The following is a 57,280-nucleotide window of genomic DNA, read 5'->3' on the forward strand; positions in this document are numbered from 1 at the left end:
GGCGGATGCGCGTTTAGTTGTCACCAGTCGCAGTGAAGAGGCACAGGTGGAGACGGTGGAAGTGGTGCATGAAGCATTGATTCGCAATTGGGGGGAATTGCGGGGCTGGATGGATACAGACAGGGTTTTTCGCGCTTGGCAAGAGCGATTAAGGGCAGGAATGTATCAATGGCAACAGATAGAAAATGGAGACGTAACTGGATGGGATGAAAGCAGATTGTTGCGGGGTACAGCGTTGGCGGAGGCAGAAGAGAAGCTGAAACAACGTCCAGAGGATTTGAGCGAAGGGGAGCTATTTTATATCCAAGTAAGTGTAAAACTGCGAGACAAAGAACAAAGGCGGCGAGAACGTGTAAGACGACAGACTGTTTATGTTTATGTACTAGCAGGAGGTTCGATTTTGATTTTAGCTTTGGGTATATTGATTCAATGGCAGAACGCCGAAAAGCGAAAAGAAATAAATAACCTTGAACGACAACTAGAGTACGAGATAGAGTCCGCGAAAGAACAAGTAGAGTCCGCGAAAGAACAAGCGAGGACAAGCAAAATTCATGAGAGAGGGAGAATGTGTTACCAACTCCTAAGAGATAGGAATTGGAAACAAGGTTATGGAACGGTTGAGGAGTATGAAGAAAACAAAAGAAGGTTTGATTATTGTGAGTCGGAATGGGGTAAATAAAAGTAACACCGTGTGCGACTTTTTCAAAACTCTGATTTCACAAGTATTTCAAAGATACGGACTTGGCACGTTATTAGTGTCAGTTTCAGTCCTGACGGCAAGACTTTGGTGAGCGGTAGTCGGGACAACACTATCAAACTCTGGAATGTAAAAACAGGCCAAGAAATTCGCACCCTCAAGGGGCATGATAGCTATGTCTATAGCGTTAATTTTAGTCCCGACGGCAAGACTTTGGTGAGCGGTAGTTGGGACAACACTATCAAACTCTGGAATGTAGAAACAGGCAAAGAAATCCGCACCCTCAAGGGGCATAATAGCCGTGTCAGAAGCGTTAATTTTAGTCCCGACGGCAAGACTTTGGTGAGCGGTAGTGTTGACAAGACTATCAAACTCTGGAATGTAGAAACAGGCAAAGAAATCCGCACCCTCAAGGGGCATGATAGCTATGTCTATAGCGTTAATTTTAGTCCCGACGGCAAGACTTTGGTGAGCGGTAGTTGGGACAACACTAAGTAGTCATGCAAAATAAATTTCCTAGTGAAGACAGGCAAGAGGCAATAGGCAAGAGGCAAAAGCTTTATCGAAATGTGTAATTAATTTTGCTTAGGTACTTATCAAACTCTGGAAGGTAGAAACAGACTCGAATTTATTGAATTTAGATGCTTTAATGAGGCGTAGTTGCGATTGGGTGCGGGTTTATTTGCAGAATAATATTAATGTCAGGGAGGAAGATAGGCATTTGTGTGATGGGATTGGTACAAAGAATTATCGGACTAAGGAGATTTTGCCATGACTTCCACGAAAGAATAGAGCTAACCAGCTAGGGTAAAATTAGGGTTTCGGCTTATCCTCAACTCAGCTTAACTAGGGATAGGCCGATTTATCTTGTTAAGGCTATATTTTGAGCAACTTTTGTCAATTTAGCCACAAACAGAAACATAAATCGTAGGTGCGTTAGCCAAAGCGTAACGCAGCAATTTATAGCGTTTCCTGTTCGCAAGAGGTACATTATCGATGTTGAAAAGCTTAATCAGCAAAGGTTAACTTGTGCCACACAGGTGTGAGAACTGCTATAACGCTCTTCTGGGACTTTCGGAAATTCCTGACCGAATCCAGATTCTGAAACCCTTGGTTGACAAGTGATCGCTAACTTTTTTTCTAATAAAAACTCAAATTTCGGGTTTCTGTTAGTTAGCGATAGCTTGAAGGCTTACCCCATAAGAGAGCTAGAGTTTAGAGACTGTAAGACTTTTGCCAGAGTCCCAGAAGAGCTTTATACTAAATCCGGTTATTGAAAACTGATTATCTATTACCCGGATTTAGTATGAGATATTATAGAGAGGTCTCCAGAAGTCAAATCGTAATCAGGAGTTAGTATATGCAAGCAATCCTTTTAAGCCGTGAAGAAGTTGCTCAACGTGCAGAGAAACTGTACGAAAGCAGAATCCGCCAAGAGGTGGAAGTTGAAGAAAACATTGGCAAGATGGTCATCATTGACATTGAAACAGGTGACTACAAAGTTGATGAAAATGGCTTACACGCTGCTGACTTATTGAGCGAGAAACACCCCCATTCTCGGCTCTTTGGGATCAAAATTGGCTACAACGTTGCTGCCGCTGGTAATGATTCGGTAGTAGTGGCGTAGCTCTCTTGCTTACCTGGTATGAATTATGTAAAATATTTATTAATAAAAATAATTGGAACCCGATCAGTCTTTAAACCTCTAGCTTGATCATGACTTTTCTGATAAATATCTTTTTCTGGCTCCTGTCTGGCTTACTCAAATATCAGCTCTGGTAGGGTGCGTTCCCTAATGCAAGTATAGTTATGGTTTTCAGCGAATTGTGGGATGCCATGTCGCAGTAAGGTTTTTGCCTTGTGGTGATAGGCTATTCTCCCTAACGACCGTACAGCCGGCTTGCTTTTTGCTTCGGTAATATGGAATAAGATGATAAAACTCCCAATCGAACTTTCAAAACCCACTCCCCTCCGACGGCTGGCAATGGCAAAACACAAAGCCTGCTTGACCCACAGCGTGCCGAATGCCTTTGGTTAGCTATGGCTGTAGCCACTCTCTGGACGGTTATGCTGGGTGGAGAAGCGGAAAATCAATCTCCTGAACCCAATTTAGAGCAACTTCCCCCCCAACATACTGTCTTTAGTAAAACTCTCCACCTCAAACCCTTACGTCAGCTTTCTTGTTTTCTTCTGGGTTCTATTACCCTAGTTGCTGATTTACTGAAAGGTTTGTCGATTCACCTTCATCGGAAATTTTGGGTCTGAAACCCCGCCGTTCTAGGTTGGCTTTACGTTAGAATTAAAAGGCCAGTCTCGAAAACCAAGTGGACGGCGCAGCACCTTGAAAACTAGGCTTAGGGGGTTCCGACCAGAAAAGCTTGGCCGGGTAAAAAGTCGCGCGCAACAAGTACAAGAAGCTATAGGCGGTCAACGTACCGTGGGACACACGGAATCGGGCTTCTGAAATGGGGCGAAAGTCTGTGGACTCTGTGTAAGACAGTACATGGTTTTTTAACTGTGGTATGCGACGGTGGTGGAAGCAGAAACTTAAATCGTGAGGTTTAGGAATCGCCGCACTTTTAGGGCGGCGAGGATGTCAACGTTGAAGTTCTTTCCCTCTCACCCCCGTTGATGCTTTTTACTACTCCCCTTCCTCTTAGTTGTAAAATACCTACACCTGTCAGTCCCTATTGACCATCTCCTAAATCCTGAGAAGATTACCAAACAATGTTAGAATAATTCCCGTACTGTAGGCGCTTGCAGATTCTTGTGGGCGTGGCAGGGCAGGCGAAAAACGATTCCGTTAGGAATTAAACCAAAAAAGTTCCACTGGAAACAGCAGTAGATTTTATCTCACTGGGTTGACCAGTTGGCAGTTCGTCAAATTACGGATCAATACAAAATTATCATTTACAGATCTTTCTTGGTAACTTATGGCACAGCGTACACGCTTAGGTGAAATCCTTCGTCCCCTCAACTCAGAATATGGTAAAGTTTCTCCCGGTTGGGGAACTACCTTGCTGATGGGAGTGTTTATGGCTCTGTTTTTAGTCTTTTTGCTGATTATTTTACAGATCTACAACTCCTCCCTAATTTTAGAAGGATTTAATGTGGATTGGGGTCAGTAAGCAGATTCCAACAATCTTGTCGGCATTTTTGGCCGCAGAATTGTCTCTCGGACTTTAGCAGGTGGGTTATTGCCCACCGCAAGTTTTTTATTAGGAGCAAACACATGAATATTTTTGGGATTGGATTGCCAGAAATGGGGTTAATTCTCTTGATTGCCCTGCTAGTTTTCGGACCGAAGAAATTACCAGAAATCGGTCGCAGTTTAGGCAAAACTATTCGAGGATTTCAAGAAGCATCCAAGGAATTTGAAAGTGAATTTAAGCGAGAGGCCCAGCAGATTGAAGACTCGGTAAAAATCAAAGCTGAATTAGAAGAAAGTCAATCTACTAGGGATCAAACTCGTTCCAGTTGACAACTTTGTAGAGATGTAGAGTAGGTCAAATTCGAGGCTATCCGCTAGATTAACATCGAGAATGACCAAATCGAGATTAAATTGGCAGTTTTACCATAGACCTCTTGTAAAAATCAAAAATTGTTGTTAGGGTCAGGAGTCGGTCGTCGGTCGTCGGTCGTCAGGAGACAGGAGATTATTTTATTTATTCTTCCCACTTCCCCACACCCCGCACCCTACACCCCACACCCCACACCCTACCCCCACGAAAAACTTTTTCAGCAGACCCTAAGTAGGCAGAATATATCATTAGTTTGAGAATTCCCAGAAGGCAGGGAAAAAATGACTATTTCCTTGCTATAAGTATTGTAGATGTCAAGAGTGGTAAATGAATGTCTATAGTGGTATCCCCCGAACAAGTCCATCAAATCGTCAACAACCTCCATCACGATCCCTTTGAGGTTTTGGGGGCCCATCCCCTAGAAGAAGAAGGAAAAGTCAATAAATGGGTTGTTAGAGCCTATTTACCGAAAACCACGGCCGCCTGGGTTATTTTACCGTCCCAAAGACAAGAATATCCCATGACGACCGCTTATCACCCCCATTTTTTCGAGTGCGTTATCGATATCGGTGAACTGAACAATTATCAATTACGCATCCACGAGGGAGAACAGGAACGGGTAATCTATGATTCCTATGCCTTCCGTTCTGCCAAACTTAGCGATTTTGATTTACACCTGTTTGGGGAGGGCAACCATCATCGCATTTATGAAAAATTAGGGGCGCATTTAGCCGAAATCGAGGGTATTAAAGGGGTTTATTTTGCCGTTTGGGCTCCTAATGCTCGCAATGTCTCGATTATTGGTGATTTTAATAACTGGGATGGTCGTGATCACCAAATGCGGAAACGTAATAATATGGTCTGGGAATTGTTTATCCCGGAAATCGGTGTTGGCACTAAATATAAATACGAGATCAAAAATTGGGAAGGTCATATTTACGAAAAATCTGATCCCTACGGTTTTGCCCAAGAAGTACGCCCGAAAACCGCCTCGATCGTGGCCAATTTAGATAGCTATACTTGGGATGATAGCGATTGGATGGAAAAACGCCGCCATAGCGATCCTTTAACTCAACCGGTTTCCGTTTACGAATTACACCTCGGTTCTTGGCTGCACGCTTCTAGCGCCGAACCACCCCGTTTACTTTCCGGGGAAGGAGAAGCGGTTCCCGTGTCGGAATGGAACACTGGGGCCCGCTTTTTGAGTTACTACGAGTTAGCCCAAAAACTAATTCCCTACGTTAAAGAATTAGGTTACACCCATATCGAATTATTACCGATCGCCGAGCATCCTTTTGATGGTTCTTGGGGTTATCAAGTGACGGGTTATTTTGCCCCCACCAGTCGCTACGGCAATCCTGAAGATTTTATGTATTTTGTCGATCAATGTCACCAAAATGGCCTTGGTGTGCTAGTGGATTGGGTCCCCGGTCACTTCCCCAAAGATGGCCACGGGTTAGCTTTCTTTGATGGTACTCATCTTTATGAACACGGCGACCCGCGCAAAGGGGAACACAAGGAATGGGGAACCTTAATTTTTAACTACGGTCGCAACGAAGTCAGAAATTTCCTGGTGGCTAATGCCCTATTTTGGTTCGATAAGTACCATATTGACGGTATTCGAGTGGATGCGGTGGCTTCTATGCTCTATCTCGATTATTGTCGTAAAGATGGGGAATGGGTGGCCAACGAGTACGGTGGCCGGGAGAATTTAGAGGCCGCCGAATTCCTGCGTCAAGTCAATCATGTAATTTTTAGCTATTTCCCCGGAATTCTGTCAATTGCCGAAGAATCCACCGCTTGGCCGATGGTGTCCTGGCCCACCTATATGGGCGGTTTAGGCTTTAATTTGAAGTGGAATATGGGCTGGATGCACGATATGCTCGATTATTTCGGCATGGATCCCTGGTTCCGTCAATTCCATCAAAATAATGTCACTTTTAGTATGTGGTATAACCACAGCGAGAATTATATGCTGGCTTTGTCCCACGATGAAGTGGTTCACGGCAAAAGTAATATGATTGGCAAAATGCCGGGGGATGAGTGGCAAAAATTCGCCAATGTCCGGGCATTATTTAGTTATATGTTTACCCACCCCGGCAAGAAAACCATGTTTATGAGCATGGAATTTGGCCAGTGGAGTGAGTGGAATGTTTGGGGTGATTTGGAGTGGGGTCTTTTGCAGCATCAACCCCATCAACAGCTAAAACGCTTTTTCTCAGATTTGAACGCCACCTATAAGAGTGAACCTGCTTTATATACCCAGGATTTTGGTCAGGATGGCTTTGAGTGGATCGACTGTAGTGATAATAGTCATAGCGTCGTTTCTTTCCTGCGCTGGAGCAAAAATTGGCAGGAGTTTCTGGTGGTGGTCTGTAATTTTACTCCCCAACCCCACAGCCATTATCGCGTTGGTGTACCCCATCCCGGTTTTTATCAGGAAATCTTTAACAGCGATGCGGGTAAATATGGCGGTAGTAATATGGGCAACCTTGGCGGTAAATGGTCGGAGGAATGGTCCTATCATAGCCGTCCCTACTCGATCGATCTCTGTTTACCACCTTTAGGGGTTTTAGTTCTCAAAATCGGTCCTCATGCTTCTGGGGAATAGGTAAGCTTTTTTCAGTGTTGCCAAAGGCACGGCGTAGCCGTCCAGTAAACAGTAATCAGTGAACTGAAAACTAACATCTGATAACTGATAACTGAGCTGCCATTACTGTCGAGATGGCTAATACTAAATCCGTTGAGTAACGCACAGAAAACGGGTTTCTCGGAGAAACCCGTTTTCTACTCATGTAATAGGCAAAAGGATCAATAGATAATCAGTCTTTAATAACAGGATTTAGTCTGAACAGGTACAGACAAGAAAGTGCAGAAAGTGGGCATTTTCCTCTGGCGAGCATTGGAACCATAAACAGGCAAAAGTATCTGTATATTTAGTTACTAAATAAGACAGATTTGCCCTAGATGCAGACCGGGCAAAAGATGGTCAAAAACTAACCCATCAGGATCACCGTATCGATGACGTGGATCACACCATTATCCGCCTCGATATTACCCGCGACCACCGTGGCATTTTTCACCTCAAAACCTTCGCTACAATCGACGGGAATCGGTGAACCCTCTAGAGAAGTCACTACAGCCAATTTTGCCAAATCTTCCTGCATATATTTGCCCGCAGCGACGTGATAGGTGAGAATTCGGGTTAATTGGGGGATATTCTGCACTAGGGTTGTAATCGTCCCGGGGGGCAATTTGGCAAAAGCTTCGTCGGTGGGGGCAAAAACCGTGAAGGGGCCAGGACTTTTTAGGGCATCCACAAGATTAGCCGCTTGTACCGCCGTCACTAGAGTTTTAAAATTATCGGCACTGACCGCAATATCGACAATATCTGCCATAAACTTAACTCAATCCCTTAAAAAAATTATCTATTTCAGATTTTAAACTCAATCTTGTGGCTCTTCTCGACTTTGTGTGATAATTTTTGCTTATGGAATCGTGAAATGTTGACGGAGAAAGACTTTTACGACTATTTTGCCGAAGAAACTATCAGTATAGGCTTCGTTTCCACACAGAAACCAGAAGAGCCATCTTGTCCCAAAGATCACTTTACTAAATTGTGTGTCAAAAGTTGGTAAAGTAGCCTAGTCTCATAAAATAGCAACCGACATAGGCCATCCTTACCTAATGCCTTAAAACTGGGTAACTCTTGGGTGACTTTGATTTTTTTCCCGGTTTTTTCGTTGCGAGTAAAATAGGTGTGTTTTCTGGGATTTAGCCAAGAGTTCTTAAGTTTAGCCATAGTCTCAGTTTTAGCGGGTTTATTCGGGCAAATAGTCACCATTGCCTGCTGTCCTTTAGTCAAATCTTTCTTAACATTTCAAACCCTTGTAGCACAAGGCTTTCAAGACTCGGTTAACAATTTGTAATATTCCTTGTTGACACCCTTACAAAACAAAGAAAAAACTGAAATCAAGTCAGGATAAGGGTTGGAGTGCTTACTGAAAAAATTGTTAAGAAAGATGCCTATAAGGGATAGGAGGGTGTCTGATAATTTTTAACGCCTACCTACTTAACTAGGGTTTATAACTGGGAAAATCGATATAACCTTCCTTGTCAAAAGAATACCAATCCTTCATCTCAGCATCGGGATTAAGAGGCCAATTATTGGCGAATCTTTCCACCAAATCGGGATTACTGATATAGGGGCGACCGAAAGCAATTAAATCCGCATCTCCTAACTGAATAGCGGCTTCAGCAGTTTCTTTTGTATAACCGCAATTGCCGATTAAAGCACTATTAAAAACAGCCCGAAACTCGGATAAAAGCATCGGTTTACCCTTTTCATGAAAACCAAAAGCCAAGCCATCTAGCAGATGCAAATAAGCTAAATTGTACTCATTTAATCTTTGGGCAACATAGAGAAAAGTTTCTCGAAAATCCTCGGAACCCATGTCATTATAAACCCCATTGGGAGACAGACGCACCCCCACCCGATGACTGGGAAAAACAGTTAAAATTGCCTCGACTACTTCCTGTAAAAAACGATAGCGATTTGCCAAACTGCCACCGTACTTATCCTGACGCTGATTAGTAACAGATTGTAGAAAAGTATCGATTAAATAACCATTGGCCCCGTGAATTTCTATGCCATCAAACCCCGCTAATTTTGCCCTCTGAGCGGCTTGACGGTAATCGGCGACAATTGCGGCGATTTCCTCGGTTTCTAAGGCTCTAGGGGTCTCGTAGGGCTGTTTGCCGATGGGTGTATGCAACTCCCCCTTAATCTTAATTGCGGAAGGGGCAACGGGTAAAGCGCCATTTTCCTGAAAACTAGAATGAGAAGCGCGACCACAGTGCCACAATTGACAAAAAATTGGTGTTCCTTTTCTTTGGGCGATTTTTGTCACTATTTGCCATGCTTGCGCTTGTTCATCGGTGTAGATACCGGGGGTATTTTGCCAACCGTTAGCTTGGGGAGAAATTACCGTCGCTTCTGTAATCATTAATCCGGCGCTGGCCCTTTGCCGGTAATATTCGGCCATTATCTCATTAGCAAGACGTTTTTCTCCGGCTCGCGCTCGCGTCATGGGAGCAAGCACAAGACGATTTTCTAAGTTTAAATCTCCCAATTTAAATTGACTTAAAAGAGCCAGGGAAGTAGTGAAGGAAGTCATCGAATTTGCCGATAGAGAGTTTAGGTTAATTTTACCGCAGTTAGTTAAAACCAGACAATCGCACCCAAGTATGATTGACTGGCCATCTGCGAGATTGTTCCTCTGCTAAGGGAGGAGAATTAATCGGATCAACTAGCTGAATATAATTAATATTGGTCATAAATCTGACTATAATTACAAGTTATTTAATTTATTCATCATCCAAAATTAAAGAGACAGAAACTATATTTTCTGGTAGTTAAGTCATGATGGTTCGGTATAAAATAGTGTAATTACGCTTATGTTTATCTGACCAGAAATAGTCATTGTCGAGATGTCTAGTAACTGGTGTTTTACCGATCAAATAGACTTCCTAGTGACTGAAACGAAACCCTTACTATTCGGTGCTTGCGAATTTTAAGAGGGTTTTTCAGAATCAGCATTTTTTAGTAAACTTACCCAAAAATACCCAAAAGAGGCAAACAGCCTCTACATTGCATTGATAAAAATGGGAAAACAGGAGTTTTTAGCAAGCATCATTCATTTAATTGTGCTAATCTCCAAAAAATAGCTATTTTTTCATAATTTATAGCAGTTCTCACACCTGTGTGGCACAGTTAAACCTTTGCTGATTAAGCTTTTCAACCTCAACAATGTACCTTTTGTGAACAGGAAATGCTATATTTAGAACTAATTTATGAGTAAAAAAAAAGTCTTGATCGACTTGGGCTTTGTGGCTAGTATGTAAAGCATCTAGCTTCTTCATTGGAGACACCTGAATGAAAGCCCTATTACTGTGGCCGCTGATGCCCAACTCCTTTTGGTCCTATCAAGAGACTTTAGATCTAGCCGGTTTAAGATCAACCAATCCGCCTCTGGGTTTAATTACGGTGGCAGCCCTGTTACCATCGGATTGGGAAATCCGGTTTGTTGATCGCAATGTCCGATTAGAAACGGCTTCCGATTGGGAGTGGTGCGATTTGGTCATCATCTCCGCCATGATCATTCAGAAAAAGGACTTTCAAGAATTGATTGCCAAAGGGTTGCAGTTGGGTAAAAAAGTGGCGGTGGGCGGGCCTTACCCCACCTCCTATCCAGAAGTTGCCCAAAAAGCTGGAGCAGATTACCTGATTCTGGATGAAGGAGAACTGACAATCCCGCTGTTCCTGGCAGCCCTGGAGCGGGGTGAACCGAGTGGTGTCTTTAGAGCCAGTGAGAAACCCGATGTCACCATGACACCGATCGCCCGCTATGATCTACTAGATCTGGATGCCTATCTGGCGATTACCGTGCAGTTTTCTCGGGGTTGCCCCTTTCAATGCGAATTTTGTGACATCATCAACCTCTATGGCCGCAAACCGCGCACCAAAACCCCAGAACAAATGTTGGCTGAGTTGGAGACGTTATATCAACTGGGCTGGAGGCGCTACATTTTTGTTGTGGATGACAACTTCATTGGCAATAAGCGGAATGCCAAGGTGTTTCTGCGGGAGTTGATCCCCTGGATGGAACAACACCAGTATCCCTTTAAACTGATTACGGAAGCTTCCCTTAATCTGGCTGAAGACAGCGAACTGATCGAGTTAATGGTCAAGGCCGGCTTTATGCTGGTGTTTATGGGGATTGAGACACCAGATACCGATAGCTTAATGGGCATTAACAAGGTTCAAAACACCCGCCAATCCCTGATCGAATCCTGTCACAAAATTACCCGCATGGGGCTGCAGATTATGTCTGGCTTCATTATCGGTTTTGACAATGAGAAACCAGGCGCAGGGCAGCGGATCAAAGATTTTATTATGGAGGCGAGTATTCCCCAGGGGCAGTTTAGCCTGCTCCAGGCACTGAAAAATACCGCCCTGTGGAATCGCCTGCAACGGGAAGGTCGTCTGGTAGATGGCATGGGCACTGTCCATCAGGGAGCCATGATGAACTTTGAGCCAACTCGCCCGGTGGAAGAGATTACCGAAGAATACATCGACGCTTTCTGGGAAATCTACGATCCTGTTAACTACCTGAAACGAACCTTCAACCATTTCATGATCATGGGGGGATGGCGCGGCAAATCGAACCGTAAATTAGATTGGCAACAGTGGCAATTGTTCCGTTCCTTGCTCTGGCGGCAGGGGATTGTCCGACCGACGCGGTTCCGTTTCTGGTGGCAACTGGCAGTGATTGCCTGGGTCAAACCCCGTCTGCTAGAAGAGTATCTAGCAACCCTAGGGATAGGTGAGCATTTTTTTGCCTATCGCTATGAAGTAAGAGAACAGTTACTAAAACAACTAGCCGATTTGAAGCAACAGAAAGCAAGGGTAGCCCAGCTGGAAAAAACGCTCAAAAGCTAGACAATAGCACCGACAAACAGTCAATGCAGACATTTTGGCGAATTTTTCTTTTGTACGATAGTTTTCCTGAGTTGAGATTCTCCCCCCTTACTTAAAGTAAGGGGGAAAAAAATCAATTGGCACGCTGTTCAACCAACAGTTGATAAGCATGATTAAAATCAGCCGTTGTAATGCGAATATCAGCCGGGTCAGTCATTCCCTGATGGCGATAACGACGAATTGCCATCAGTGCCGCTTGGTTACATAATAACGATAAATCTGCACCATTCCAGCCTTCCGTTGCCTCGGCCCAATAGCCTAAATCCACATCCTCTAAAGGACGTTCATCATTATGGACTCCGAGAATTGCTAAACGACTAGAGGCATTGGGTAAATCAACTTTTAACTGTAAATCTAACCGTCCCGCTCGCAATAAGGCTGGATCTAAGGCATCTGGGCGATTAGTGGCTCCAATCACTAAAATCGTTGCCGCCGTTTGCAACCCATCTAACTCCGTGAGGATTTGTCCCACAACCCGGTCACTCACTCCTGAATCTCCACTATAACGACCTCTTGCCGGTGCTAAAGTATCAATTTCATCAATAAAAACCACACAAGGGGCTGCCTGACGAGCTTTGGCAAACAACTCACGCACCGCTTGTTCGCTCGCCCCCACCCATTTACTCAAAAGCTCAGGTCCATTAATACTGATAAAATTAGCTCGCGCCTGAGATGCAACCGCTTTGGCCAATAAGGTTTTTCCCGTTCCGGGGGGACCCCAAAGTAAAATACCTTTGGGAGCTTGGGCTTTGGTTTGCGTATATAATTGCGGATGGAGTAATGCCCCTTCCACGGACTCCTGTAGGGTTTGTTTAATCTGTTCAAGTCCGCCAATATTGTCCCAGGCCACATGGGGAGATTCCACCTCCACAGAGCGCAATACCGCCGGTTTAACTTCTTTAAGGGCTTGCAAAAAGTCGGCTTGGACTACCGTCATTGTTTCTGGAATTCGCGAGTCAATCGTAGGAACCTGGCGCCGCAAAGCACTATAGGCCGCTTTCTGGCAAACGGCTTTTAAATCTGACCCGACAAATCCCACCGCGTTATCGGCAATCAGATCTAAGGAAACTGATTCATCTAGGGGCATGGAACGGGTGAGAATTTGCAGGATTTCTAAACGGCCCTTGCGGTCAGGCACCCGAAAGAGGACTTCTCGGTCAAACCGTCCAGGGCGACGGAGGGCAGGGTCAAGATGGTCGGGACGGTTTGTCGCCGCTAGAACAATCACCCCCTGGCTTTGGGCAAAGCCATCCATTAAACCCAACAATTGGGCTACCAGTCTTTTTTCTACTTCCCCTTCAACTTTACTGCGATCGGGTGCCATGCTATCAATTTCGTCAATAAAAACGATACAAGGCGCATTCTTACTGGCTTTCTCAAAAATTCCCCGCAGTTTTTGCTCAGCCTCCCCATAATATTTGCTGATCACCTCTGGTCCGACTAAGGCAATATAGTTAACACCGAGTTCTTCGGCCAAAGCACGGGCGGTCAGGGTTTTACCGGTTCCAGGGGGGCCGACTAAGAGAACGCCGCGAGTGGGTTCAAGTCCTAACTTGGCCAATAAGTCGGGGCGTTTCAGAGGAATGGCAATTAGTTCCTTGAGTTCTTTGATCACTTCCGTCAAGCCACCAACATCTTTCAGGGAAGCCGTGGTCGGTCCTTCGGGCGGTGTCACACTGTCTTCAACCCCTGAATCGGTGGGGGTATCGCGATTGCGATTAACCTCAAAATCATCCCCACCAGAATTGTTCGGGCGAGAAACTCCCCCTGAACGGGGAATACCGCCAGCACGGGGGATGTTACTCAAGGGACGAGAGTTAAACTGCACTTCGGTTTTAATTTCCCCTTTTTCCAGTTTTTCCTCTAAGGTTTTAGCCAGTTCGACTAATTGCTCAAAGCCTTTGAATAGTTCTACCATAAAATTTCTCCTGAGTCAAGTGAAGGATGGGGACTGGGTAATAGATGGGGTTAAGAAGTCAGACTTGATCAGACTAATTACCTTTAAAATAACAGATCTGCCGCGCCTTTTACCCGGGCTAGAGGTTCTACTGATCGGGGTAAACTGGGTAAGCGGATCAAAGTTTGATCTGGGAATAAATCCCGATCAATTTCCTCATTAGCATGATAACGATTCTGCACGACGTAACGTTGATAGACTCCCTTTTTTTTCAAAGATGCTGTCAATCGCAGTTGTTCGGCAACGATGGCATCTTGGGCTTGCAAAACTCCAATAAATTCTGTATGTTGGGGGTCTTTGAGTTTTTCCTGGGCAGACATCACCTGTTGTCTTAAGATTCGCAATCGTCCCATTAAATCTACACGCCCTAAGACATCTTTATACTTCATCCAAAGCTTAAAAATCCAACTTAACCAATCTCCTAAAGCCGTTGGCATTTCTAAAAATCGCAGGAGATGACCGGTAGGAGCCGTATCTAAAATAATCAAATCTTGTTGTTTCTGGTCTAATAACTCCATTACTTTTACTAGGGACAACATTTCATCAATTCCTGGCAGAGATTGAGCGACAATTTGCCGCCAAGCTTCTGGAGTATAAGCTAGTTTGATGTTCCCCTCTTCCTTACCTTCTCCACTAATCATTTCTGCCAGTTCCCATAAATAATCATCCCGAAATTTTTCTAAAATGATATTAGCATCAACTTCTTGACCACTTAAATTAGCAGTTAATTGTGTGGATTGATGTCCTAACTTTGTCCCAAAGGCATCTCCCAAAGAATGAGCCGGATCAATAGAAATAATTCTAATTTTTTGCTCGGGATGACGATTAGCTAAGGCCCAACCAATAGCTGCGGCAACGGTGGTTTTTCCCACTCCCCCCTTGCCACCAATGATAATGAGTTGGCGTTTGTCGTCAATAAAATCACTAAAACTCGGCAGAATTTTTTGCGGCCATTGAATAGGAGGCGGGGCCATAAATTCTACTTTTTCGATAATTTCAATTTGACTCATGATCTGATCTAATGCTTCACCTCCTAGGGGTTCTTTTGCCTGTTGGGGCAGGGTGAAAATTGTCTCTTGACCTGGAATTTTTAGGAATTTATCGAGGAGTTGCTGTTGCTCACTGTAGCGATCTAAATTTTGATTAGGATCCGTTAGAATGCGATTAATAAATAATCTGCCGCAGGGAATATTTAAGTGATGCAAACTATTGAGTAATCGTTCGGTTTCTAATAAACTCATCGGTTCGGCAATTGCCACAATTAAACAAAGGGTAAAATCCCGATCTTGTAGGATTCGTTTGCCTTCGGTTAATTCTGCTTGTGTTTTGACTAAAAAGTCATCCACATCATCGGCATTGTAGGTTTTTGAAAAAGTTTGCGAAATAACACGATGTTTTTCTTGAAACAACTCTAAAGAATTTAAAATAATCTCTAAAAAGTCTTTAATCCCCAATAAATTCAAGGTATGACCAGAGGGAGCCATATCAACAACAATTCGATCTACAACATTCTCTATTAGTAATCGTTGAATTTCTAATAGACCCATGATTTCATCTAAACCTGGCCAGTCTAAATCCCAAACAGGAGTTAAATCTTCTCCTTCAACAAAACTGCCCCGTTCTACTAAAAGTTCTAAAAATTTTCCGTATTTTTCTTTAAATTCTAAGAGCAATTTTTCCGCATCTAATGCCCTAACTTTTAAGTTGGGTAAGTCTTTTACAGGTGATGCTTGATCGCTAACTTCTGTTTGCAATACATCCCCTAAAGAATGAGCAGGATCGGTTGAGATTAACAGTATTTGTTCCTCGGGAAATAATTTAGCCCAACGGCGAGCAAATCCACAGGAAAGGGTGGTTTTTCCCACTCCTCCTTTGCCACTAAACATAACTAAATGTCGAGTGTCATAGCAACTTAGAGCGTTATTTACCAAGTTAAAGTTAGTCATAGAGAAATCAAGTTAAGTAAAGTGATAGGGGGGAGAAACTTGTCCTAATTGTAATTGCCAACGGGGGCAGGCTTTCTGCCAATGCAAGACTTGCTCGATTAGTAAAGGTTCTTCTTGAAAATTAACTAAAAGATAAATTCGTGATTCTGTCCCCGGAGCAGTAATAATCCTAGTTGACGGATAGCTTTGGGTCACTAAATGCCCGAGATTCTGCCATTCTGAACCTTGCAAAGTATAAAAATCTTGTTGGGCTTCATAAAGCTGTTTTTTGGCTAAAAAATATTGTCTGCCCTTGCTTTCAGAAGAGAGTACAGGCTCCTCTGGCTTACGGGGAATACATTTTAAAAGATATTCTCCTTTTCCCTCAAGTTCTTCAATTTTTTCTTGATATTCTTGGGCATGAGAACAAAGATGAGTCAGTAAATTTTCTGCCTCTAAAAAAGATGTGCCAAAACGTAAGGGTAAAATAGTGGTTTGTTGAAATAGTTCACAGATAACTCGATCATGACATAAAACCGATTGAATCAAGCGTTCATCATCATTTTGTAAAGTGTCTAAACCAACTTCGGGTTCGACTACGGCCGAGAGAGAGCCAACAGTTATCAGTAACAATGGGTTAGCCATTCCAACGGGTAATTTTAGGCTTTCTATGGGGGTTTTCAAAAAAGCGTAAGTATATAGATTGTACAATTTCATAGGGTTGACCGAAAGAAAATTGACGATTTTTTACAAATTTTTATATTGGGGCGTTGATATGCTAGAATATTCTAAGTTATTCAGGGATTGTTATGACAACCACTCGTCCACCCAGACCAATTAGATCTAAAATTAGCACCATGCCTCGGAAACAATCTGAAGCAGATCACCAACTTGAGCTTTATAAGTTAATTACTGAAAAACAACGTATCCAAGAAAAATTAGAAATGATGGAGCGGCAGCTTCAGCAATTAAAAAATCGTCTCACGTTTGTGACAGAGCAAATTGAGACTACAGAACAAAGTATTCAAAATTTGCGTACAGCCAACCCTCCTAGTGTAGCTAAAAAACCTGATTCCCCCAAAACTGTTGCTCACTCCTCTAATAATTCCAGTAATTTCCAAACTTTTTACCTAGAATATTAAGGCTTAACCAAGGGCTAGTTCTGACCAAGCTTCAACGAGTTCTCCAGCTTGTCAAATCCGCCCTTACTAAGCTTACAATCTGTGATTTTGTTCATGATCTATGTGGTGGGAAATATTGCAAGTTTAGAGAGAAGATTCAGATTCGTTTTCTGCCTCTTCTTCTTCTAAGGCTTGAATTTTTAATAAAAGTTCTTCTTCCTGAATTTCAAACTCCTCCTCAGAAATGTTGCCCATATCGTAAGATAGTTGTAAGGATAATAACAATTTGTGCAAATTTTCCGCCTCATCATATTCTATATCTGCACGCTCTTGAATTTTCTCCCCAATCCAGATCAGACCCCCAATAGGACCGGTAACAGGAAGAAATAAAAGATCGAGAAACATAACTAATACTCTCCTTAGATAAGTTGGGCAAAGGTATAGGGTGCAGTTAAATTGTTATAGCGAATCCTTAGGCGATCACCAAACTGCTGATCGATCGCTTCAACGTTTTGGCTAAATTCCGGCTCTTGCTCCCAGGGAATTAAATAAGCTGCATTGTAAATCATGTCATCCGTCATCGGATCGCTTTCAATCACCTCTTGGGCGCGATGATTTAATTGGTCTCTAAAGACTTGAATAATGTCTTGTTTCCGTTGCAATACAGTAGCTTCAATGAGTTGACCTATATGGATAATTTCTTCCATATTTAAGTTTTTCCCCATCATCGCATCCCGTTCTTGTTTTAACTTAGGATTAGACTCCAAAGCCGCTTGTAATTCCCACTTATTATCCCAAAAAATCTTAATGCTAACCTCTCGTTGTCCTGACAGTTTAGCAAATAATTCTTTCAGTTGGGTTTTATAGGGAGTAATTAGTTGTTCGGTGACGGATTCCCAGGTTTTGATAACTAAGCCAAACCGCAGGGGCAACAACGTTGTAAACCCTGCTTCCATGACAGTTTCTAATACTTTTTCATGGCAAATTAAATAGCGACGGGATGCCAAATACTTCTCTTTATGAGCAGCGGAGTAGAGAAAACTAAAACCATCAATCATCTCACTGTGAACCGGCTCATTATCAATCCCTTGCAAAACCAGTCCGTCAGGAACTGGTTCGGGAAATATGCCATACAAATAAAGACCCACTGTCATCAGTATTCTCCCAAATTAAACCGGCTGAGAAGTTAAAACCAAACGAAGCTTGAGGTGAATTAGATCTAGTTGAGCTAAACCCAGATCAACATTTCCTTCCACAACAACTCCTGTATTGAGAAGTCTATCCACTAATTCTAACACAGAGGGCTTAACACCCTCCTTTCCGGGATAATAACTCCCTGCTTCCGGTAAAAGAGTGCCAAACTCTCCTAGGTGGACATTTAACTCTTCTGGCTCAACCTCAAAAATTTCACACAAATGGAGAACTTGTTCTTGCAATTTTTGGATACTTTCTGCAGCTCTATCTAAATCAGACTCACTGAGAACCCCTTTTTCCATTCGGCGAATGATTTGGGCTTCGAGCAATTGGCGTACCAGTTCCACAACAGTTAACAGTAAAGGGGCTAAACCAGCTTGGCTATTACTTTCTGGAGGGGTCAGCAAGGCTTGATTATCAGAATCGTAAGGTGTGCAAGCAAGGGTCATGGTTGGAGTTGGTAAATGAGGAGTTCTTAAGGGTGAGTCTCTAGTGGGAGGCTTGGCCAAGAAATTTTATCTGAGGGAAAAAACGATGTAACCAAGCAATGTCAACTTCCCGCTGCCCTGTGAAGATTCTGGTGAGGAATTTACCCGACAGGAGGAATGTGCTTGATCATTTTAACTGGTATCATGGCCCTCGATTGCCCCCGATTAGGGTAGGGATTTTAAGGCTTAAAGTTTAGCTGCCGGCGTTTCTGTTAATAAGGCTTGGGATTGGCTATAGAGATAGGAGTCGCTTGCCCACCCATTAATTGCCATCTCCCTTGCTCTATCAACAGAGGCAATCGTTAACTGCTGTAAACTTCTTGACCGTTTGAGGATTCAATTGAGGAATTTCAATATATACGAGGAATGTGCCTGATCGTTGGGACTGCCATCACGTCTCTCCATTACACTCCATTTGGTTAAGGATTTTAAGGTTTGAAGTCGGCGTGAAAGTTCCAGGTTTTCTGCGAATAAAGCTTGGCCTTGGCTAGGGAGGTAGGGATAACCTTGCAAGCTGTTAATCGCAGTTTCCCTGGCCTTATCAAGGGGGGCAATCGTCTCGTGTAAATTTCCTAACCTTTGAGGATTCAGGTGAGGAATTTCACGCATCTGAGGAATGTGCTTCATCGTTCGGACTGGTATCATGGCTCTCTATTGCACTCAATTGGCTTAAGGATTTTAGGGTTTCAAGCTCAGTTTCCAGGGTTTGGAGTCGGAGCGAAAGTTCCCGATTTTCTGCTAGTAAAGCTTGGGATTGGCTATGGAGGTAGGGGTCTCCTTCCCACCAGTTGATCCCCATTTCCCTGGCTTTATCAACAGAGGCAATTAACAAACGAATGCGGATATTTATAAGTTCAGTGGAGGCGATCGAAACGGAAATATCGCCGGCAATTACAATTCCTTTATCTAAAACTCGTTCGAGTATATCCGCTAAACTCGAACCTTGAGTTGCTGTTTTTAGGGAGTTGCTTGACTGGTTTTTGAGCGAGCCAGCAAAAGTGGAAGAAGTCACGGTTGGTTTCACTCAATAAGAGTATAAAATTAGTCTTTTCGCTGGGGCAAGTTGCCTCGCAGTAAAGATTGAATGGCTTTTAACGATTGATTTCCTGTCGAAGGCTCAGGAGTTGACGCTTGGGCATCGGAAGGCTCCGTTTCCTCTATAAAGGATAAGGATTCTAACGGATTGTCCTCGAGGATTTCCCATAAAATCGCTCTTGACTTATCAACAGATAAATTGGTGCGGGACAACAGAACATCGGCGCAGATATCACGGAAGTCCGAGTCAGAGGAATCGGCCGCAATATCGTGAGAGGCGCAGACTTTAGCAATCATTAAACAAGAGCGCAAACCCGACGTTTTTTCAGTCGCAGTTTTCACACGAAAGGTTTTGACAAGGTTGACAATAAATAAAGCATCTTCTCGACCAATTCCCGTTTTTTGAGCAAGAATTTCTGTCTGAGTTAGTTGGTCTGGTTCAGGCATATTGATAGTTACCAACCGATCCATTAAAGCATCTTGGGTGGCATGAACCCCACAGTATTCTTCTGGGTTGGAGGTGAAAATTGCCCGAAACTGAGAATTGACTTGTAGGTAATCGGGTTGATGGCTAGTGGGGGGCAGGGTGAGAATTTTTTCTTCCAAGGCAGAGAGTAAAACGTTGTTGACCTCAGGCCGAGAACGATTGAACTCATCATAAACTAGGGTAAACCCTTCTCGACAGGCCATTGTTAACCGAGAATCCACCCAATTGTGTTTTAGCTCGTCTTCAACCTTGAGAACGCTGTGGATATAGTTATCCATCAGTTTTTTATGGGTGTAGCCAGACTGGCTACCAATTAAATCGGAACTGGTAAAGTCATCATCGCCAAAGATTAGCATCACAGGTCTGGCTAAACAATTGGCCAGGTGCATTGCCAAGGTGGTTTTTCCCGTTCCTGCCGGACCACATAGATGGATGGAAAAACCAGCGTTTAGATAACGTAAGGCGCGAGTGGCAATTTGATCAATCGAAGGCGTAACAACAAATTGACCGGGGCGGAGGCTGAGGACGGATCTTCTTGTTTGAGTTTCAGTAAATGTCATAGTTGAAGTCTAGTAAATACCGTTGATAATCCCCGCCTTGAGCGGACGGGTATTCTTGAGCTAACAATTGCCCGTTCAAATCTACCCTTAATAACCGATTAGGCAAAATCGTCTTCGGCTTTTAAGGCTTACCTCATAATATATAATATCCCAAAAGATCAGGAAGTGTCATCAATTACCTCTAGAACCTTGATTCTGAAGGTATTTTTAGGATATTCATTAGCCAAGGGGCTAAGGGGCTACAATTCTTGTATAGATTACTTTTCAAGACTTAAACAATGAAAAGCCCAGATGCAGTCCTTTTCCCTTACCTCCTTTGTCAATAAAAAACTACTAATCACGACATTAACTATAGACTGAGTGAAGCTTTATCATACTTTTTAATTTACCAGAGACCTAGAGCGGACTAAATGGGAACCCAACACTCCTAGGTTGAGTCTAGGAACTTAGAAAAGCAGGATCAGCATGGTAGGTTGAAAACCAAAGGCTTATTGTTTTATTCTCAGATAGTCCTCTAGTTTAGCCTGGAAAAGGGACTAGAGGGTTTTTACTCTAGCCCTAGGCTTAAGTGGGTTGGAATTAACCTAGAGGTTTATTTGCCAAAAACGTAGATAGACAAATCTTGACGAAATTGACGCAATTCGTCTTTTAGCTGTTTCGCTTCAGCTAAACGTCGTTCTTGAAATTGACTTAAATCATCCTTCACCTGTTTGGCTCGATCTAGATGAAGTTGGCGTAATTCGTCCTCTAGCTGCTTCGCTGCCGCTAAACGCTGTTCTTGGAATTGACTTAAATCCTCTTTCAGCTGTTTAGCTCGATCTAGATGCTGTTGGCGTAAGTCGTTCGCCAACTGTTTCGCTTCAGCTAAACGTTGTTCTTGGAATTGACTTAAATCCTCTTTCAGCTGTTTGGCTCGATCTAGACGCTGTTGCCGTAAGTCGTTGTCTAGCTGTTTCGCTGCCGCTAAACGTTGTTCTTGAAATTGACGTAAATCCTCTTTTTGCTTTTCCGCTTGAGCTAAACGCTGTTTTTGGGTAGCTGTTAAAAACAAGTGGCTTTCCTGTTGAACTTTTTGGAAAGACTGACGCAAGGCAGTTGCCTGTTCTTGCGCTTGTTTTTGTCTTTCAGTTTTAACATCCGACAAAAAAGCTTGGACTTCTTGCGAGAGTTTAGCTACCTCTCCAGCAATCGATAAACGCTCCTGGCGGAACTTTTCGATGAGAGCAGGCATGGGGTTGTCCTCAATTACTAAATACTATGGAATGGATTAGACCCAATCACCCGCTAGGAAAACCTTCACGGGGACTGGGGGGAGAGACAGTAGAGTCCGACTTTTCTTATCACCCCAAAGTTGAGATAGTGAACTACCCTATCAATTATAGACTATTGCGCCCCAAGAGAGGGGTAACTAAACTCAATAGGGATTAAAGAAAAGCCGAGAATCTAGAAAACCTGGTCGGGTTTTAACTGAGCAGATAGGAGAATCTGGGATCAATCCTTAAGCAGGAACCGCTGCAGATTGAGTCAGACCAACTGCTTCAGCATATTTGAGGTAGGTTTCAACCGAAGCGATAACTACACGAGCTTCAATCGCTAATAATTCGATTCCGACGAGAGATACGCGAGCCCAAGCATCAATAACGATACCTTTATCAAGGATACGATCGATAACTTCAGCTAAGCTAGAGGAAGAGTTGGTTTTTTCGACTGCCATGGTAATAGACCTTGTTTGTTAGTTGTATAGAAAGTGTACAGTGCTGATCCCAAAGTTGATATATCGAGCTACCGCATCTCAGGGGCGCGGCTTCCTAGCCCAAGAATGACCTTCTATTCCGAAAAATAGTGAGTCTCACACTCTGGTGATAGGGAGTAAACCTAGCTACAAAGGACAAAATCACGTTTGCCGTGCCAACCTTGTCAATCATAGAACACTACGCCCCAAGAGAGGGGTAACTGGACTCAATAGGGATTTAAAGAAAATCAGAGGATCTGGAAAACCCAGTCGGGTTTTCACTCAGCAGATAGGAGAATCTGGGATCAATCCTTAAGCAGGAACTGCTGCAGATTGAGTCAGACCAACAGCTTCAGCATATTTGAGGTAGGTTTCAACAGAAGCGATAACTACACGAGCTTCAATCGCTAATAATTCGATTCCGACGAGAGATACGCGAGCCCAAGCATCAATAACGATACCTTTGTCAAGGATACGATCAATAACTTCAGCTAAGCTAGAGGAAGAGTTGGTTTTTTCGACTGCCATGTTAATAGACCTTTTTGTTGTTTGTATAGAAAGTTTACAGTGCTGATCCCGAAATTGATACATCAAACTACCGCATCTCAGGGGCGCGGCTTCCACACCAAAAATGACTTTCTATTCCGAAAAATAGTGAGTCTCACACTTTGGTGATAGGGGGTAAACCTAGCTACAAAGGACAAAATCACGTTTACAAAAATAATTTGTATGGGTCTAGCTTTGTTTTCGCTATCCGTTGCCGTGTCAACTTGATCAGTTATAGACTATTGCGCCCCAAGAGAGGGGTAACTAAACTCAATAGGGATCAAAGAAAAGCTAAGAATTTGGAAGCCCCAGCAGGGTTTTCACTGGGCTCAATCCTTAAGCAGGAACCGCTGCAGATTGAGTCAGACCAACGGCTTCAGCATATTTGAGGTAGGTTTCAACCGAAGCGATAACTACACGAGCTTCAATCGCTAATAATTCGATTCCGACGAGAGATACGCGAGCCCAGGCATCAATAACGATACCTTTGTCAAGGATACGATCAATAACTTCAGCCAAGCTAGAGGAAGAGTTAGTTTTTTCAACTGCCATGGTAGTAGACCTTTTTGTTGTTTTCATAGAAAGTGTACGGTGCTGAAGTCATGGAGGATTCAGAAATTCATTTCGTTTTTCTGCCTTCATCACTTCCGAAATTTGAAGAATAACACCTTTATTTTGTCGTTGTCAATATCTAATCTCAAGTTTTTGGTTAAGAAATGTACGATTCTTTAGTTAAGAAATGTAGTCAATTCTCATTTTTGGGGTTAAGAAATGGAATCAATTCTCAGAAAAGGCGCACCTATGCTTTCATTATTAAGCGATCGCTGGCTCTAGCCAAGAACTTACATAGAACGAATCAACTAATAGTAAAAGCCTTGCAAAGCAAGGCTTTTAGGTGCTTAAGGCACAAATGTATTGAAATTTTAGTTTTAACGTTCGCTATCTTAGGTGTTATTTGCGGGGACCAGGGGTGGACAGACTTGACAATCTAGCCATCACAATGCGAAGATGTGTGATGGGAAATTCTTGCTTCACAGAAACCTGCTTTTTGAGAGAGTCCCAACCAGTCTTACAGTCTCTCCACAAGCTTAAACTCCTGACTGCCCATCAGCATTTGTTGACAGGATTCTTATTCCTTCTGATCTTGAATTCTTGGCTGCATTCGTGATAGGTCTTGCATTCTGGACTTATTCATCTTTATATCATTTTTCAAAAGTAATGACAGACTTAGTTGATCATTTCAAAGCGCAATCCCTCTCGGAGAAAGGAATTGCACTTTCAGATGTTAGTCACGACTATTGAAAATTGGTATCAGCTATTTCTTCGGGGACTGTAGCCACTATTTTCAGAGATTGCTGTAATGGCGATTGGCTGACGTCCGTTTAGGTGGATTGACTGGCCAGAAATTGTCTTTGATAGTCTAAAAACTCGCCGTGCCATTCCGCAAAACGCCGCTCCCCATCTTTGACTAAAAGTTGGCGGTAGGCTTCCGAGGAAATCCAGGGCTTTGTTGGGCGTTGTTGGGCAGAACGAGCTTGGTATTCAGCCGTTGATTGACGGCATTGGTTGTGATAATTTTGGTGCCATTCCTGATAGCGCCGTTCTCCATCCCGCACGAGGGCTTGGCGATAGGCTTCTGAAGATAGACTCATGGTGTTACTCCTTTTCAAATCCCTTGATAGCTTGACCAGGATTATAACACAATGGGTGAACTACCGAGCACCGACCTCTCGTCAAGGTAAAATATAGGCCTTTGCCGTCAGTGGCAAGGTTTCCTTACTATCCTAACTGCTGCATTTTGCCCCGCTTTGCGTTGCTCCCCTTTAACCAAATTTTGTACGACCAGCCAAGAAATTAGTAAAAGCTGTTTACAGGTGTCTTAAACCTTGTGGCAAACGGCCACAGCTAACCCCATTCAAGAAGTCTAGTTTTTCTGTTTTTTTCTCCTCGGTTAACATTGATCGTAACCTATAGTAGGTAGGATATACACTTTAGGTATCAATATATATGGTAATTTTTTGGCTCTCTTAGGTTTAGTGGGTAAAATGTATTCTAAGATACAGTCCTGCTGGCGAGCTAGTAGAAAGAACCACAAGGACACAAAGGACACAAAGATTGATCGCTCTTATATAAGTTAAACTTATGTTACAAGGAATAAGAGAGCCATTTTTGGGACTTTGGCGGCCTGATTTGGCAAAGAAATGCCATATTTCCATTACCCCCGTTACAAAAATCTCTGGAGAGTTGAGTTACTAATATGGTTAAAATTATCAGTCGTCAATCATTGGGAAGAAAACCCGTTTACGATATTGGTGTAAAGAAAGATCATAATTTTTTGCTGGGCAACGGGTTAATTGCCTCCAATTGTTTTAATAAATCTCACTCTACCGCTTATGCTTACGTCACCTATCAAACTGCTTATTTAAAAGCTAATTATCCTGTGGAATATATGACAGCGTTACTAACTGCTAGTAGCGATAATCAGGATAAGGTGGAAAAGTATCGAGAAAACTGTCAGAAAATGAATATCGATGTCGAACCTCCTGACATCAATCGATCGCAAAAACATTTTACCCCGATTGGGCGCAAAATTCTCTTTGGTTTGTCCGCAGTTAGAAATCTGGGCGAAAATGCGATCGAGGCTATTTTAAAAGCGCGGGAAGCAACAGGAGGAAAGTTTACTTCCTTAGGGGATTTTTGCGAGCGTGTTGATTTGCGAGTGATCAACAAAAGAGCTTTAGAAACGCTAATTTATTGCGGTGCTTTTGATAAAATTCAACCGAATCGCCATCAATTAATTGAAGATTTGGAATTAGTAGTTGCTTGGGCGCAAAAACGCACCAAAGAGAAAGAAAGTGGTCAAATGAATATTTTTGATATGCTAGGAGGTAGCACAGAAAATAAACAAGAATCCGAGTTTGAACAGTCTCCCAGTGCCACCGCAGTAGAAGATTTTTCCCTACAGGAAAAGTTAAAACTGGAAAAAGAACATTTGGGTTTTTATGTTTCCGAACATCCTTTAAAAGCTTTACAAAGAGCCGCTCAAGTCCTATCTCCCATCAATTTAGCTGATTTAGAAGAACACAAAACCAGAAAAAAAGTCAGTGCCATTGTCCTATTAAATGCCGTCAAGAAAATTATGACCAAAAAAGGGACTCCCATGGCCTTTTTAACCCTAGAAGATGCCTCGGGACAGTCGGAAGCGGTGGTTTTTTCCGATAGCTACGAACGTCTGCAAAAATTATTAGTGGAGGAAGCAACTTTAATGGTGTGGGGAAAAGTGGATCGCCGAGATGATCGGGTACAATTAATTATCGAAGATGCGGAACCGATCGAAACCATTAAAATGGTGATGGTTAATTTATCGCTGCAAGATGTCGTCAACCAAAATCGTCAAAATCTTCTTAAAAGTATTCTGCAATCGGGAGACAAACAAAAGGCAAAAGTTCCCGTTATTGCCACCATCGGTGCGGGAACTCAGCGTCAATTTGTGCGTTTAGGACAAAACTATTGGGTAGAGGATGACAATTCAGTGGTAGAGTCTCTGAAAGTTGCCGGTTTTCTGGCTAATTCCGCACCTCTGATTAATCATTAAATGCTAACTGGCAATCACCCAAAGGCCATGATTGCGCCAATATTGTTCCTGTAAAACCTTTTCGATTTCCCGTTTCGATAATAATTCTTTTTCCACCCACAAAATCAAGATAAATATGGATTTTGATCAACTCTTTGACACTATTGCCACTCTTGTCCTCCATCATTCTCCTAGTGGGATGGAAACGGAAATTGATCGCTTTTTACTAGAACGCTTTCAAGAGTTAGGATTAGAAACATGGCAAGATCAAGCGGGAAATGTCATCGGCAAGATTAGAGGACGGGATTCGACTAAAAAAATTGCTATTACCGGTCATAAAGACGAAATTGGGGCTATTATCAAAGCAATTAATCCCGATGGTACTCTGCAAATTCGCCAACTCGGGGGAGCTTTTCCTTGGATTTACGGAGAGGGAGTGGTGGATATTATCGGTGATAAAGGAACCAGATCGGGGATTCTCTCCTTTGGTTCCCGTCATATTTCCCATCAATCCCCGCAAAAAGTGCAGCAGGAAAACACTCCCGTCACCTGGGAATCCGCATGGATAGAGACGAAATTGACTCCAGAAGAATTAGACGCTTGCGGGGTGCGCGTCGGTAGTCGAGTCGTGGTGGGAAAACACCGAAAACAACCCTTGCGACTAAAAGACTACATTGCCAGTTATACCCTTGATAATAAAGCTTCCGTGGCGATTCTTTTGGCATTAGCGGCCAGAATAATTAACCCTGCGGTGGATATATATCTGGTTGCCTCAGCTAAGGAGGAGGTAGGAGCATTAGGGGCCTTATTTTTTACCGCAAATAACCGCTTAGATGCTTTAATTGCCCTAGAAATCTGTCCCCTCGCTCCTGAATATCCGATTAAGGATGGCAGCAGTCCTGTGTTATTGTCTCAGGATGGTTACGGTATCTATGATGAGCAATTAAATCAAGAATTACGAATTGCGGCCGAAAAGGCGGGAATACCGATGCAATTAGCCATTATTAGTGGTTTTGGTAGCGATGCCTCCATTGCCATGAAATTCGGTCATATAGCTAAGGCCGCTTGCTTAGGTTTTCCCACCCAAAACACCCACGGTTATGAAATCGCCCATTTAGGAGCCATAGCCAACTGCATTAGCATATTACAAGCTTATTGTCAACTAATTTAGCTATTTTTAGCAAAAAACCAGAGCATCAATAGAATAATAGCGATCGCTAGTCCGATAAAAACAGTATTTTTATGCTGCTCTAACTGCATGGGTGCGGGGGGTTCTTCTTTTTTCTGTTTATTGGTTCCCTTTTTAAATTGCGCTGTGCTATCGGGAAGTTTCTCTAAATCGGGAATCTTCGTCATCCACTCATCTGGGCGTTTGAGACGGGGAGCTTCGATAATATAAAGCAGACGCTTGGCCTGTTCGCGAATTTGATAGATAGGATGGGTAATAAGTTGCCTACAGATTTCACTAGCTTTCTCCCCCTCTCCTAACCCCTGATGGGCAGAAATTAACCAAATTTGAATCTCACCCCCTGCTCGAGATCCTAAGGAAATTAAGGCTAAAGCCGCATTTAATTGCTGGATACTAAGACGATATTGTCCACGCTCAAAGGCACTGATTCCAGCTTGATAAAGGTCTTGAAAAGAAAGATTTTCGGCCACGGAGTCAAGATCGAGATAAATGAAATTTTACATAAGTATAGCAACAGGTAAGAAGCAAAAGGAAACTCTCGGCCATTGAGAATGAGAATCTTGACAAAAATCTGTTAGACTTTCTGCTAAACCTGTTAAAGCTGTGCGGCATGAAAGAGAGTAACTCCCTGTCACTAACTATATTAGTGATCGCCACCACAATAATTAGTGTAGTTTTGGGGATTTTATTTGACGAAAAAGCATCTTTATTAGGTATTTTGGCAGTTCCTGCCATGGTTGCTTCTTTTATCCATCCCCGTCTGGGATTATTAGCCCTGCTCATCTATCTTCCCCTGAGTAATACCGTCACTTTTGCCGTGGTGAGAGTTTTTCAGGTAAAGGGCAACTTCATTGGTGAAGAGCCATCCTATGCTCTCTACAAAATCGCCAAGGATGCCTTTTATTTACCAGCTTTAGCGGCAATTTTAATTAAAACCAAAACTTTTAAGCAATTAAGCCCGCAAATCAAGCCTTTTCTCCTCACGGCTTTAATTTTACTTGCCATCAGCTTGATAACTTTTCTTTTTGTCAATCTGCCCCAAGGATCAATTGCTGTGGGAATTGTGGGATTAAAAACCATCTTCGGTTATATTCCCCTGATTCTCTGTGGCTACTATTTAATCGAGCAAAAACGGGATTTATTCGTGGTTAATCGGCTTTTAATCGTGATGATTTTAGTCTGTTGCAGTTTAGCTCTAATTCAATACTTTTTACTCCTCCAAGGCATCTGTCACAATAGTGAATTCTTCAATCAACTAGAAGTTAGTGCCCCCAAATCCGATACCCAATTTTATCCAGATATTACCGCCAAAGCCAGCTTGAAAGCTCAATGTTTTGTCGGGGGTTCGGTGTTGTATAATCCCGATCGAGGCTTAATTCGTCTCCCCGGCACATTTTCCGATCCTTGGCAATGGGGTTGGTTTTTAGTATCTAGTAGCGTCATCAGTTACGCAGCCAGTTTTAGTGATCCACAAAAAAGATGGCGCGTCGCTGGTTGGGTGGCCATAGTTTTAGTCTTCCTTGCGACTCTGGTTTCTGGACAAAGATTACCTTTTTTGCTAGTACATTTGTTTTACTTGGTTCTTTTTATTGCTACTAGCAAAAATAAGCAAAAGTTACCATTAAAATTGGTAATTGTGGCGATGCTTTCCCTGCTCGCGGTGATGTTAATTCCCTTTATTCGGGAAAGAGGGCTAAATTTTATCGGTCGCTGGCTATATTCGTCTCCCATTGACTTTGTAGGCAATCAAATGCAGTGGGCCTTAAGATATTTACAGCTTTTTGGTTTTGGTTTAGGCACAGCTACCACTGGCGCTCGTCATATAGTGGGGGAAGATGGGATAAGACTAATTGAAACCTACTACGCTAAACTTATCTACGAAATCGGTATCGTCGGTTTTATCACTCTTATGGCACTGGTGACAATTCTCTGTATTCTCACCTTTAAAGCCTATTTAAAAGTAAAAAATCCCGCTTTAAAGCATTGGGGTCTCTGTATCTGGATTTTTATACTTTTTATTAGCTATAATCCCTACTATTATCCTCTCTCCGTCGAGCCTATTTCTGTTTACTATTGGTTATTCGCTGGAATATTGCTAAAACTGCCAGAAATCAGCGATAAATTAGAAGATGAGGCGGGATTTCCCGAAAAAAATGAAGTGGAGAATTAAGAGGATTTTTATCGATAATTACATTATCTCTCGACTGATAGGAGTTAACCGCAATGACAGAAGAAACCATTCCCTATTCCCTCGAATCTGTCCTTAAGGAAATTAAAAATAGTATTCAAAGTGTTGATCGAAAGCTAGACACCTTACAGCAAGATGTTGATCAAAAGCTAGATAATCTCGAAAAAGATTTCGATCAAAAGCTAGAAACCTTACACAAATTGGTGGTGGGTTAATAATTGGGGGTGGGCGAACGCGGTTCGCCCCTACAGATAAACAAAATTGAATTTTTTGATTAATTCGATATTGGTGGTGGGCTAATTATTGGCTCTGGGCGAACGCGGTTCGCCCCTACTGTTTTATATTCTCGCTTAAAACAACAAATCTAAATATAATTCTTGTGATTGTTGATCGATTGGCAGATAATCTCGATCATTTGGCCAGTTTTTGGGATTGTTAATAATATATTCTCGAACAACTGCTAGATACTTTTCATCTCGAAGAATTGATTCATAATAATTGCGTTGCCAGATAGGAGTATCTGTGTTCTGTCGAAGCAAATTAATTCGTTTAGTAACCGCCGATTTAAACCCCGCAATACATGACGATAAAGAATTCGGTTTCTGCTGTAGGGGCGCATCGCGTGCGCCCAAATCTAGAGGCGCATCGCGTGCGCCCAAATCTAGGGGCGCATCGCGTGCGCCCAAATCTAGAGGCGCATCGCGTGCGCCCAAACTCTGATCGTCGCCAGAATAATCATTAATTATAACAATTCCATGAAAATGATTGGGCATAATAACTCATTCATCCAATTTAAAATTAGGTCGAATTTTGCAGGTTTTTAGCCATTCATCAGCGACAATTTTTCCTAATTGATTAAGGTATATTTGCCCATTTTTGATTTCTCCAAACCAGGATTGTTTTTGGTAGGTACAAATAGTGACAAAATATGCTCCGGGTTGGGAATAATCATAATTTCTGAGGCGAATAGAACGACGATGATGTTTTTCAGGATCAAAGGTCATATATATTCCCGCAATACTAACAAAACCTCTTATCAATTCCCATCATAAGCGATCGCAATTCACACCGACGTATTTTTCCTGAAACCCCCAAAAAACCCCCCCAAAACCCGTAGGGGCGCACCGCGTGCGCCCAACCCCCACCAAAAAACCCCAAAAAACCCAACCCCCCCAAAACCCGTAGGGGCGCATCGCGTGCGCCCAACCCCCACCAAAAAACCCCAAAAAACCCAACCCCCCCAAAACCCGTAGGGGCGCACCGCGTGCGCCCAACCCCCACCAAAAAACCCCAAAAAACCCAACCCCCCAAAACCCGTAGGGGCGCACCGCGTGCGCCCAACCCCCACCAAAAAACCCCAAAAAACCCAACCCCCCCAAAACCCGTAGGGGCGGCACCGCGTGCGCCCAACCCCCACCAAAAAACCCCAAAAAACCCAACCCCCCCAAAACGCGTAGGGGCGCACCGCGTGCGCCCAAATCCCCTGATTAACCCAATTATTGCCGGCGGAACGATTATTGCCGGTGGGATAATTATTGCCGGCGGGCGAACGCAGTTCGCCCCTACAAAATCGACCCGCCTAAGGGCGGGAAAGAAAAGGAAAAAGAAAAAATAGGGAATGAGGGTAAAAAGGGAAAAAAAGGGGAAAAGGGTTACAGAGTCCTCCCAGCACCGCACACCACCCGAAAACCGTTGCTGCTGTTGTTGTCGTCGCGGCGGTCGTTGCTGCTGCGGCAAGCAGAACGGCAGTCATCCGGATCGTTGCACCAAGAACCGCCCCGCAGAGGAGAACCATTATCATCCCCATTTTCTATCCAGACACTGCCATCCGTCGGCGCACCGTCATAGTTATCGTGCCAAGTATCGGCGCACCATTCCCAGACATTGCCGTGCATATCGTACAGTCCGAAGGCATTGGGCGGAAACTGTCCCACGGGAGTCGTTTCTTGTCGATATTCTCCCTTCGCTTCCCCGGCGTAGGTTTCGCTGGACCTGTAGTTGGCCAATTCCCCGGTAATGGTTTCCCCAAAGTAGAATGGGGTGGTGGTTCCAGCACGACAAGCGTATTCCCATTCCGCTTCACTCGGTAGTCGGTATTCCTGTTTTGTTTCCCTTGATAGTCGTTTACAGAATTCCGTTGCTTGATACCAGTTGACTCTTTCTACGGGTAGCTCATCCCCTTTGAAGCGAGAGGGGTTTGTCTCTAGGTCGATGTCTATTTTAGCGGTTGCAGCGATCGCTCTCCACTGTTCCTGGGTGATGGGATACTTGCCCATAAAGAAGGGGGGGACGTTAACCTTATGTTGAGGTCTTTCCCTTCTATATCCTTCCCAATTAAATTTTTTAACCAGTCTTTCGATTTCCTCGTCTTCTGTTCCCATCAGGAAAGTTCCCTCCGGAATGGCGACCATTTCTAAGGTAATGCCGTTGCCCAAATCTTCCCTAAAATATTGGGACTGTTTCGACTCTTTTTTGATTTGCTCACCCTTCGCATTTACTCGCACGATCTCAAAGTTAAATACTGATAACGGTTGTTTTGGCTCTTCCGGTTCAGGATTGAATTGATGGGTAATTGCTCTTTCTAGTTGCTCAAATCCGTCTTCTTCCCAATAATCAAGCCGGTGAATATCTCGCAGATTCAAGCCAACTTCTGACATTCGCAGATCAGGAATTTCGCATTCTTCTAACCTCATGGGAATAAAAAAAATTGTCCCCGGTAGCATCTCTCCCAAGGTATCAAGTGCAATCCTCAACTCCCGTTGGATGTATCCCTGTTTATTAGCCGATTTCCCTGACAGACAGGCGAGAAAAATCTGACTAGCTTTAATCGCTTTCGGAATTTCATCTCGCCAAATTTGACCCGGAATCAGGTCTTTTTTATCCAACCAAGGTTTATATCCCGCTTGCTTAAGGCGGTTATACAGTGCCAAAACTGCTGGTTTGTCCTCACTTGCATGGGCCAAGAAAATTTGGATCTCTGACTTTTTCATAACTTTTTCTTATGACCACAAGTAGGGGAGAGCCAGATTAACTGGCAGAAAATCTCTAAATAAACCATTTAATTGATTATTACTCATTCTTAATTCTCCTGACTACTGTCTCCTAACTACTGATTCCTCACCAACCAGGACAATTTGGGATTTTTACAGCAAGTCCACTTTCTCACTTTCCCCACCCGCGACCTTTTTCCGTTAGATTATAAATGGATACAAAACTTAACATTTTATCCACAATCTACCGAGAGGGCAGACCGTGCGGCCAGATACCCTAGAAAATAACCAGCATTCAGCCGATAATTCGCTAGTTCCCGAAGTTATCGCATTTAAACCCGAACTTGAGCCAGAGAAACCCGAATACTCGCCAAAACCGACAAAAACCAACTCTTGGCTATCGGGAGGAAAGGGTTTATTTATCGGTGTGGGATTGGGGGTTTTATTGACCCTAGGGGCGACTCGTTTCACTAATCGACCCCAAACAGCCCAAAACCCCAATACTCAGCCCGTAGCGGCAAAAAATGAAGCACCGGCACAAACAGTAACCACCACTAGGGTAGAATCTACTCCCGTGGCCCGCACCCTGAAAGCGACTGGAAGCGTGGCAGCCGATGAATTAATCCCGATTCTTTCCCAAGCGACGGGACTACAAATCAAAGAAATCTTTGTCGATGAGGGTGATATCGTTAGCCAAGGTCAAATTTTGGCTCGTCTCGATGATACCGTCCTACAAGCGCAATTAACCCAAGCACAGGCTAATGTCGCCCAATCCCGAGCGCGTTTGGCAGAATTGCAAGCGGGGAGCCGTAAAGAGGAGATCGCTGGAGCTAAACAAACTATTCAACGCATAAAAGCCGAAATTAGTCAAGCTCGATCGGATTGGGATTTGGCTAAAAAACGGGTCCAGAGAAACCAAAGTTTAGAAGCGGAAGGAGCGATCGCCCGGGATCGTCTCGATGAAGTCCTCAATGAAGAAAGAAACAAAGCGGCGATCGTACAACAGACCCAATCCCGTTTAGGAGAAGCAGAGCAGCAGCTGGCACAATTGCAAGCGGGCAATCGTCCTGAAGTGATCGCCCAAGCTACAGCCCAATTAGCGGAAGCTCAAAGCCGTTTAGCCATTGTTAAAGCCCAATTAAACGAGACGCGCCTGATTTCCCCAGTCAGTGGCAAAATTGCCGAAAGAAATGGCCGCATCGGGGATACCACCAACGGTCAAAATGCTCTCTTTAAAATCATCGAAAACGGCCGTTTAGAGCTAAGATTGCGGGTTCCTGAGAATCAATTGCCCTTAATCCGCGTCGGAGCGCCCGTTACTATCACTTCCGATGCTAATAGCAGTTTAAAATTATCGGGACAGGTGCGCGAAATTAATCCCATCGTCGATGAGGCATCCCGTCAAGCAACGGTTAAAGTCGATTTAACCGACAATACAGGGTTAAAACCGGGGATGTTTTTACGAGGTGCGATCGTGACGAATACTAGCAATAGTTTAACCGTCCCCATGACCGCAGTTTTACCTCAAAAAGATAATCAAGCTCTAGTTTATTTAGTGGAACCTGATAACACTGTTACCGCCAAAACTGTGCAATTAGGTCAAATTATGCCCAATAACCGCGTGGAAATTCTCACCGGTTTACAAGCGGGCGATCGCATTGTGGTCAAAGGGGCAGCCTATCTCGGTGATGGCGACAAAATTACAGCAATCAGCGATCAGTAATCAGTAATCAGTGATCAGTAAACAGTAATCAGTAATCAGTGATCGGTGAAAAGACAGTAGCAAACTGCCATTTGATCAGGCTCACTTAATATATACTGCTCACTCAAAACTTAAAACTTAAAACTCAAATCTGATAACTGATAACCGGTAACTGAAAACTCACATCTGGTAACTGATAACTTACCCACTGATAACTGATAACTGATAACTGATAACTGAAATTATGGCTTTTAATATTTCTAATTGGTCTATCAAAAACCCCATTCCGACGATCCTGATCTCCCTGGTTATGGCATTAATGGGATACATTGCCTTTCTAGGATTAGGGATCGATCGCTCTCCTAATATTGACATTCCGGCCGTGATTATCACTGTTAATCAACCCGGCGCCGGTCCTGAGGAATTGGAAACCCAAGTCACCAAAAAAGTCGAGGATGCGGTGGCTGCTTTGGGTAATATCGATCAAATTACTTCTACCATCAACGAAGGCAGCAGCACCACCACCGTTAACTTTATCCTTGGCACTAACAGCGATCGCGCTACCAATGATGTGCGTAATGCCATAGCGCAAATTCGGCAGGATTTACCCCAAGATACTAATGATCCAATTGTCCAACGTTTAGAATTTGCTGGGGGTGCGGTGATGAACTATACCATCTCCTCCCCGAAAAGATCGATCGCCGAATTAAGTGATCTAGTTGATCGTCAAATTGGCCGCGCTTTAACGGGAGTGCCGGGGGTAGCACGAGTCGATCGCGTTGGGGGAGTTGATCGAGAAGTGCGTGTAGATTTAGATCCCGGCCGTCTGATCGCCTACGGTATCACGGCCACGGCGGTTAATGACCAAATTCGTAGTTTTAATATTAATTTACCCGGAGGGCGATCGGAAATCGCCGGCAGTGAACAAACTGTCCGCACCCTCGGCAGCGCTGAAACGATCGAAGATTTAAGAAATTATCAAATCTCTTTACCTAACGGTGATAGCGTCCCCTTAAGCAATTTAGGGACAGTTAGCGATAGTTCCAGTGATCCTCGACAAATGGCCCTCTTAGATGGGCAGCCAGTGGTGGGTTTTTCGATTTTACGGGGGACTGGCAGCACCTTGGTGACGGTAGAAACAGCAGTGCGCCAAGAAATCGAGAATTTAAAGAAAAAACTGCCAGAAGATATTAAATTTCAATTAATTTTTACCCGTGCCGACTCAATTCGTGCTAGTTACGAAAGCCTTCTTAGCGATCTCCTGATTGGTTGTATGATGACGGTGATCACGGTGGGTCTATTTTTAGGCAATTGGCGCGCCACGATTATCACGGGTTTGGCCCTGCCTTTGTCGATTTTCCCGACTTTTTGGGTGATGCAGTCCCTGAATTATACCCTTAACGGTATGACTCTACTGGCGTTAGCTTTAGCTTTGGGTAATCTGGTGGATGATGCGGTGTGTATGGTGGAGGACATCGATCAACATTTAGCTATGGGTAAAAAACCCCTGCAAGCGGCTTTTGATGCCTCAAAAGAGATTGGATTAGCCGTTTTAGCCAGTGCGGCGGCAATTATTGCGGTATTCCTGCCGGTTGCTTTTATGGGCGGTGTGCCGGGCCAATTCTTTCAACCTTTCGGCGTTACGGTGGCGGTTTCTACCTTGTTTTCCAGTTTGATCGCTGTCACCGTCACCCCGATGTTAAGTGCCTATATTCTACAGCCGAAAAAGCTCAAAACTGGTGATAATAATCCCTCCTCGCGCCCCCGTTTTCGTCCCTACAAAAGTTTGTTAACTTGGGCTTTACGTCATCGAATCCTGACTTTATTGGCGGCTTTGGCCTTTTTTATCGGTAGTTTACAGTTAGTTCCCTTGATTCCAAAAGGGTTATTTAGTTCTGGGGATACTGGATTAAGTACCATAAGCCTAGAATTGCCTCCTGGTGCGACTTTGAATGATACTGTTGCCGTGGCCAATCAGGTGAATAGTTTACTGCAAAAAAATCCCGCCGTCGCTAATGTTTTGGCTATTCCGGGAGATTCGGGACGGATAAATACGGGCTTAATATATGTTAATTTGGTTCCTAAGGAACAGCGATCGCTAACTCAACGGCAATTTGAGGAACAAACCCGTCGGGATTTCCAGAAGATACCGGGGGCTAGAGTGACTTTTCGAGCGCAGGGGGGAGCAGGAAGCACTAAGGATGTCGCTATTATTTTAAAAAGTGAAAATGGCGATATTTTAACCCAAACTGCCCAAAAATTAGAGCGACAAATGCGAGCTTTACCCGGTTTTGTCGAGGTCAGTTCTGGGGTAAGTTTAGTTAAACCGGAGATTATTATTCAACCGGATCCTGTCCGAGCTGCCGATCAGGGAGTCTCAGTCAGAGCGATCGCCCGTACTGCATCTTTAGCTTTAATCGGCGATAATGAGTTTAATTTAGCTAAATTTAACCTTGCTGACCGACAAATTCCCATCCGGGTAAAAATTGCCAATGATGGACGCAGCGAGATAGAAACTCTGCAAAATTTGCGCGTTCCTAGCAGTAATGGGACGTTAGTTCCGCTTAACTCGGTGGCGACAATTAGCTTAGGTAGTGGACCTGCGGAAATTCAACGCTTTAACCGTCAACGTCAGGTTAATATTGGAGCTAATTTAGAGGGAGTTTCTTTGGGAAGTGCGGTGACACAAATTCGCGCTTTACCAATCATGAAAAACCTACCCCCAGAGGTGACAGAAGAACCCTTTGGTGATGCTCGCATTATGCGCGATATCTTTGCTCGTTTTTTGGGGGCGTTAAGTTTAGCAATTATTTCTATCTATGGGATTCTGGTATTGTTGTATAACAATTTTCTCTATCCCCTAGCGATTTTAACTTCCCTTCCTTTATCGATTGGGGGTACTTTAATCGCTCTTTTAATTACCCAAAAAGAGTTAGGTTTATACGCTTTAATTGGCATAGTTTTGCTGATGGGATTAGTCACTAAAAATGCGATTCTGTTAGTAGATTTTGCCCTGAGTGGTATTGAGTCAGGGAAACCGCAATTTAAGGCGATGATTGATTCGGGAGTCTCTCGTTTACGACCAATTATTATGACCTCCGTTTCCACAATTGCCGGGATGTTACCGATTGCTTTAGCTTTAGGTGCAGATGGGGAAATTCGCGCACCGATGGCAATTGCTGTTATTGGTGGTTTTACCACTTCCACCCTATTAACTTTGGTGGTTGTGCCGGTAATCTTTACTTATATTGATAGTTTTTACTATTGGTTGCGGGGATTATTTGTTAAACAAAAACCCACGTCGATTTAGTAGTAATACCGCACAGAAAACGGGTTTCTCGGAGAAACCCGTTTTCTACTCATGCACTCATGCAAAAAGGGGAATAAATAATCAGTCTTTAATAACCAGATTTAGTATAAAATATCTTGCTGAAAGCTTGAGAAAAAACCCAGAGAAACTAACCCATGAATCCCTTGACAGTCACACATCAAACTCTATCTCTTCCCGCCATGGGCTGCGGTACTTGGGCCTGGGGAAATCGTCTTCTCTGGGGTTATGATGAGAGTATGGATAGCCAGTTACAAGCGGTTTTTAATCTCTGCGTCGAGCGGGGTGTCACCCTATTTGATACGGGAGACTCCTACGGGACAGGCAAACTCAACGGACAGAGTGAGAAGCTATTAGGACGCTTTACAGGGGAATATAGCGGTTATAACGCTGATCATATCCGTATTGCCACCAAACTCGCCCCTTATCCTTGGCGTTTAACCCGTCATGCCATGGTGAAAGCTTGTCAAGCTTCGGCAACCAGATTAGGCCGCCCGGTGGATTTAGTGCAAATGCACTGGTCAACGGGCAATTATGCGCCATGGCAGGAGGGGGGATTATTAGACGGATTGGGGGATTGTCTGGAAAAGGGGTTAGTTAAAGGAGTCGGTTTATCCAATTTTGGACCGAAAAGATTGAAGTCTGCCTATCAAAAGTTTGCCAGTCGCAGCATTCCTATTACCAGTTTACAGGTACAGTATTCTCTCCTTTCTACCTATCCTCTCACTGACTTAGGATTAAAGGAACTATGTGATCAATTGGGCATTAAAATTATTGCCTATAGTCCCTTAGCTTTGGGTTTATTAACCGGGAAATATCGAGATAATAAAAACTTACCCACTGGATTACGTCGCTTACTTTTTGGTCAATTAATTCCCGCTATTTCTCCTCTGATTAGTTGCCTAGAAGTTATCGCCCAAGCTAAAGATAAAACTATTAGCCAAGTTGCTTTAAATTGGTGTATCTGTAAGGGAACAATTCCTATCCCCGGAGCTAAAAATGTTCGGCAAGCTGAGGATAATTTAGGTGCTTTAGGATGGAGTTTAGACAGTGGGGAAATAGCAGAATTAGATAAAATTGCCGCGGGTTTGGATAAAAAAATGGTACAAAATATCTTTCAAACTAAGTAGGGTTTGCTGAAAAAGCTTGTTGGTGGGGTGTGGAAAGAACCACAAAGACACAAAGGACACAAAGATTGATCGCTTATAAGTTAAACTGATCAGACAAAGAATAAGAGAGCCAATTTCCCCCCGATTACTCAAAAAACCAGCAATTTTTGAGGTCAAAAAAGCCTAAAGATATTATCCAAAAAGGTTTCTAGATTTATTCAGCAAACCCTAATTATTATCTTGAGAGACCAATTTTAAGCTAGGACGGGGTTGGATTGTTCCCCCGTAAGCGACGGCAGTATGAGGAGATAGGACAAGATGAGGAGATACACCCAAAGAAATTCGATAGATTTCCCCAGCTTTATCGATTAATTGCTGTTTAACTGGCTCTTTCGGCAAATTTTGCCGCCAAGCTAGGGGAATCCCCTCGATACCGTTGTACAATCCCGCCCAAATTCCCGCTAAAGTGGTGGTTAATTGCCGTTGATAGGGACTAGAATTAGCGCGACGCACGCTAACGGCGAAATCCTCGCTCGTTTGCAGAAAAGTATAAAGAGAAACTGCGATCGCAATTCCTAAAGGTGAGATATCTTTCACCCAAGCCGATAAAATGAACTCTAGGGGACGATTTTGCCCTAAAGCTGACTGAATCTGCTCTAATAGCTTATTCTTGGGGTTAATAGTTAGTAATTGCCCGATTAACTGATTTAAAGGCCTTTTTCCCTGTAATAACATACCTACCGCCTCTCCCCAAATTATCGCTTCTTGTCGGGTTAACTCGGAAATTAAACCCTTTTTCAGCCAAAAATTTAATCTAGCTTGCCAACGTTCTCCATGGTCAGGCCAGGTTAAAATTTCCGGCAACAGCACAAATAATAACGCCGATTCCGACTGCTGCCTAGCTGCGATCGCAATGGGCAAATCTTCCTGAGATTGCAGAGCTTGCAAAAGCAGGGTCGTCCTCGGTGTAGCCTCATAGTTAAAGGCTGGTATTAGGGGTTGATTATGCAAGGATTCCCCAATATATGCCCCGATTAACCCTCCCTGAAGGCGATCAAGGGGTGAAAAGACCTTCTGCATAAATTAGCTCAATTTGCCCGGTAGGTGACTTCCCCAACTTTGCCCGGTTGCCCCAGTTGTTTAGCATTGGCATTATTAACCGCAACGTAAACCCCGCCGGCATTACCCGCTCTCACGGTTAATTCTCGGTTTGCTTGCCAAGTGCGATGGCTTCCCTGGGGCAGCACACCCTCAAATTCTGTCTTGCCATCCACCACCACCCGCATCCAGCAGTCATCTTCCAGTTTTACCTCCACCACCAGCTGCTGATTATTGCTGGTTTTGTTGGCTACTGGTTGAAGGGGGTTGCTTTTCGGTTGGACAATTTGCTGTTGTGGTAAGGAAGGCGGTGGTAAGCGATTCGATTGCAGTACCGATTTTTGCAGGACGTGGGATAGGGTTTGTACGGAACCAATAACTAAGATTAAATAGAGAAAATAGAGATGAATCGGGCGAATTTGAAGACTCGGCAGCGATAAAGATGGTTTTGTTCCCCTGAAAAAGTTATTGACCTTGGTGGGAAAACGCCGGCTAATCGTCTCACCATCCAGGGACAGACTATCGGCAAATTGTTTGATTAACCAACGAATATAAATCGGTTCGGGCAATGCCTCAAGATTCCCCGCTTCCAGTGCTTCTAGGCGATGGCGCGGGATTAGGGTTTTCTGGGCAATTTCCTCGAGAGAAAGGGACTGTTCTAGGCGATTTTTTTGCAAATAAACGCCGATTTCCAGTAATTTGGTTCGTTGTTTATGCTGGGGATCAAGTTGTGATTGGAGAAGGCGAAACATATCGCTATTAGGGGCTGACTTTCAGCTTAGTTAATCTGGTTTTTTAAATATTTCAGTTCATCAAGGGTTAAAAAACGGTAATGACCCAAGGGTAAGGGGGAATTATTACCAGAGTTTAGTTTAATAGGACCGATGGCACTGCGATGAAGTTTCAGGACGTGATAACCTAATTCTTCAGCTACAGAGCGAATCTGCCGATTTCTTCCTTCCACTAAAATAACTTCTAGTAGGGTTTTTTGGTCGGTTTGCTTGAGTATCTCAACCTGTGCGGGTAAGGTTTTTTTTCCCTCTAAGAGGATACCTTCTCGCCAACGCTGGAGAGCAAGTGTATCAATCGCACCATCTAGCCAAACCCGATAGGTTTTGGGCAAATGATAACGGGGATGGGTGAGGGTGAGGGTGAGTTGACCGTCGTTGGTGAGGAGTAAAGCCCCAGTGGTGTTGATGTCCAACCTTCCTACGGGATGTAACCCCGTCTCGCTGGCGAGGGAGTCGGGCAAAAGGTCAATCACCGTCGGCCGGTTTTGTGGATCTTTACAGGTAGAAACCACGCCAATGGGTTTGTTGACCAGTATATACAATCTTTTGGGACGATTGGCCGGTTCAATTTTTTTTCCGTCTATCTCTAGGTGATCTTTTTCCGGGTCGGCTTTTTCTCCTAACTGCACGATTTTGCCATTCCGTCTGACTCGTCTGGCCACAATCATCTCCTCCGCCCTTCTTCGGGAGGCAATCCCCCACTGGGCAAGGATTTTCTGGACTCTCTCCGCCATTTTTTTTTAATTTTTAACCCTTTCTATCTCCTATTATAGGCATCCTAAAAGGGTTTTTTTCGCCCAAAAAGTGAAGAAAAACCGAATATCTCCGGCCGCCTCTTTGATTTTTTTCTTGGAAAACTTCTGAAAAAAAAGAGGAGTGATCCCTTGACTTGGGCGGCGGCTTCGGTTATACTTTTCTTATAATGAGAATCTTTGCGTTTTTTACTAGACTCCAAGACTGCATTATATATAAAGTCTTATAAAAATATTATGGCAAAAAGCCGTGAAAAAAGCAAGCAAAATTTTGCCGACAATTGTTAAAAAAGTCGGGTTAATTTTCCTGACGGGGGGATATGACTTTAAACGGGTTATTTCTCGGTTAAGTAGTCTTGCAAAATAAATTTCCTAGTGAAGATAGGCAAGAGGCAAGAGACAAAAGGCAAAAGCTTTATCGAAATATCTAACTAATTTTGCTTAGGTACTTATCCAAGCGGTAAACCTTGATTGATGATGAATTGGGGACGTAAATAACGGAGTTTGCGTCTCTTTGTTATAATTCAAAGGCTAGGCTATAATAACTCTTCATAAATACCGATAATTTTGGTCAAAGATGTAAAAAAATGAATATTCAACTCGTGGAATCTCTAGTTAATGCAATTAAATCCTTGTCCCTAGAAGAACAGGAATTGTTAGGAAAAAAACTCAAAGATCACCCCTCTTGGGAAATTGCATTAGAACGAATTGACGCAACTCGAAAAGCCATTTATGAACGTCGTCAGGGAAACCCATTTGAAACCGATGTTACTGAAATTATTCATCAAATGAGAGAAGAAAGAAATCGGCAATTGATAGAAGTGCGATGCCGAAGGCACTGCGTAGTAGTACGCCGATCTGGTAGGGTGCGTGTTTGCGGTTACTAATTCTGATGAAAAACTACAATTAATAATCCGCCGTAACGCCCAAATTTATCATCAAATTGGTGCGTTACGTTGTCAAATATCATCTTCAGTTAATCCTGAATCTTTGAGAATACCTTTTAATGTTCCTATCGGTAAATCTCGATTTACATGGGTTGGTATAACAATAATTGCAGAAACATTTTCGGTTCTTCGTTACTTGGTATGGTTCGATAGGGGGGCATAAATCGACTAAATCCTTATCTGGCAAGAGATTTAATTGATTAGTTCGCTCCAGATCGCAAACAATTGACAAAAATTGCGGTAATGTCTGTTTCTATAAGGGTTTCATCCCTTATAACCCCCGTCCATTGCATAACACAAACCGAAGAACCAGAAAATAGAAATAAATACATAGGGCAGCAATTCTCAATTTGCCCTGTAGCAAGGCTTTTGGGAGTTAGTTCGCATAATACGGGGTAAAATTCAATGGGATGGCGAATTTCATTTCACGAGTCTTCAGGCTTTTGAGATGATAGTACACCCAAAGTTGCCCCAAAAATCCCCCTTTAAAATGTTCTTTAAATCCCTAAAAGGCTTGCTCTAAAACTGAGAATTGCTGTCACTGCGGCGAAAAAAACCGAGCCGGACTCCCTAAAGACGTGGAAAAGAACGGCCACTGTGAGAGAGTAGTATCCATCGTCTCAGTCTTGAGATGCTCTGAAACTATGCACAACCACTGCTTGAGATATTTGTTTTTCGGCATTGCCTTTCACGATGCTCCTCTAAATCTCTAGCTTGATGTTCTCACCTTGAGTGTGTGACTGCTCACCTCTTTATAATAAACCTACACCTATCAGGGAGAAGGGAGGGGGGAGAAGGGAGAAAAAAGCTGATCGATTAGTGATCACTGATCAAGTCTCCTTCGGTGCTATGATCAAGGATGTAAAGTTTTATCAACACTACCTTAAACAAGCTCTCAAGAGAGGATATAAAGAACAACAGATGGCTTACACACTTCCCCCTTTACCCTACGATTACACTGCCTTAGAGCCTTGCATCACCAAAAGTACTCTAGAATTCCACCACGACAAGCACCACGCCGCTTATGTCAATAACTATAACGGTTTGGTCAAAGATACGGAACTCGATGCTCTCTCTTTAGAAGAAGTTATCGTTAAGGTTGCTGGTGATGCTTCTAAAGCTGGGGTTTTCAACAATGCCGCCCAAGCATGGAATCATAGTTTTTATTGGGACTGCATGAAACCGGCGGGTGGCGGTGCGCCTACTGGTGCTTTAGCCGCTAAAATTAACGCAGATTTCGGCAGTTTCGAGAAATTTGTCGAAGCTTTCAAAACCGCCGGCGCGACTCAATTCGGTAGCGGTTGGGCTTGGTTGGTTCTCGATAACGGTACTCTCAAAGTCACCAAAACTGGCAACGCTGACAATCCTTTAACCGCCGGACAGGTTCCCCTCTTAACTATGGATGTGTGGGAACACGCTTATTATCTCGACTACCAAAATCGTCGTCCCGATTACATCAGCGACTTTTTAACCAAGTTGGTTAATTGGGATTTCGTGGCTGCTAATTTAGCGGCGGCCTAAAAATTTGGCTCAGTTAATCAGTTATCAGTTATCAGTTATCAGTTATCAGGGGTTGGCGAGCAGAGAGAAACCATCCATAGGTTGGAGGTTAATACTACTCTTAAAACTGGCAAATCTCTCTAATATTAATTATCCTTAAAATAGATAACCAGAAAAAACTTTTTTAACATCGATCGCGCTTGTTGCACAATGGAACAACCTGTCAGTTGGATTATTCCCCGTCATCCCCGTCCCGATTATCCCCTGTTTGTATTTTTACCCGGAATGGATGGCAGCGGCCAACTATACCATCGTCAGATTAAAAACCTTGCTCCTTACTTCGATCTGCGTTGTTTGGCGATTTCCCCGCAATATCTCGGCGATTGGGAGGAATTAAGCGATTGCGTGATTGCTTTATTGGCACAGGAATTAAAGGGACAATCGAGAAAAGTCTATCTCTGCGGTGAGTCTTTTGGTGGCTGTTTAGCCTTGAAAATAGCGACAAAATCACCAAAATTGCTTAAAAAACTGATTTTAATTAACCCCGCTTCTTCTTTTAATCAAAGACCTCTTTTAAGCTTGGGAATCGGTATCACCCAGATGATGCCCGATTTCATCCATAGCAGCTCGGCACTAACTATTTTACCCTTTCTGGCCGCTCTGGGTCGAATATCCCGGGAAGATCGCCGCTCTCTCCTGAAAGCCATGCAATACGTCCCACCGAAGACGATTAGCTGGCGTTTATCCCAGTTACAACGGTTTCAGGTTAGTGCCAGCGAGTTAAAAAGTCTGCAATTGGAGGTGTTAGTGATAGCCAGTCAAGGAGATCGACTCTTACCATCGGTAGCGGAGGCTAAACGCCTAATTCAGCAGTTACCCGCCGCAAAATTAACAATTCTGCCCCATAGTGGTCACGCTTGCCTACTGGAAACCGATATTCACCTCAAAGACATTCTTCATCACCATGCTTGTCTCCCCCGAAGCTTACCCGCAAAAAGTCACTGAGGATGGTTCTTATACCTTTTTTTCGACCGAATTCGGCGAATGTTATCATTCTACCTCTGGGGCAAGGGAAGAAGCCGAGAAAAAATTTATCCTCTCCAGTCGTCTGGCAGCAAAAGCAGACCAGAGCAATAATCTGAAAGTTCTTGACATTTGTTACGGCTTAGGGTATAATGCCGCCGCAGCCTTGGCAGCCATTTGGCGAGTTAGGGGGGATTGTCGGGTAGAATTATTAGCGTTAGAAAGCGATCGAATGGTTCCCCTAGCAGCTATTAGAGAGAATCTCTTAAATAGTTGGAGTCAACCAATTCCCGAATATTTAAGTGATTTTGCCCATAATCACCGGCTGGACTTGCCTAATCTCACCGCTAAACTGTTAATCGGGGATGCGCGACAGACGATAACCAAGGTGATTGAGGCGGGTTTTCAAGCGGAGGCAATTTTTCTCGATCCCTTTTCCCCGGGTAAATGTCCGCAACTGTGGACGGTGGAGTTTTTAGCTTTAGTGGCCAAATGCCTGAGTCCGACGGGTTATTTAGTCACCTATTCCTGTGCTGCCTCGGTGCGAAGGGCTTTACAATTAGCAGGATTGCAGATTGGAGCCACCGATAGCGTCGGTCGGCGATCGCCAGGGACAATAGCCAGTTTTTTGTCCTTACCCCCATCTCTATCGGCACAGGAACGGGAACATCTGCAAACTAAGGCCGCTATTCCCTATCGAGACGAGACTTTAACCGACCCAGCCGAAGTGATTATACAACGTCGTCGCAGCGAACAGGCTCTCTCTGACTTAGAACCGACTAGCCACTGGAAAAAACGTTGGCAAAGAGCGGTGAGTTCGATCGAAATCTCGGAATGAGATTAATTGGGAAAGAATCCCCGGGCTAAAATTTGTTTGTATTGCTGATGCTGTCTCGGTTCTAGGGTTTGACTAGAGACAATTCTCGCTCGCGTTTTCCGAAAGTCCCACCCTATAGGAGTAATTTCGGGGCTGTCAACCAGAATAACTGACACTTACCTAGGGGATTTTGTTGATTGGGAACCTCTAGACCAATTATTCCCGCTTTTTTGACCGATAATTTTCCTTGAAACTTGCCCCAAACTAGCATTTCCGTCCAATAGCCTAAATCCGGTTCGTGGCCCACCAGTGCAATCGCGTTTTCCTCTCGCTGATAGTCGGACTTTTGCCACCACTGCACCCAATCTTGAATATTGCCATTGGGCGATAGGGGATTAAATTGCTCAATTTTACTGCTTAAACCCGCTTTTTGCAAAATTTCGGCGGTTTGCACGGCACGCACCAATGGGGAAGTGAGAATTAGGTCAAATTTCACCCCCAACTGTCCTAATCTTTGGGCAACTTTAGCAGTTTTTGCCTTACCTTCCTCGGTTAAAGGACGTTCCCTATCGTTGAGATAATCCTCCGATTGTCCTGCTAATCCATGACGCACAAAATAAAGTTTCATATCAGTGTCGGGTCGGTCTTGGCGATGATAATAGATAGCTGAGGTCTGATACTTAGGTGCGAATTACCTTTTCATCGGGGTTAACTAGATGGGAAAGTTTTTGTTTGATTTGGGTGTCATACATTTCCCACTTAAGTTTAGCGTATTCGGCATTATTATTAAAACCACCGAGGAAACCGATAGGAATTTCAAAACCTCCGGCCATATAACGGCCACCACCAAAAAAGCGACCTTGGTTATCTTGTCCGAAAGCTTCCTTAAGAAATTCATCGGGATCTAGGGTAATTTTACTGGTACGCATAGAACCAATGACTAACTCGATATCCTCATCTTCATCGTGAACGATACCATAAACTAAAGCCGTGTGAACATTTTCTTCTGTCACCAAAAAATCGGCAGCCTGGGGAATCGCATCTCGGTCATCATAACGCAAATAACCGACCCCGGCGATCGAATAATTATTTTTAATAATACGGTTTTTTAAGGCTCGTTCGATCACATCCATCACCCGTCGGGATCTGGCCGATTGCAGGACAGCGTTTAATAATTGAGCATCGTAGAAACGACTGAGATAACCAGCAGCAATAAATTCACACTCTTGCGCTTGCATTAAATTATTCGTATCCGATCGCAATCCGTGCATCAAAGCTGTGGCACACTTAACATGGACGGTATCGCTAGTATTAAAATTCAGTAACCCTTTTTGGATATATTGGGTTAACATCGTCGCTGTTGCCCGGATTTGGGGACGAATATCAACAAATTCCGCCTCTAGATCCCCTTGGCGAGTATGATGATCAATCACGGCAATAACGGGAATTTTTGCCTGTTTAACCAGAGTGGTTAACTGACTATTGGTTCCCTGACCATCGACAAAAACACAACCCTGATAAACCGAAAGATCTCTATCCTTGAGGGTATGGACTCCCCAACGTTTAGCTGGTAAACCTGTTAGTTTTACCAAAGCGACATTTTCCTGATGGGAGAGAGTACCCGCATAGACTATATCACAGTGAATATCGTACTGCTCGGCGATAATTTGATAGGCCCAGGCACTAGAAAGAGCATCGGGATCCGGGAAATCCTGCATCACCACAATTTGATTTTCGCCACGATGATTTTCCAAAGTACGTCGCAGGCGATCGATTAGGGAAATAAGTAGGGTATCATTACTAACCGTGACTGGAGGAAGGGGACATACTGCCGACGGTTCCCCTAACACTACATCGGTTTCGAGGGACTTGGCAGGAACTAGACTCAGTAATTCAGCCATCATTTTTAGAAAAGTTTGCTTAAGGGTAGATTCAGTCGGGATTTTTTGAGCTAATTAATTCTAGACGATATTCTGGCTCGATCGGTTCATCTCAAATATTAAGCTTTTCTTGCCACTAGCTCCCCACTGTCGGGCTATAACTCTAGTCTATCAAAAGACCTTTCCTGTTTGTTCTGGGAGAGCGGTTAGGAGTGAGGGCAATTAACCATCGCTGCCATTACCTGTGAAAATAGATAATTTAGATAGTCAACGCCTTACCATTAATCATGGATAAACCGATAGATATTGAAGTAGTTAGAACTGAAGCACTAAGAAAGCTAGGCAGAAATATAGTTAATTTTTCAAAGATTGAAGGTATTTTAAAGTATCTACTTTCAGTTAGTCAGATTGAGAGATTATCAACATCAACTTGTAACCAGTTCGTTGACAGTCATGAGAGATTTCGTAAGCGCACATTAGGTCAACTGGTTAAGGAATTACATAACACTGTGCTAGTGGATGATAGTCAGTCTGAACCTCAACTAGACTCTTCTGAGTTAGGTATGTCTTGGTCATTTAAGGCTACCTATAGTGACTCAGATTTCTTAAATGCTCAGAAACAGGCTCTCTCAGACATTGTGTTGGAACGAAACAAGTTGATTCATCAAGATTTAGCACTACTCAATACTAGCTCTATAGAAGACTATTATAAGTTAATCAGTTTTTTAGATGAACAAAACCCTCGATTATTAGCTCATCTTGAAGAGCTTGGGTGGATGCTAACCTCATTTATAGAGGGAATAAAAGACCTTCAAGAATTCATTAAATCACCAGACTTTCACCAGTTTATACACTCTAGCCAGTCCGATGCCTAACAAGTGCGTGTACAGGGAACGGCGGCAGACACTATCGGTTATGATGCAGACAGTTGGTCACACCCTGTCCCCAGGAAAAACTTTTTCAGCAGACCCTAGCTATTATACCGATAGGACGGGTTGGCTGGTAGAAATGGCTTTTTCGACGATATCGGCGGCCATTTTCACCCCTCCAGTCTTCTGTAGTGCTTTTTGCATTCTCAGGGCATTTTCTCGGTAACTGGGGACGGATAAGACCTTTTCAATCGCCTTTCGTAAACGGGGAACTTCTAGACGGGAAATCGGAATCACTTCCCCTGTCCCCGACCATTTTATCCGAGCAGATACCCCCGGTTGGTCGTTAGTGATGGGAATGGCCACCATCGGTACAGCTTGGGCAAGGGATTCTAGGGTAGTATTTAAGCCTGCGTGGGTGATAGTAAGAGAGGCTCTGGTTAAAAGCTCTAATTGGGGAGCGTAGGGAACAACTAGGGCGTTTTTGGTGGTTATTTGAATGTTAGAGTCGGTATTGCCCAAGGATAAAACTAATTGTACCGGCAAATCGGCACAGGCTTCGGCGATCGCATTAAAGGCCGATTGTAGGCGATTTTGAATTGTACCGAGGGAAGCATAAATCAAGGGTTGTCCGGTTAATTTTTCGTAGGGAAAAGGAATCGTTTTTCTGGTGGAGGAATCGTGAAAGGGACCCGTAAAGTGAAAGTGAGCGGGTAAATTTGACCGAGGAAACTCGAATTCGGCAGGTTGTTGGCTAATTTGGGCGATGGGTGAATAGCGTTGATTGATGTTTTGATAGGGAATTAACCCCCATTCTTGACGTTGCCGGTTGATTAACTCATTCAGAGGACGAGTCAGAGAGTCAAGGAGTTTATAGCCAAGTTTATTGCGAATAACCCCGATAAATGAGGGATTATAGTCCCAAGTAGTCATAAAGGGCGGAATAAGCGGGTCACGATTTAAAACCAATGCCCCAGCAAAACTGACAAAGGGAATAGCTAATTTTTCTGCGATTGTACCCCCTGAGGGGGAGACTTGATCGACAATTAGGGCATCAATTCCCAAGCGACGCATCTCTTGAGGGATAGTTTCAAAGAGGGCAGCGGTAGAATTAGTCACTGATTGTACCGTGCGACGGACGGCGGCTGTTCCCCGTAATTGACCAATTTCGGCTAAATTTTTGGCTGATGTGCCTTTCGGATATTTGTCGGGTGCAATTGCCTGAAAATCTAACCCGGCTGCTTGCACCATTTCTTCACCATCAAGAGTTAGAAAACAGGTAACTTTATGACCGCGTTTTTGTAATTCTTTTCCTAAAGGTAGGAGAGGATTAATATGTCCAGAAGCGGTGGGACAAAGAATGCCAAAATGAGTCATTAAACACCTCCACAGGTTTTCTTTAATTCTTCTAGATTCCAGAATGCTCCACCCAAGGCGGAGAATTGTATTCCTTCAAAGCAGTTACGCACAGCCCCCAAAGCGAGGGGATTAACTAGATAAATAAACGGGACGTATTCCTGTTGAAGTTGTTGAATTTCATTATAGATAACTTTGCGCTTCTCAAAGTCTAATTCTTGGGAACCTTTGACGTATAAATCGGCGATTTTTTTCTCCCAATCCGCCGCTTGCCAGCCTTGAATCGGCGGGCTGCCGGGTTGAGGTTGTTGGTTAAAAGCGTGGAGATTTCCATCTACATACCAAATATTAGGGGCGTGGGGTTCGTTATCACCAGTAAAACCTAAAATATGTGCTTCCCAATCTAGACTATTACTTAGTTTATCAACTAAATTGCTAAAAGCGATCGCTTGAAAATCCACTTGAATTCCTATTGCGGCTAAATCATTTTTAATTTGCGCCCCAATAGCTTCCCGGATTTTGTTACCTGCATTAGTAATCAGGTTAAATCTAACGGGATTATTATCGGCATCGACTAAAAGATTATCACTATTATACTTAAATCCCGCCTCTAATAATAATTCTTTGGCTTTTTCGGGATTATAATCGTAACCTTTCAGGGTTTTATCGTAAAAAGGCGATTGGATAGAAAGAAAAGAATTTTGTTCTTGTCCTAACCCTCGATAAATATCATCAATCATTCTTTGACGATTAATGCCGTAGGCAATAGCTTGACGGAAATTTAAGTTATTAAACCACCTGGATTTAATTGGCTCTACTAGGGGTTTTCCGTCGCGTTTGCCTTGGTTGAGATTAAAACCGATAAATTGGGTTCCGTAGGCAGGTCCGCCGTTAAAAATAGTGAAATTTCCTCTTTCTTCTTCGGTTTTTAAGAGGGAGAAAAATTCGGGAGTTACCCCAATAGAATCTAAACTTCCCGAACGAAATTGTAGTAAAGTTGTGTCCTGTGATTCAACAATTGCCCAAATTACTGAAGTTATATGGGGTAATTGTTGTCCACGGTCATCTTTTTTCCAATAGTAAGGGTTATTCTCAAAAATAATCCTTTGTCCCGTGATATATTCTTTTAGTTTATAAGCACCATTAAAAACAATTTTATCGGGAGGAGTATCTAACCCCCAAGTGGAGAGAAATTCTAACCTACCATCGGGGCTTTTTTTCTGAATAGTTTTTTCTAAAGCGTGTTTAGGTAAAATCGGTGAACTGACAGCATCTAAAAAAGGAGCAAAAGGTTCGGGTAGTTTAAATTCGATTCGGCGATTATCTAGTTTAGTGATAACTGGAAATTCTTTTTTTAATCCTATTCTTAAACTATCGCGGTAGTTGTTGGGAATATCAGGATTTAGATATAAATCTTTATAGGTAAAAACCACATCATCAACGGTTAAGGGTTGACCATCCGACCATTTTAAACCCTCTCTCATAGTAAAAATAATGTTCAAATTATCATCGGAAATTGTCCAAGATTCTGCTAAGACTGGTTCTTTTTTGCCAGTAATGGGATTTTCTGTTAATAGTCCTTCGTAGGTTAAACCAAAAATATTCGGGGATTCGGCCGATAAAACAGCATTAAAGGTTTTTGGGTCACTTAATACCGATATGACCACTTGATTGCGTCTAACTTGATTACCACAAGCAGTTAGGGAAATCAGCAATAAACAAGAAATTAAAAATACCGTTAATCTGCGCCAAAATTTCACCATAATCTTTAATATTTTTCTGTCCGACTATCTAGAAGTAAAGACCTTGTCTTGCTATATACACCGAAACTGACCAAGCTGAAAGCCGATGGACTGTTTCCTTGTCCCATCAATATAACAGGAAATGAGACAAAAAATCTCGCCTAGGAAAGATTGACAAAGGCGAGAAACCGTGTTTCCATTCAAAAATGGGAGATAAAATCTAAGAACGTTGTTCGATCGGTGTATAGGGGACTTCGTGTTGTCCGGTGTAGATTTGGGTAGGACGGAAAATGCGGTTAGCATTTAATTGTTCTTTCCAGTGGGCCAACCAACCGGCCACCCGGGAGATGGCAAAAATCGGGGTAAATAAATCACTGGGGATGCCTAATTTCCGATAGACCAATCCCGAATAGAAATCCACATTAGCATAGATACCTTTTTCGCCGTAGATATCCACCACTGCTTGTTCTAATTCTAGGGCTATATCGTAGTATTCATCGGAACCTAATTCCGCGAATAATTGTTCGGCAAGGTTTTGTAAAATCGTCGCCCGGGGATCCTTAACTTTATATACCCGGTGTCCAAAACCCATAACTTTTTGTTTATTGGCGATACATTTTTCCACATAGGGACGAACATTAGCCACCGAACCGATTTCCTCTAACATTAACAATACTTCCTCGTTTGCCCCACCGTGGAGGGGGCCGGCGAGAGTTCCCACTGCTGAAGCGATGACACCGTAGGGGTCGGTTAAAGTGGAAGCCGTCACCATGGCCGAAAAAGTCGAGGCATTCATGGTATGTTCGGCGTGGAGAGTCAAACAGACATCGAAAACTTTCGCCGCTAAATCCGTCGGTCGTTTTTCCGTCAACATATAGAGGAAATTGGCCGCATAATCAAGACTATCGTTGGGCTGAATGGGGTGATTACCTTTGCGAATTAATTGAAACGCCGCCACCATAGTCGGGATTTTCGCTAATAGCCGGACTACTGCCTGACGGATATAGTCGGGATTATCCAGGGCCCGCCTGGCATAGTATAAACCCAAAGCCGCCGCCGAAGTTTGTAGCGCATCCATGGGATGGCCTTTTTCGGGGAAGCATTTCATCATGTCTTCGATACGGTACTTGATGCGTCGATGATAACGGATTTCATCGGCAAATTCTTCCAGTTCCGCCCCCGTGGGCAGAGCACCCCAGATAAGGAGATAGGCGGTTTCGAGGAAGGTACTTTTTTCGGCGAGTTCCTCAATCCGAATGCCCCGATACTCCAAGATTCCCTTTTGCCCATCCACAAAGCTGATACTGGACTGGGCGGCGGGAATTCCTTCTAAACCTGGACGATATTCACAAACTGTCATAGTTCTACCTTTCCGTGGCGAAGATTAAGCCCTAACGCTAACTTACTTGATCTTTCCACCCTTACCGAAATTTTATAGAAATTCTTCGGTTCTGCCTCTCCTGTTCAGGATTGGGGAGAATTGGACGGAAATTAATCCTATTTAGCGATTGCTTCGTCGATTTAGTCAGCCCTGCCCTAGCGCATTTTTTCTGGGCTTACCGTTCCGACTCTAGCTAGTGGACTTGATATTTATCTACTTTCATTGTAGCGATAATTTTTTTAAGTTTCTTCGGGATTAATATTTAACTCCCGCAGTTTTGCCGCCAATCGTTCGGCCCGTTGCCGTTCCGCTTCAGCCCGTTGACTTTCCGCTTCAGCCCGTTGTCGTTCCGTTTCGGCCCGTTGTCGTTCCGTTTCGGCCCTTTGTCGTTCTTGGTTGTAACTGGTGAAAAGTTGACCATCGGGATAATACAAGAGTAACTCTGGTTGGGCTAATTGAAAACGAATGCCCAAGCGAGGACTGACCCAATTATCGAGATTTTCCAGACTTTCGAGCCGATTTTCCCGACGAATACAGCCACCCAAATCATTTTTATCGGGATTATAAATGTAGTATTCTTCCACACCATAACGGTCATAAAACAGTAGTTTTCTGGTCATTTCCGTTTGGGTATTACCCAGAGAGAGAATTTCAAAAACCACTTGTGGGGGGATATTGTTCTCTTTCCACTGTTGATAGGAACCTCTTTCGCCTTTTGGTCTGCCGAAAGCTACCATCACATCGGGTGCTTGTCGAGTCTTATTATCTCCCTCCACGGGATACCAGAGTAAATCACCGGCGACAAAAACATCGGCATCATTGGCAAATAACCAGTCTAAATTCGCTTTAATCGTCGTAATCCAGCGAAATTGTCTTGTATTGTCGGCCATCGGTTTACCATCGCTATCGGGATAGACGATTGTGGTTTTCGGGCTGTCGTCGAGTTGTCTAACCATTGCTTAACCCTAGAATTTCGTCTTTGCTTCCTTAATAGTATAACTTTACTATAAAAAATCGGAGCAAATATTTAGGGATGGTGATGGTCTTAAATGCTGTTTAAAAAGTATCGGGGAGTGGGGAGTGGAGAGTGGGTTTTGAAAGTTCGATTGGGAGTTTTATCATCTTATACTTTACAATACCAATTCTCCAAAGTCTGACTACAGAAGTTTAATCCCCCCAAATCCCCCTTAAAAAGGGGAACTTAAAGGGGGATTTAAATTCGATGTGTAGTTTTCATTTAGAGAAATGGTATAAAAACCTTTTCGGCAAACGTTAGGACAGATGAACTTCTTTCTTGCCTTTGATGTCTGTTTTTACAGATACGGGCTCTTCTAGGTTCTGTGTGATAAGTTTAACTTACTATATGATCGATCGATCTTTGTGTCCTTTGTGTCTTTGTGGTTCGTTCCACCCCCTCGCTAGGAGGAATGTATCTTAGAATACATTTTACCCACCAAACCTGGGAGAGCCAGATACGACTTAGCATTTGAGATTAGTCAAAAATAGTTTGACTAGAGAAAAAAGAGGTGTGTTAGATTTCATTAACTACCAGAGCGGCGTACTGCTACGCAGTGCCTTCGGCATCGCAATAGAGGAAATGCGATCGCAATAAATCCTCATCTGGCCAGAGACTTAATTGATTGACAAAAATCGCCCTTTATAACCCCGTCCATGGCCTAACACAAACCGAAGAACTATAAAGATTAGATTGAACATTTCTGGGATTTCTGTCTAACAGCAAAGTTAGCCTGCTTTTGGGGCAGGGATTAGCGCAAAGGTGGTGTTATACTCAGACAAAGTGCAGAAAGTCAAAATCCGTAACTTTCTTGAATCCATGCTGACAACTACTCAATTTGCGCCCCTACTAAAGCAATTGTCTTACTCCGATAAGCTCTTATTACTTAACTTTCTTGTAGCCGAGTTGCTCAAGGATTCTGGTATTGTACCGATGTCTATTGAAGATGATCTCCCTAGACAAGGTTTACATGACTCTTTTGAGGCTGCCGCCATTCTTGCTCAAGCATTAAAAGAGAAACAAGAATTGACTCATGGCTAATAAGGTAAGATTTGCTTTCACCGAGGTAGATTCTAGTCTTGGGGCATTAAGTGCGCTTCCTTATTTACCATTGACATTAACTTATCAAAGTCAATCCTTGAATGTTTCGGGTCTCTTGGATACTGGTTCTAGTGTTAATGTGTTGCCCTATGAAATGGGTTTAGCTTTAGGTGCAGTCTGGGAAAACCAAAGGCTATCTCTGCCATTAGGAGGTAATTTAGCTAGATTTGAAGCTCGTGCATTGGTTGTTAAAGCTACTGTTGAGCAATTCCCCACCGTAGATTTAGCCTTTGCTTGGACACAAGATAAATATGCGCCGCTAATACTAGGACAGATGAACTTTTTTCTTGCCTTTGATGTCTGTTTTTACAGATACGACTTAGCATTCGAGATTAGTCAAAAATAGTTTGACTGGAGAAAAAATATGTGCGTTACATTTCATTAACTAAGCAACCAGCGATCGCAGTTTCGCCTCAAGCGATCGCCCTATGAAAAGAGATTAATTTGTCTAAAGATTTGCTAAACTGAGGACAATAATCGCTTATTTTCAAGGTGTTAACTAAATGTGGTGGCAAAGTTCTCGGTTAGACCGTATTGAAGCCAGTCTAGAGGCAAGTCAGCAGCGAATAGAGCGAATAGAAAGCAATATTGACAGATTAGCAGCAATCAGTGAGGCAACGAATCGGCGTATTGATCGGTTTGTGGAAGCTACTGCTCAACAAATGGAGGAATCTAAGGCTCGTATTGACCAACTGCAACAAGGGATGGAACAGCTTCAGCGTGCAGTTGGCTATTTTTTAAGTCAGGACGGTAACTAACGATCGCCTTTTCAAAAATCAAAAAACCCCGTTAGCTTACAATCACTTGCTTCAATGAATGAGCATGGTACTACGGCTAGAGAAAAAAGAGGTGCGTTACATTTCATTAACACACTCTACCAAAGCGGCGTACTACCAGAGCGGCGATCGCTAAAGGAGATATCCTCAATTATCGCTTACCCAATCAAGGTCAAGCAGCATTCAAGACTGTGAATTTACATTATCCGAAAGACCAAAAACCAGACCAACCACACTACTAATTAAACCACCTACTGCACTACCATATTTATGGGTTGATTTAAACGAGACATTATTTTAGTTAAGTCGGATAAATCATCCCAACTTCTCATTTGTGTTTTAAATCCTTCCCACTCATCATGTACTTCCTTAAACTGCGGATTCGCATCATACAGTTTAAGAAGTTCCTCTGTTTTAGCTTGAGCTACCTGTAGAACCTCATCGGGAAATGGTAGGATTTTGATATTTCCTGAACTTTCTAACTTCCTTATATCTCCAAGCGTCCGAGCGTTTCTTCGATCATATTCGGATAATATCTTTGTGTAGGTTTCATGGCAAACAGCCTCAAATATTCTTTGATACTCTGGGGGCAAATTTTCCCAAGCATCTTTGTTGACTTGCACATCAAAAGTTGTGCTTGGTTCCCACCATCCAGGATAGTAGTAGTATTTAGCTCCTGCTTTATGCAAATTTAACTGAAAGTCATCGTGCGGTCCAATCCATTCAGCAGCTTGTATAGTGCCTTTTTTAAGCTCGGTAGATATTTCTCCTATTGAGAGTGCTTTTCCAAAAATCTTTTTATCTGTCTTGATACCGAAATAATCTGATAATACATCTGCTCCCAATCCAGGAATACGCATAGTTAACCCATTGAAGTCTGCAACTGTATTAATCTCTTTCTTAAACCAACCTCCCATCTGTCCCCCTGTCGCTCCTGCTGGAAAAGGAATTACATTCAAACCTATTTCTCTGTAAAGACTTTGTATATAAGTTAGCTGGTCGTTAGGATCTTTTTTATATGAGAGCCAAGCAGTTTGTTCTTGAGGACTCAACCCGAAAGGAACAGCACAACCAAAGTAGAGGGGTCTATATTTTTCTTGTTCATAATAAATTCCACTAAATCCGCATTGAATATCGTCTCCCGCACTTACTTTTTGTAATATTTCCTCTGTTAGTATGTTTCCAGTTGTATCAACTTCGATAATAAATTGACCGTTGGTTATTGCTTTAATACGTTCACTAATCATTAATGGAGCGTCAAAAAGAATTACTTTGTTCTTTGTGCTTTCTCCTAAAAAGCTAACCATCTTCCATCGAACAGATGGTTGATATTGACGAGCAAACCAACC

The 57,280-nt window shown here is 43.3% G+C and carries 52 protein-coding genes and 3 pseudogenes (2 of these 55 running past the window's edge); 25 read left to right on the forward strand and 30 right to left on the reverse strand.

The genetic code is table 11. The features are described 5' to 3' along the window. The 7 genes and pseudogenes from ACQY1Y_RS17285 to glgB all read left to right on the forward strand — a co-directional run. Positions 1–679: the final stretch of an S-layer homology domain-containing protein gene (locus tag ACQY1Y_RS17285; protein ID WP_430013223.1), read on the forward strand. It extends 1,154 nt beyond the left edge of the window; 679 of the gene's 1,833 nt are visible here — the last part of the coding sequence; its start codon lies beyond the left edge, outside the window; it ends in the stop codon at positions 677–679. Between the two features lie 69 nt (positions 680–748). After that, a pseudogene (locus ACQY1Y_RS17290) lies at positions 749–1,436 on the forward strand (WD40 repeat domain-containing protein); the annotation flags it as partial. A gap of 621 nt (positions 1,437–2,057) precedes the next feature. Next, positions 2,058–2,324, forward strand: coding sequence for a hypothetical protein (locus ACQY1Y_RS17295; RefSeq protein ID WP_002737355.1), 267 nt, complete (start codon positions 2,058–2,060; stop codon positions 2,322–2,324). Between the two features lie 413 nt (positions 2,325–2,737). After that, positions 2,738–2,962, forward strand: coding sequence for a hypothetical protein (locus ACQY1Y_RS17300; protein ID WP_002736478.1), 225 nt, complete (start codon positions 2,738–2,740; stop codon positions 2,960–2,962). Between the two features lie 668 nt (positions 2,963–3,630). Next, positions 3,631–3,825, forward strand: a complete 195-nt coding sequence (gene psbH / locus ACQY1Y_RS17305) for a photosystem II reaction center phosphoprotein PsbH (RefSeq protein ID WP_002736544.1) — start codon at positions 3,631–3,633, stop codon at positions 3,823–3,825. Positions 3,826–3,929: 104 nt separating this feature from the next. Beyond that, entirely contained in the window at positions 3,930–4,178 is a 249-nt protein-coding gene (locus ACQY1Y_RS17310) for a TatA/E family twin arginine-targeting protein translocase (protein WP_002735474.1), read from the forward strand. A 371-nt stretch (positions 4,179–4,549) separates the two neighbouring features. Continuing rightward, positions 4,550–6,829, forward strand: a complete 2,280-nt coding sequence (glgB, locus tag ACQY1Y_RS17315) for a 1,4-alpha-glucan branching enzyme (protein ID WP_002737827.1) — start codon at positions 4,550–4,552, stop codon at positions 6,827–6,829. A 385-nt stretch (positions 6,830–7,214) separates the two neighbouring features. Here the strand turns inward: glgB and ACQY1Y_RS17320 are convergent, their stop codons facing one another. Then, positions 7,215–7,616 carry a fasciclin domain-containing protein gene (locus ACQY1Y_RS17320; protein ID WP_002736196.1) on the reverse strand — a complete coding sequence of 134 codons (402 nt, stop codon included), beginning with the start codon at positions 7,614–7,616 and terminating at the stop codon, positions 7,215–7,217. Positions 7,617–7,670: 54 nt separating this feature from the next. On the opposite strand from ACQY1Y_RS17320, the gene ACQY1Y_RS17325 reads away from it, so the two are divergent. Further along, positions 7,671–7,856, forward strand: a complete 186-nt coding sequence (locus ACQY1Y_RS17325) for a hypothetical protein (protein ID WP_002747899.1) — start codon at positions 7,671–7,673, stop codon at positions 7,854–7,856. A 438-nt stretch (positions 7,857–8,294) separates the two neighbouring features. Here ACQY1Y_RS17325 and ACQY1Y_RS17330 read toward each other — a convergent pair whose 3' ends face one another. Continuing rightward, on the reverse strand, positions 8,295–9,395 hold the full coding sequence (locus ACQY1Y_RS17330; protein WP_430013224.1) for an alkene reductase: 1,101 nt from the start codon (positions 9,393–9,395) through the stop codon (positions 8,295–8,297). Positions 9,396–10,153: 758 nt separating this feature from the next. Between ACQY1Y_RS17330 and ACQY1Y_RS17335 the strand changes: the two genes are divergently transcribed. Then, complete coding sequence (locus ACQY1Y_RS17335; protein ID WP_002737603.1) at positions 10,154–11,719, forward strand: B12-binding domain-containing radical SAM protein; 1,566 nt, start codon at positions 10,154–10,156, stop codon at positions 11,717–11,719. Positions 11,720–11,831: 112 nt separating this feature from the next. Here the strand turns inward: ACQY1Y_RS17335 and ACQY1Y_RS17340 are convergent, their stop codons facing one another. From ACQY1Y_RS17340 to ACQY1Y_RS17350, 3 genes are all read right to left on the reverse strand, one after another. Beyond that, on the reverse strand, positions 11,832–13,676 hold the full coding sequence (locus ACQY1Y_RS17340) for an AAA family ATPase (RefSeq protein WP_430013225.1): 1,845 nt from the start codon (positions 13,674–13,676) through the stop codon (positions 11,832–11,834). 83 nt (positions 13,677–13,759) lie between these two features. Then, positions 13,760–15,661: an ArsA family ATPase gene (locus ACQY1Y_RS17345; protein ID WP_430013226.1), complete on the reverse strand. Its 1,902-nt coding sequence runs from the start codon at positions 15,659–15,661 to the stop codon at positions 13,760–13,762. Positions 15,662–15,673: 12 nt separating this feature from the next. Next, positions 15,674–16,357, reverse strand: a complete 684-nt coding sequence (locus ACQY1Y_RS17350) for a GvpL/GvpF family gas vesicle protein (protein ID WP_002735492.1) — start codon at positions 16,355–16,357, stop codon at positions 15,674–15,676. 92 nt (positions 16,358–16,449) lie between these two features. On the opposite strand from ACQY1Y_RS17350, the gene ACQY1Y_RS17355 reads away from it, so the two are divergent. Next, positions 16,450–16,782 carry a gas vesicle protein gene (locus tag ACQY1Y_RS17355; RefSeq protein ID WP_002755304.1) on the forward strand — a complete coding sequence of 111 codons (333 nt, stop codon included), beginning with the start codon at positions 16,450–16,452 and terminating at the stop codon, positions 16,780–16,782. 123 nt (positions 16,783–16,905) lie between these two features. Here the strand turns inward: ACQY1Y_RS17355 and ACQY1Y_RS17360 are convergent, their stop codons facing one another. From ACQY1Y_RS17360 to ACQY1Y_RS17410, 11 genes are all read right to left on the reverse strand, one after another. Further along, the gene (locus ACQY1Y_RS17360; protein WP_002736124.1) at positions 16,906–17,166 is read right to left on the reverse strand and encodes a gas vesicle protein GvpG; all 261 of its coding nucleotides are present in this window, start codon (positions 17,164–17,166) and stop codon (positions 16,906–16,908) included. 14 nt (positions 17,167–17,180) lie between these two features. Further along, positions 17,181–17,915: a GvpL/GvpF family gas vesicle protein gene (locus tag ACQY1Y_RS17365; protein WP_002755315.1), complete on the reverse strand. Its 735-nt coding sequence runs from the start codon at positions 17,913–17,915 to the stop codon at positions 17,181–17,183. Positions 17,916–17,930: 15 nt separating this feature from the next. Beyond that, on the reverse strand, positions 17,931–18,404 hold the full coding sequence (locus tag ACQY1Y_RS17370) for a gas vesicle protein K (protein ID WP_002755316.1): 474 nt from the start codon (positions 18,402–18,404) through the stop codon (positions 17,931–17,933). Positions 18,405–18,779: 375 nt separating this feature from the next. Then, positions 18,780–19,088 carry a hypothetical protein gene (locus ACQY1Y_RS17375; RefSeq protein WP_002803843.1) on the reverse strand — a complete coding sequence of 103 codons (309 nt, stop codon included), beginning with the start codon at positions 19,086–19,088 and terminating at the stop codon, positions 18,780–18,782. Further along, positions 19,045–19,455 carry a gas vesicle protein gene (locus tag ACQY1Y_RS17380; RefSeq protein WP_002796982.1) on the reverse strand — a complete coding sequence of 137 codons (411 nt, stop codon included), beginning with the start codon at positions 19,453–19,455 and terminating at the stop codon, positions 19,045–19,047. Before ACQY1Y_RS17380 ends, ACQY1Y_RS17375 begins: the two co-directional genes overlap by 44 nt. 29 nt (positions 19,456–19,484) lie before the next feature. Further along, positions 19,485–20,525 carry a gas vesicle protein GvpN gene (gene gvpN / locus ACQY1Y_RS17385; RefSeq protein ID WP_430013227.1) on the reverse strand — a complete coding sequence of 347 codons (1,041 nt, stop codon included), beginning with the start codon at positions 20,523–20,525 and terminating at the stop codon, positions 19,485–19,487. A 592-nt stretch (positions 20,526–21,117) separates the two neighbouring features. Then, complete coding sequence (gvpC, locus tag ACQY1Y_RS17390) at positions 21,118–21,756, reverse strand: gas vesicle protein GvpC (protein WP_002736872.1); 639 nt, start codon at positions 21,754–21,756, stop codon at positions 21,118–21,120. Between the two features lie 267 nt (positions 21,757–22,023). Next, complete coding sequence (gene gvpA / locus ACQY1Y_RS17395; protein WP_002735503.1) at positions 22,024–22,239, reverse strand: gas vesicle structural protein GvpA; 216 nt, start codon at positions 22,237–22,239, stop codon at positions 22,024–22,026. Positions 22,240–22,569: 330 nt separating this feature from the next. Continuing rightward, a complete protein-coding gene (gvpA, locus tag ACQY1Y_RS17400; RefSeq protein ID WP_002735503.1) occupies positions 22,570–22,785 on the reverse strand; it encodes a gas vesicle structural protein GvpA in 216 nt (71 codons plus the stop codon). Between the two features lie 354 nt (positions 22,786–23,139). Continuing rightward, positions 23,140–23,355: a gas vesicle structural protein GvpA gene (gene gvpA / locus ACQY1Y_RS17405; protein ID WP_002735503.1), complete on the reverse strand. Its 216-nt coding sequence runs from the start codon at positions 23,353–23,355 to the stop codon at positions 23,140–23,142. An 830-nt stretch (positions 23,356–24,185) separates the two neighbouring features. Then, the gene (locus ACQY1Y_RS17410) at positions 24,186–24,455 is read right to left on the reverse strand and encodes a hypothetical protein (protein WP_002736360.1); all 270 of its coding nucleotides are present in this window, start codon (positions 24,453–24,455) and stop codon (positions 24,186–24,188) included. Positions 24,456–25,060: 605 nt separating this feature from the next. On the opposite strand from ACQY1Y_RS17410, the gene ACQY1Y_RS17415 reads away from it, so the two are divergent. Then, entirely contained in the window at positions 25,061–26,398 is a 1,338-nt protein-coding gene (locus ACQY1Y_RS17415; protein ID WP_430013228.1) for an OB-fold nucleic acid binding domain-containing protein, read from the forward strand. A gap of 115 nt (positions 26,399–26,513) precedes the next feature. Further along, the gene (locus ACQY1Y_RS17420) at positions 26,514–27,548 is read left to right on the forward strand and encodes a M42 family metallopeptidase (RefSeq protein WP_430013229.1); all 1,035 of its coding nucleotides are present in this window, start codon (positions 26,514–26,516) and stop codon (positions 27,546–27,548) included. On the opposite strand, the gene ACQY1Y_RS17425 is transcribed toward ACQY1Y_RS17420, so the two are convergent. Further along, positions 27,545–28,036 (reverse strand): hypothetical protein, encoded by a 492-nt coding sequence (locus ACQY1Y_RS17425; RefSeq protein ID WP_002737371.1) that lies wholly within the window; start codon positions 28,034–28,036, stop codon positions 27,545–27,547. The two genes, ACQY1Y_RS17420 and ACQY1Y_RS17425, sit on opposite strands and share 4 nt — an antisense overlap. A gap of 140 nt (positions 28,037–28,176) precedes the next feature. Here ACQY1Y_RS17425 and ACQY1Y_RS17430 point away from each other — a divergent pair, with 140 nt between their 5' ends. Both ACQY1Y_RS17430 and ACQY1Y_RS17435 read left to right on the forward strand, forming a co-directional pair. Beyond that, complete coding sequence (locus tag ACQY1Y_RS17430) at positions 28,177–29,736, forward strand: hypothetical protein (RefSeq protein ID WP_430013230.1); 1,560 nt, start codon at positions 28,177–28,179, stop codon at positions 29,734–29,736. A gap of 53 nt (positions 29,737–29,789) precedes the next feature. Further along, the gene (locus tag ACQY1Y_RS17435; RefSeq protein ID WP_002736780.1) at positions 29,790–29,969 is read left to right on the forward strand and encodes a hypothetical protein; all 180 of its coding nucleotides are present in this window, start codon (positions 29,790–29,792) and stop codon (positions 29,967–29,969) included. Positions 29,970–30,104: 135 nt separating this feature from the next. On the opposite strand, the pseudogene ACQY1Y_RS17440 reads toward ACQY1Y_RS17435, so the two are convergent. Continuing rightward, positions 30,105–30,758: pseudogene (locus ACQY1Y_RS17440) on the reverse strand (transposase). Between the two features lie 648 nt (positions 30,759–31,406). After that, entirely contained in the window at positions 31,407–32,744 is a 1,338-nt protein-coding gene (locus tag ACQY1Y_RS17445) for an SUMF1/EgtB/PvdO family nonheme iron enzyme (RefSeq protein ID WP_430013231.1), read from the reverse strand. A gap of 262 nt (positions 32,745–33,006) precedes the next feature. On the opposite strand from ACQY1Y_RS17445, the gene ACQY1Y_RS17450 reads away from it, so the two are divergent. From ACQY1Y_RS17450 to ACQY1Y_RS17460, 3 genes are all read left to right on the forward strand, one after another. Then, a complete protein-coding gene (locus ACQY1Y_RS17450) occupies positions 33,007–34,467 on the forward strand; it encodes an efflux RND transporter periplasmic adaptor subunit (RefSeq protein WP_430013232.1) in 1,461 nt (486 codons plus the stop codon). A gap of 223 nt (positions 34,468–34,690) precedes the next feature. Next, complete coding sequence (locus tag ACQY1Y_RS17455) at positions 34,691–37,756, forward strand: efflux RND transporter permease subunit (RefSeq protein WP_430013233.1); 3,066 nt, start codon at positions 34,691–34,693, stop codon at positions 37,754–37,756. A 155-nt stretch (positions 37,757–37,911) separates the two neighbouring features. Continuing rightward, positions 37,912–38,904: an aldo/keto reductase gene (locus ACQY1Y_RS17460; RefSeq protein WP_430013234.1), complete on the forward strand. Its 993-nt coding sequence runs from the start codon at positions 37,912–37,914 to the stop codon at positions 38,902–38,904. A gap of 207 nt (positions 38,905–39,111) precedes the next feature. On the opposite strand, the gene ACQY1Y_RS17465 is transcribed toward ACQY1Y_RS17460, so the two are convergent. From ACQY1Y_RS17465 to ACQY1Y_RS17475, 3 genes are read right to left on the reverse strand one after another with little or no spacing between them, the layout of a single operon-like run. Next, the gene (locus ACQY1Y_RS17465) at positions 39,112–39,963 is read right to left on the reverse strand and encodes a hypothetical protein (RefSeq protein ID WP_430013235.1); all 852 of its coding nucleotides are present in this window, start codon (positions 39,961–39,963) and stop codon (positions 39,112–39,114) included. 8 nt (positions 39,964–39,971) lie between these two features. Beyond that, positions 39,972–40,733 carry a helix-turn-helix domain-containing protein gene (locus tag ACQY1Y_RS17470; RefSeq protein WP_002794969.1) on the reverse strand — a complete coding sequence of 254 codons (762 nt, stop codon included), beginning with the start codon at positions 40,731–40,733 and terminating at the stop codon, positions 39,972–39,974. Between the two features lie 26 nt (positions 40,734–40,759). Further along, positions 40,760–41,506: a pseudouridine synthase gene (locus ACQY1Y_RS17475; protein WP_002755340.1), complete on the reverse strand. Its 747-nt coding sequence runs from the start codon at positions 41,504–41,506 to the stop codon at positions 40,760–40,762. 605 nt (positions 41,507–42,111) lie between these two features. Between ACQY1Y_RS17475 and ACQY1Y_RS17480 the strand changes: the two genes are divergently transcribed. Then, positions 42,112–42,411 carry a hypothetical protein gene (locus ACQY1Y_RS17480; RefSeq protein WP_430013236.1) on the forward strand — a complete coding sequence of 100 codons (300 nt, stop codon included), beginning with the start codon at positions 42,112–42,114 and terminating at the stop codon, positions 42,409–42,411. A 72-nt stretch (positions 42,412–42,483) separates the two neighbouring features. Here ACQY1Y_RS17480 and ACQY1Y_RS17485 read toward each other — a convergent pair. Beyond that, positions 42,484–42,594, reverse strand: a pseudogene (locus tag ACQY1Y_RS17485) (type II toxin-antitoxin system HicA family toxin); the annotation flags it as partial. A gap of 798 nt (positions 42,595–43,392) precedes the next feature. On the opposite strand from ACQY1Y_RS17485, the gene ACQY1Y_RS17490 reads away from it, so the two are divergent. From ACQY1Y_RS17490 to ACQY1Y_RS17500, 3 genes are all read left to right on the forward strand, one after another. Next, a complete protein-coding gene (locus tag ACQY1Y_RS17490; protein ID WP_002737286.1) occupies positions 43,393–43,992 on the forward strand; it encodes a superoxide dismutase in 600 nt (199 codons plus the stop codon). 189 nt (positions 43,993–44,181) lie between these two features. Beyond that, entirely contained in the window at positions 44,182–44,976 is a 795-nt protein-coding gene (locus tag ACQY1Y_RS17495) for an alpha/beta fold hydrolase (protein WP_002746955.1), read from the forward strand. Continuing rightward, the gene (locus ACQY1Y_RS17500) at positions 44,936–45,832 is read left to right on the forward strand and encodes a tRNA (5-methylaminomethyl-2-thiouridine)(34)-methyltransferase MnmD (RefSeq protein ID WP_130758300.1); all 897 of its coding nucleotides are present in this window, start codon (positions 44,936–44,938) and stop codon (positions 45,830–45,832) included. Before ACQY1Y_RS17495 ends, ACQY1Y_RS17500 begins: the two co-directional genes overlap by 41 nt. A 112-nt stretch (positions 45,833–45,944) precedes the next feature. Here ACQY1Y_RS17500 and sixA read toward each other — a convergent pair whose 3' ends face one another. Next, on the reverse strand, positions 45,945–46,439 hold the full coding sequence (gene sixA, locus ACQY1Y_RS17505; protein ID WP_002735419.1) for a phosphohistidine phosphatase SixA: 495 nt from the start codon (positions 46,437–46,439) through the stop codon (positions 45,945–45,947). 52 nt (positions 46,440–46,491) lie between these two features. Continuing rightward, a complete protein-coding gene (locus ACQY1Y_RS17510; RefSeq protein WP_016517103.1) occupies positions 46,492–47,715 on the reverse strand; it encodes a DHH family phosphoesterase in 1,224 nt (407 codons plus the stop codon). A gap of 263 nt (positions 47,716–47,978) precedes the next feature. Here ACQY1Y_RS17510 and ACQY1Y_RS17515 point away from each other — a divergent pair, with 263 nt between their 5' ends. Beyond that, on the forward strand, positions 47,979–48,566 hold the full coding sequence (locus tag ACQY1Y_RS17515) for a hypothetical protein (protein WP_430013237.1): 588 nt from the start codon (positions 47,979–47,981) through the stop codon (positions 48,564–48,566). A gap of 102 nt (positions 48,567–48,668) precedes the next feature. Here the strand turns inward: ACQY1Y_RS17515 and ACQY1Y_RS17520 are convergent, their stop codons facing one another. The 4 genes from ACQY1Y_RS17520 to ACQY1Y_RS17535 all read right to left on the reverse strand — a co-directional run bounded on the left by ACQY1Y_RS17520 (position 48,669) and on the right by ACQY1Y_RS17535 (position 53,995). Further along, complete coding sequence (locus ACQY1Y_RS17520; RefSeq protein WP_430013238.1) at positions 48,669–49,937, reverse strand: glycosyltransferase; 1,269 nt, start codon at positions 49,935–49,937, stop codon at positions 48,669–48,671. Further along, the gene (locus ACQY1Y_RS17525) at positions 49,937–51,679 is read right to left on the reverse strand and encodes an ABC transporter substrate-binding protein (protein ID WP_103112413.1); all 1,743 of its coding nucleotides are present in this window, start codon (positions 51,677–51,679) and stop codon (positions 49,937–49,939) included. The genes ACQY1Y_RS17520 and ACQY1Y_RS17525 overlap by 1 nt, the downstream gene beginning before the upstream one ends. 199 nt (positions 51,680–51,878) lie before the next feature. Further along, a complete protein-coding gene (locus ACQY1Y_RS17530; protein ID WP_002755096.1) occupies positions 51,879–53,018 on the reverse strand; it encodes a citrate synthase in 1,140 nt (379 codons plus the stop codon). 260 nt (positions 53,019–53,278) lie between these two features. Then, a complete protein-coding gene (locus tag ACQY1Y_RS17535) occupies positions 53,279–53,995 on the reverse strand; it encodes a Uma2 family endonuclease (protein ID WP_430013239.1) in 717 nt (238 codons plus the stop codon). An 878-nt stretch (positions 53,996–54,873) separates the two neighbouring features. On the opposite strand from ACQY1Y_RS17535, the gene ACQY1Y_RS17540 reads away from it, so the two are divergent. The 3 genes from ACQY1Y_RS17540 (at position 54,874) to ACQY1Y_RS17550 (ending at position 55,913) form a co-directional block, all read left to right on the forward strand. Continuing rightward, positions 54,874–55,095: a hypothetical protein gene (locus tag ACQY1Y_RS17540; protein WP_002755098.1), complete on the forward strand. Its 222-nt coding sequence runs from the start codon at positions 54,874–54,876 to the stop codon at positions 55,093–55,095. Continuing rightward, the gene (locus ACQY1Y_RS17545) at positions 55,088–55,501 is read left to right on the forward strand and encodes a hypothetical protein (protein WP_002794980.1); all 414 of its coding nucleotides are present in this window, start codon (positions 55,088–55,090) and stop codon (positions 55,499–55,501) included. The genes ACQY1Y_RS17540 and ACQY1Y_RS17545 overlap by 8 nt, the downstream gene beginning before the upstream one ends. A 157-nt stretch (positions 55,502–55,658) precedes the next feature. Next, a complete protein-coding gene (locus ACQY1Y_RS17550; protein ID WP_002755102.1) occupies positions 55,659–55,913 on the forward strand; it encodes a hypothetical protein in 255 nt (84 codons plus the stop codon). A 269-nt stretch (positions 55,914–56,182) separates the two neighbouring features. Here the strand turns inward: ACQY1Y_RS17550 and ACQY1Y_RS17555 are convergent, their stop codons facing one another. Beyond that, a protein-coding gene (locus tag ACQY1Y_RS17555; protein ID WP_430013240.1) for a TRAP transporter substrate-binding protein crosses the window boundary here: on the reverse strand, positions 56,183–57,280 show its 3' portion. Its footprint extends 480 nt past the window's final position; only the last 1,098 of its 1,578 coding nucleotides appear in the window; its start codon lies off the right edge, out of view — the gene reads right to left on this strand; it ends in the stop codon at positions 56,183–56,185.

This window comes from Microcystis ichthyoblabe FBCC-A1114 (genome assembly GCF_050500245.1).
GTDB lineage: Bacteria > Cyanobacteriota > Cyanobacteriia > Cyanobacteriales > Microcystaceae > Microcystis > Microcystis ichthyoblabe_A.

Bases quoted from the DNA above. Each gene is read 5' to 3' on its own strand.
- ACQY1Y_RS17475 (WP_002755340.1), bottom strand. From the start codon at position 41,506: ATGGCGGAGAGAGTCCAGAAAATCCTTGCCCAGTGGGGGATTGCCTCC.
- ACQY1Y_RS17310 (WP_002735474.1), top strand. From the start codon at position 3,930: ATGAATATTTTTGGGATTGGATTGCCAGAAATGGGGTTAATTCTCTTG.
- ACQY1Y_RS17365 (WP_002755315.1), bottom strand. From the start codon at position 17,915: ATGACAGTGGGTCTTTATTTGTATGGCATATTTCCCGAACCAGTTCCT.
- ACQY1Y_RS17340 (WP_430013225.1), bottom strand. From the start codon at position 13,676: ATGGTAGAACTATTCAAAGGCTTTGAGCAATTAGTCGAACTGGCTAAA.
- ACQY1Y_RS17480 (WP_430013236.1), top strand. From the start codon at position 42,112: ATGAATATTCAACTCGTGGAATCTCTAGTTAATGCAATTAAATCCTTG.
- ACQY1Y_RS17300 (WP_002736478.1), top strand. From the start codon at position 2,738: ATGGCTGTAGCCACTCTCTGGACGGTTATGCTGGGTGGAGAAGCGGAA.
- glgB (WP_002737827.1), top strand. From the start codon at position 4,550: ATGTCTATAGTGGTATCCCCCGAACAAGTCCATCAAATCGTCAACAAC.
- ACQY1Y_RS17520 (WP_430013238.1), bottom strand. From the start codon at position 49,937: ATGACTCATTTTGGCATTCTTTGTCCCACCGCTTCTGGACATATTAAT.
- sixA (WP_002735419.1), bottom strand. From the start codon at position 46,439: ATGAAACTTTATTTTGTGCGTCATGGATTAGCAGGACAATCGGAGGAT.
- ACQY1Y_RS17510 (WP_016517103.1), bottom strand. From the start codon at position 47,715: ATGATGGCTGAATTACTGAGTCTAGTTCCTGCCAAGTCCCTCGAAACC.
- ACQY1Y_RS17550 (WP_002755102.1), top strand. From the start codon at position 55,659: ATGTGGTGGCAAAGTTCTCGGTTAGACCGTATTGAAGCCAGTCTAGAG.
- ACQY1Y_RS17460 (WP_430013234.1), top strand. From the start codon at position 37,912: ATGAATCCCTTGACAGTCACACATCAAACTCTATCTCTTCCCGCCATG.
- ACQY1Y_RS17490 (WP_002737286.1), top strand. From the start codon at position 43,393: ATGGCTTACACACTTCCCCCTTTACCCTACGATTACACTGCCTTAGAG.
- ACQY1Y_RS17320 (WP_002736196.1), bottom strand. From the start codon at position 7,616: ATGGCAGATATTGTCGATATTGCGGTCAGTGCCGATAATTTTAAAACT.
- gvpA (WP_002735503.1), bottom strand. From the start codon at position 23,355: ATGGCAGTTGAAAAAACTAACTCTTCCTCTAGCTTGGCTGAAGTTATT.
- ACQY1Y_RS17350 (WP_002735492.1), bottom strand. From the start codon at position 16,357: ATGAAATTGTACAATCTATATACTTACGCTTTTTTGAAAACCCCCATA.
- ACQY1Y_RS17445 (WP_430013231.1), bottom strand. From the start codon at position 32,744: ATGAAAAAGTCAGAGATCCAAATTTTCTTGGCCCATGCAAGTGAGGAC.
- gvpC (WP_002736872.1), bottom strand. From the start codon at position 21,756: ATGCCTGCTCTCATCGAAAAGTTCCGCCAGGAGCGTTTATCGATTGCT.
- ACQY1Y_RS17295 (WP_002737355.1), top strand. From the start codon at position 2,058: ATGCAAGCAATCCTTTTAAGCCGTGAAGAAGTTGCTCAACGTGCAGAG.
- ACQY1Y_RS17500 (WP_130758300.1), top strand. From the start codon at position 44,936: ATGCTTGTCTCCCCCGAAGCTTACCCGCAAAAAGTCACTGAGGATGGT.
- ACQY1Y_RS17330 (WP_430013224.1), bottom strand. From the start codon at position 9,395: ATGACTTCCTTCACTACTTCCCTGGCTCTTTTAAGTCAATTTAAATTG.
- ACQY1Y_RS17430 (WP_430013230.1), top strand. From the start codon at position 28,177: ATGAAAGAGAGTAACTCCCTGTCACTAACTATATTAGTGATCGCCACC.
- ACQY1Y_RS17335 (WP_002737603.1), top strand. From the start codon at position 10,154: ATGAAAGCCCTATTACTGTGGCCGCTGATGCCCAACTCCTTTTGGTCC.
- ACQY1Y_RS17540 (WP_002755098.1), top strand. From the start codon at position 54,874: ATGCTGACAACTACTCAATTTGCGCCCCTACTAAAGCAATTGTCTTAC.
- gvpA (WP_002735503.1), bottom strand. From the start codon at position 22,785: ATGGCAGTCGAAAAAACCAACTCTTCCTCTAGCTTAGCTGAAGTTATT.
- gvpN (WP_430013227.1), bottom strand. From the start codon at position 20,525: ATGACATTTACTGAAACTCAAACAAGAAGATCCGTCCTCAGCCTCCGC.
- ACQY1Y_RS17360 (WP_002736124.1), bottom strand. From the start codon at position 17,166: ATGTTTCTCGATCTTTTATTTCTTCCTGTTACCGGTCCTATTGGGGGT.
- ACQY1Y_RS17535 (WP_430013239.1), bottom strand. From the start codon at position 53,995: ATGGTTAGACAACTCGACGACAGCCCGAAAACCACAATCGTCTATCCC.
- ACQY1Y_RS17525 (WP_103112413.1), bottom strand. From the start codon at position 51,679: ATGGTGAAATTTTGGCGCAGATTAACGGTATTTTTAATTTCTTGTTTA.
- ACQY1Y_RS17465 (WP_430013235.1), bottom strand. From the start codon at position 39,963: ATGCAGAAGGTCTTTTCACCCCTTGATCGCCTTCAGGGAGGGTTAATC.
- ACQY1Y_RS17530 (WP_002755096.1), bottom strand. From the start codon at position 53,018: ATGACAGTTTGTGAATATCGTCCAGGTTTAGAAGGAATTCCCGCCGCC.
- psbH (WP_002736544.1), top strand. From the start codon at position 3,631: ATGGCACAGCGTACACGCTTAGGTGAAATCCTTCGTCCCCTCAACTCA.
- ACQY1Y_RS17470 (WP_002794969.1), bottom strand. From the start codon at position 40,733: ATGTTTCGCCTTCTCCAATCACAACTTGATCCCCAGCATAAACAACGA.
- ACQY1Y_RS17370 (WP_002755316.1), bottom strand. From the start codon at position 18,404: ATGACCCTTGCTTGCACACCTTACGATTCTGATAATCAAGCCTTGCTG.
- ACQY1Y_RS17375 (WP_002803843.1), bottom strand. From the start codon at position 19,088: ATGATACCAGTCCGAACGATGAAGCACATTCCTCAGATGCGTGAAATT.
- ACQY1Y_RS17415 (WP_430013228.1), top strand. From the start codon at position 25,061: ATGGTTAAAATTATCAGTCGTCAATCATTGGGAAGAAAACCCGTTTAC.
- ACQY1Y_RS17515 (WP_430013237.1), top strand. From the start codon at position 47,979: ATGGATAAACCGATAGATATTGAAGTAGTTAGAACTGAAGCACTAAGA.
- ACQY1Y_RS17455 (WP_430013233.1), top strand. From the start codon at position 34,691: ATGGCTTTTAATATTTCTAATTGGTCTATCAAAAACCCCATTCCGACG.
- ACQY1Y_RS17435 (WP_002736780.1), top strand. From the start codon at position 29,790: ATGACAGAAGAAACCATTCCCTATTCCCTCGAATCTGTCCTTAAGGAA.
- ACQY1Y_RS17545 (WP_002794980.1), top strand. From the start codon at position 55,088: ATGGCTAATAAGGTAAGATTTGCTTTCACCGAGGTAGATTCTAGTCTT.
- ACQY1Y_RS17410 (WP_002736360.1), bottom strand. From the start codon at position 24,455: ATGAGTCTATCTTCAGAAGCCTATCGCCAAGCCCTCGTGCGGGATGGA.
- ACQY1Y_RS17345 (WP_430013226.1), bottom strand. From the start codon at position 15,661: ATGACTAACTTTAACTTGGTAAATAACGCTCTAAGTTGCTATGACACT.
- ACQY1Y_RS17495 (WP_002746955.1), top strand. From the start codon at position 44,182: ATGGAACAACCTGTCAGTTGGATTATTCCCCGTCATCCCCGTCCCGAT.
- gvpA (WP_002735503.1), bottom strand. From the start codon at position 22,239: ATGGCAGTCGAAAAAACCAACTCTTCCTCTAGCTTAGCTGAAGTTATC.
- ACQY1Y_RS17355 (WP_002755304.1), top strand. From the start codon at position 16,450: ATGACAACCACTCGTCCACCCAGACCAATTAGATCTAAAATTAGCACC.
- ACQY1Y_RS17420 (WP_430013229.1), top strand. From the start codon at position 26,514: ATGGATTTTGATCAACTCTTTGACACTATTGCCACTCTTGTCCTCCAT.